Origin of the sequence: Limnospira sp. PMC 289.06 (assembly GCF_032350395.1) — a bacterium.
Lineage (GTDB): Bacteria > Cyanobacteriota > Cyanobacteriia > Cyanobacteriales > Microcoleaceae > Limnospira > Limnospira platensis.
In genome coordinates this window covers 4,002-61,128 of sequence record NZ_JARPLC010000014.1, presented here as the reverse complement: position 1 = coordinate 61,128, position 57,127 = coordinate 4,002, and the positions used below count along the sequence as shown (strand labels likewise).

54 protein-coding genes and 1 pseudogene are annotated in these 57,127 nt (G+C 45.4%); 24 read left to right on the top strand and 31 right to left on the bottom strand.

Going from position 1 to position 57,127, the window contains the following annotated elements; all coding sequences use genetic code 11:
• Window positions 1-167 precede the first annotated feature (167 nt).
• From P5674_RS05385 to P5674_RS05355, 7 genes are all read right to left on the bottom strand, one after another.
• Window positions 168-806, bottom strand: coding sequence for a GUN4 domain-containing protein (locus tag P5674_RS05385; protein WP_014274903.1), 639 nt, complete (start codon window positions 804-806; stop codon window positions 168-170).
• Window positions 807-836: 30 nt separating this feature from the next.
• On the bottom strand, window positions 837-4,160 hold the full coding sequence (locus P5674_RS05380) for an efflux RND transporter permease subunit (protein ID WP_014274902.1): 3,324 nt from the start codon (window positions 4,158-4,160) through the stop codon (window positions 837-839).
• A 180-nt stretch (window positions 4,161-4,340) separates the two neighbouring features.
• Window positions 4,341-5,888: an efflux RND transporter periplasmic adaptor subunit gene (locus P5674_RS05375; RefSeq protein ID WP_315669848.1), complete on the bottom strand. Its 1,548-nt coding sequence runs from the start codon at window positions 5,886-5,888 to the stop codon at window positions 4,341-4,343.
• A 172-nt stretch (window positions 5,889-6,060) separates the two neighbouring features.
• The gene (locus tag P5674_RS05370) at window positions 6,061-6,732 is read right to left on the bottom strand and encodes a hypothetical protein (protein ID WP_014274900.1); all 672 of its coding nucleotides are present in this window, start codon (window positions 6,730-6,732) and stop codon (window positions 6,061-6,063) included.
• A complete protein-coding gene (locus P5674_RS05365) occupies window positions 6,729-7,097 on the bottom strand; it encodes a metal-sensing transcriptional repressor (protein ID WP_315669847.1) in 369 nt (122 codons plus the stop codon). Before P5674_RS05365 ends, P5674_RS05370 begins: the two co-directional genes overlap by 4 nt.
• 19 nt (window positions 7,098-7,116) lie before the next feature.
• Window positions 7,117-8,049 (bottom strand): peptide chain release factor N(5)-glutamine methyltransferase, encoded by a 933-nt coding sequence (gene prmC, locus P5674_RS05360; RefSeq protein ID WP_014274899.1) that lies wholly within the window; start codon window positions 8,047-8,049, stop codon window positions 7,117-7,119.
• A gap of 182 nt (window positions 8,050-8,231) precedes the next feature.
• Window positions 8,232-9,071: a Tic22 family protein gene (locus P5674_RS05355; RefSeq protein WP_014274898.1), complete on the bottom strand. Its 840-nt coding sequence runs from the start codon at window positions 9,069-9,071 to the stop codon at window positions 8,232-8,234.
• Window positions 9,072-9,490: 419 nt separating this feature from the next.
• Between P5674_RS05355 and P5674_RS05350 the strand changes: the two genes are divergently transcribed.
• The 5 genes from P5674_RS05350 to P5674_RS05330 all read left to right on the top strand — a co-directional run bounded on the left by P5674_RS05350 (window position 9,491) and on the right by P5674_RS05330 (window position 13,820).
• Window positions 9,491-10,624, top strand: coding sequence for a CAP domain-containing protein (locus P5674_RS05350; RefSeq protein WP_315669846.1), 1,134 nt, complete (start codon window positions 9,491-9,493; stop codon window positions 10,622-10,624).
• 419 nt (window positions 10,625-11,043) lie between these two features.
• On the top strand, window positions 11,044-11,325 hold the full coding sequence (locus tag P5674_RS05345; protein WP_014274895.1) for a 4a-hydroxytetrahydrobiopterin dehydratase: 282 nt from the start codon (window positions 11,044-11,046) through the stop codon (window positions 11,323-11,325).
• 79 nt (window positions 11,326-11,404) lie between these two features.
• On the top strand, window positions 11,405-13,042 hold the full coding sequence (locus tag P5674_RS05340; protein ID WP_006619427.1) for an HD domain-containing phosphohydrolase: 1,638 nt from the start codon (window positions 11,405-11,407) through the stop codon (window positions 13,040-13,042).
• Window positions 13,043-13,068: 26 nt separating this feature from the next.
• A complete protein-coding gene (locus tag P5674_RS05335; RefSeq protein ID WP_043468149.1) occupies window positions 13,069-13,581 on the top strand; it encodes a MogA/MoaB family molybdenum cofactor biosynthesis protein in 513 nt (170 codons plus the stop codon).
• Window positions 13,581-13,820 carry a DUF6737 family protein gene (locus tag P5674_RS05330; protein WP_006619425.1) on the top strand — a complete coding sequence of 80 codons (240 nt, stop codon included), beginning with the start codon at window positions 13,581-13,583 and terminating at the stop codon, window positions 13,818-13,820. The genes P5674_RS05335 and P5674_RS05330 overlap by 1 nt, the downstream gene beginning before the upstream one ends.
• Here P5674_RS05330 and clpS read toward each other — a convergent pair.
• From clpS to P5674_RS05295, 7 genes are all read right to left on the bottom strand, one after another.
• Entirely contained in the window at window positions 13,817-14,110 is a 294-nt protein-coding gene (gene clpS / locus P5674_RS05325) for an ATP-dependent Clp protease adapter ClpS (protein ID WP_014274892.1), read from the bottom strand. The genes P5674_RS05330 and clpS overlap by 4 nt on opposite strands.
• Before the next feature lie 146 nt (window positions 14,111-14,256).
• Window positions 14,257-14,694: an ATP-binding protein gene (locus tag P5674_RS05320; protein ID WP_006619423.1), complete on the bottom strand. Its 438-nt coding sequence runs from the start codon at window positions 14,692-14,694 to the stop codon at window positions 14,257-14,259.
• 5 nt (window positions 14,695-14,699) lie between these two features.
• Window positions 14,700-15,683 carry a sugar transferase gene (locus P5674_RS05315; RefSeq protein WP_014274891.1) on the bottom strand — a complete coding sequence of 328 codons (984 nt, stop codon included), beginning with the start codon at window positions 15,681-15,683 and terminating at the stop codon, window positions 14,700-14,702.
• 68 nt (window positions 15,684-15,751) lie between these two features.
• Complete coding sequence (fmt, locus tag P5674_RS05310; protein WP_014274890.1) at window positions 15,752-16,735, bottom strand: methionyl-tRNA formyltransferase; 984 nt, start codon at window positions 16,733-16,735, stop codon at window positions 15,752-15,754.
• A gap of 35 nt (window positions 16,736-16,770) precedes the next feature.
• Window positions 16,771-17,628 carry an OmpA family protein gene (locus tag P5674_RS05305; RefSeq protein WP_014274889.1) on the bottom strand — a complete coding sequence of 286 codons (858 nt, stop codon included), beginning with the start codon at window positions 17,626-17,628 and terminating at the stop codon, window positions 16,771-16,773.
• 32 nt (window positions 17,629-17,660) lie between these two features.
• A complete protein-coding gene (locus P5674_RS05300; RefSeq protein ID WP_014274888.1) occupies window positions 17,661-18,743 on the bottom strand; it encodes a DUF4335 domain-containing protein in 1,083 nt (360 codons plus the stop codon).
• The gene (locus P5674_RS05295; RefSeq protein ID WP_006619418.1) at window positions 18,740-19,345 is read right to left on the bottom strand and encodes a DUF3038 domain-containing protein; all 606 of its coding nucleotides are present in this window, start codon (window positions 19,343-19,345) and stop codon (window positions 18,740-18,742) included. The genes P5674_RS05300 and P5674_RS05295 overlap by 4 nt, the downstream gene beginning before the upstream one ends.
• Before the next feature lie 81 nt (window positions 19,346-19,426).
• Between P5674_RS05295 and P5674_RS05290 the strand changes: the two genes are divergently transcribed.
• Both P5674_RS05290 and P5674_RS05285 read left to right on the top strand, forming a co-directional pair.
• Window positions 19,427-19,942 (top strand): adenine phosphoribosyltransferase, encoded by a 516-nt coding sequence (locus P5674_RS05290; protein ID WP_006619417.1) that lies wholly within the window; start codon window positions 19,427-19,429, stop codon window positions 19,940-19,942.
• A 3-nt stretch (window positions 19,943-19,945) separates the two neighbouring features.
• The gene (locus P5674_RS05285) at window positions 19,946-20,944 is read left to right on the top strand and encodes an ABC transporter permease (RefSeq protein WP_006619416.1); all 999 of its coding nucleotides are present in this window, start codon (window positions 19,946-19,948) and stop codon (window positions 20,942-20,944) included.
• A 74-nt stretch (window positions 20,945-21,018) separates the two neighbouring features.
• Here P5674_RS05285 and pip read toward each other — a convergent pair whose 3' ends face one another.
• Both pip and P5674_RS05275 read right to left on the bottom strand, forming a co-directional pair.
• Window positions 21,019-21,966, bottom strand: coding sequence for a prolyl aminopeptidase (pip, locus tag P5674_RS05280; RefSeq protein ID WP_006619415.1), 948 nt, complete (start codon window positions 21,964-21,966; stop codon window positions 21,019-21,021).
• A gap of 25 nt (window positions 21,967-21,991) precedes the next feature.
• Window positions 21,992-22,504: a hypothetical protein gene (locus tag P5674_RS05275; RefSeq protein ID WP_315669845.1), complete on the bottom strand. Its 513-nt coding sequence runs from the start codon at window positions 22,502-22,504 to the stop codon at window positions 21,992-21,994.
• Window positions 22,505-22,699: 195 nt separating this feature from the next.
• Here P5674_RS05275 and P5674_RS05270 point away from each other — a divergent pair, with 195 nt between their 5' ends.
• Both P5674_RS05270 and P5674_RS05265 read left to right on the top strand, forming a co-directional pair.
• On the top strand, window positions 22,700-23,920 hold the full coding sequence (locus P5674_RS05270; protein ID WP_006619413.1) for a M20 metallopeptidase family protein: 1,221 nt from the start codon (window positions 22,700-22,702) through the stop codon (window positions 23,918-23,920).
• A 120-nt stretch (window positions 23,921-24,040) separates the two neighbouring features.
• Window positions 24,041-24,559, top strand: coding sequence for a DUF3172 domain-containing protein (locus P5674_RS05265; RefSeq protein ID WP_043468144.1), 519 nt, complete (start codon window positions 24,041-24,043; stop codon window positions 24,557-24,559).
• A gap of 6 nt (window positions 24,560-24,565) precedes the next feature.
• On the opposite strand, the gene P5674_RS05260 is transcribed toward P5674_RS05265, so the two are convergent.
• Window positions 24,566-25,966, bottom strand: a complete 1,401-nt coding sequence (locus P5674_RS05260) for an AMIN domain-containing protein (RefSeq protein WP_148261846.1) — start codon at window positions 25,964-25,966, stop codon at window positions 24,566-24,568.
• A 117-nt stretch (window positions 25,967-26,083) separates the two neighbouring features.
• Between P5674_RS05260 and P5674_RS05255 the strand changes: the two genes are divergently transcribed.
• Both P5674_RS05255 and P5674_RS05250 read left to right on the top strand, forming a co-directional pair.
• Window positions 26,084-26,638 (top strand): NUDIX hydrolase, encoded by a 555-nt coding sequence (locus P5674_RS05255; protein ID WP_014274883.1) that lies wholly within the window; start codon window positions 26,084-26,086, stop codon window positions 26,636-26,638.
• 80 nt (window positions 26,639-26,718) lie between these two features.
• Window positions 26,719-27,690 (top strand): succinylglutamate desuccinylase/aspartoacylase family protein, encoded by a 972-nt coding sequence (locus tag P5674_RS05250; RefSeq protein WP_006618434.1) that lies wholly within the window; start codon window positions 26,719-26,721, stop codon window positions 27,688-27,690.
• On the opposite strand, the gene P5674_RS05245 is transcribed toward P5674_RS05250, so the two are convergent.
• Complete coding sequence (locus tag P5674_RS05245) at window positions 27,653-30,358, bottom strand: PAS domain-containing protein (RefSeq protein WP_043468141.1); 2,706 nt, start codon at window positions 30,356-30,358, stop codon at window positions 27,653-27,655. The genes P5674_RS05250 and P5674_RS05245 overlap by 38 nt on opposite strands.
• Before the next feature lie 358 nt (window positions 30,359-30,716).
• On the bottom strand, window positions 30,717-32,189 hold the full coding sequence (locus P5674_RS05240) for a leucyl aminopeptidase (protein ID WP_315669844.1): 1,473 nt from the start codon (window positions 32,187-32,189) through the stop codon (window positions 30,717-30,719).
• 247 nt (window positions 32,190-32,436) lie between these two features.
• On the opposite strand from P5674_RS05240, the gene thrC reads away from it, so the two are divergent.
• Both thrC and P5674_RS05230 read left to right on the top strand, forming a co-directional pair.
• Window positions 32,437-33,747: a threonine synthase gene (gene thrC / locus P5674_RS05235; protein ID WP_043468138.1), complete on the top strand. Its 1,311-nt coding sequence runs from the start codon at window positions 32,437-32,439 to the stop codon at window positions 33,745-33,747.
• Between the two features lie 89 nt (window positions 33,748-33,836).
• Window positions 33,837-34,112: a MoaD/ThiS family protein gene (locus P5674_RS05230; RefSeq protein WP_014274878.1), complete on the top strand. Its 276-nt coding sequence runs from the start codon at window positions 33,837-33,839 to the stop codon at window positions 34,110-34,112.
• A gap of 109 nt (window positions 34,113-34,221) precedes the next feature.
• On the opposite strand, the pseudogene P5674_RS05225 reads toward P5674_RS05230, so the two are convergent.
• From P5674_RS05225 to rimI, 4 genes and pseudogenes are all read right to left on the bottom strand, one after another.
• Window positions 34,222-34,624 (bottom strand): annotated as a pseudogene (locus tag P5674_RS05225) (RNA-guided endonuclease InsQ/TnpB family protein); the annotation flags it as partial.
• 334 nt (window positions 34,625-34,958) lie between these two features.
• Window positions 34,959-35,252, bottom strand: coding sequence for a DUF2103 domain-containing protein (locus P5674_RS05220; protein WP_006618429.1), 294 nt, complete (start codon window positions 35,250-35,252; stop codon window positions 34,959-34,961).
• 117 nt (window positions 35,253-35,369) lie between these two features.
• Window positions 35,370-37,841 (bottom strand): ATP-dependent Clp protease ATP-binding subunit, encoded by a 2,472-nt coding sequence (locus P5674_RS05215; protein WP_006618428.1) that lies wholly within the window; start codon window positions 37,839-37,841, stop codon window positions 35,370-35,372.
• 290 nt (window positions 37,842-38,131) lie between these two features.
• Window positions 38,132-38,653: a ribosomal protein S18-alanine N-acetyltransferase gene (gene rimI / locus P5674_RS05210; protein WP_014274874.1), complete on the bottom strand. Its 522-nt coding sequence runs from the start codon at window positions 38,651-38,653 to the stop codon at window positions 38,132-38,134.
• A gap of 112 nt (window positions 38,654-38,765) precedes the next feature.
• On the opposite strand from rimI, the gene lysA reads away from it, so the two are divergent.
• The 3 genes from lysA (at window position 38,766) to P5674_RS05195 (ending at window position 41,997) form a co-directional block, all read left to right on the top strand.
• A complete protein-coding gene (gene lysA, locus P5674_RS05205) occupies window positions 38,766-40,157 on the top strand; it encodes a diaminopimelate decarboxylase (protein ID WP_006618426.1) in 1,392 nt (463 codons plus the stop codon).
• Window positions 40,158-40,321: 164 nt separating this feature from the next.
• The gene (gene cdaA, locus P5674_RS05200; protein ID WP_315669843.1) at window positions 40,322-41,239 is read left to right on the top strand and encodes a diadenylate cyclase CdaA; all 918 of its coding nucleotides are present in this window, start codon (window positions 40,322-40,324) and stop codon (window positions 41,237-41,239) included.
• On the top strand, window positions 41,236-41,997 hold the full coding sequence (locus P5674_RS05195) for an isoprenyl transferase (RefSeq protein ID WP_014274873.1): 762 nt from the start codon (window positions 41,236-41,238) through the stop codon (window positions 41,995-41,997). Before cdaA ends, P5674_RS05195 begins: the two co-directional genes overlap by 4 nt.
• A gap of 1 nt (window position 41,998) precedes the next feature.
• On the opposite strand, the gene P5674_RS05190 is transcribed toward P5674_RS05195, so the two are convergent.
• From P5674_RS05190 to holA, 4 genes are all read right to left on the bottom strand, one after another.
• A complete protein-coding gene (locus tag P5674_RS05190) occupies window positions 41,999-42,271 on the bottom strand; it encodes a DUF3143 domain-containing protein (RefSeq protein WP_006618423.1) in 273 nt (90 codons plus the stop codon).
• A 36-nt stretch (window positions 42,272-42,307) separates the two neighbouring features.
• On the bottom strand, window positions 42,308-42,805 hold the full coding sequence (locus P5674_RS05185) for a J domain-containing protein (protein ID WP_172973460.1): 498 nt from the start codon (window positions 42,803-42,805) through the stop codon (window positions 42,308-42,310).
• Window positions 42,806-42,826: 21 nt separating this feature from the next.
• Complete coding sequence (locus P5674_RS05180; protein WP_014274872.1) at window positions 42,827-43,879, bottom strand: hypothetical protein; 1,053 nt, start codon at window positions 43,877-43,879, stop codon at window positions 42,827-42,829.
• A gap of 189 nt (window positions 43,880-44,068) precedes the next feature.
• Entirely contained in the window at window positions 44,069-45,052 is a 984-nt protein-coding gene (gene holA, locus P5674_RS05175; RefSeq protein WP_014274871.1) for a DNA polymerase III subunit delta, read from the bottom strand.
• A 34-nt stretch (window positions 45,053-45,086) separates the two neighbouring features.
• Between holA and P5674_RS05170 the strand changes: the two genes are divergently transcribed.
• The 4 genes from P5674_RS05170 to P5674_RS05155 all read left to right on the top strand — a co-directional run bounded on the left by P5674_RS05170 (window position 45,087) and on the right by P5674_RS05155 (window position 49,459).
• On the top strand, window positions 45,087-45,869 hold the full coding sequence (locus P5674_RS05170) for a DUF1868 domain-containing protein (RefSeq protein WP_006617101.1): 783 nt from the start codon (window positions 45,087-45,089) through the stop codon (window positions 45,867-45,869).
• A gap of 189 nt (window positions 45,870-46,058) precedes the next feature.
• A complete protein-coding gene (locus P5674_RS05165; protein WP_014274870.1) occupies window positions 46,059-47,348 on the top strand; it encodes a bifunctional cobalt-precorrin-7 (C(5))-methyltransferase/cobalt-precorrin-6B (C(15))-methyltransferase in 1,290 nt (429 codons plus the stop codon).
• 97 nt (window positions 47,349-47,445) lie between these two features.
• Entirely contained in the window at window positions 47,446-47,916 is a 471-nt protein-coding gene (locus P5674_RS05160; RefSeq protein WP_006617099.1) for an ABA4-like family protein, read from the top strand.
• Window positions 47,917-48,034: 118 nt separating this feature from the next.
• A complete protein-coding gene (locus P5674_RS05155; RefSeq protein ID WP_014274869.1) occupies window positions 48,035-49,459 on the top strand; it encodes a dihydrolipoyl dehydrogenase family protein in 1,425 nt (474 codons plus the stop codon).
• A 29-nt stretch (window positions 49,460-49,488) separates the two neighbouring features.
• On the opposite strand, the gene P5674_RS05150 is transcribed toward P5674_RS05155, so the two are convergent.
• The 3 genes from P5674_RS05150 to P5674_RS05140 form a co-directional block, all read right to left on the bottom strand.
• Window positions 49,489-50,328: a metal ABC transporter permease gene (locus P5674_RS05150; protein WP_062945658.1), complete on the bottom strand. Its 840-nt coding sequence runs from the start codon at window positions 50,326-50,328 to the stop codon at window positions 49,489-49,491.
• A 61-nt stretch (window positions 50,329-50,389) separates the two neighbouring features.
• On the bottom strand, window positions 50,390-51,157 hold the full coding sequence (locus P5674_RS05145) for a metal ABC transporter ATP-binding protein (protein ID WP_373869266.1): 768 nt from the start codon (window positions 51,155-51,157) through the stop codon (window positions 50,390-50,392).
• A gap of 96 nt (window positions 51,158-51,253) precedes the next feature.
• Window positions 51,254-52,393 (bottom strand): metal ABC transporter solute-binding protein, Zn/Mn family, encoded by a 1,140-nt coding sequence (locus P5674_RS05140; protein WP_014274867.1) that lies wholly within the window; start codon window positions 52,391-52,393, stop codon window positions 51,254-51,256.
• Window positions 52,394-52,682: 289 nt separating this feature from the next.
• On the opposite strand from P5674_RS05140, the gene P5674_RS05135 reads away from it, so the two are divergent.
• Together P5674_RS05135 and P5674_RS05130 are read left to right on the top strand one after the other, a co-directional pair.
• Window positions 52,683-53,294: a hypothetical protein gene (locus P5674_RS05135; protein WP_062945657.1), complete on the top strand. Its 612-nt coding sequence runs from the start codon at window positions 52,683-52,685 to the stop codon at window positions 53,292-53,294.
• A 39-nt stretch (window positions 53,295-53,333) separates the two neighbouring features.
• Window positions 53,334-54,365 (top strand): DUF2891 domain-containing protein, encoded by a 1,032-nt coding sequence (locus P5674_RS05130; protein ID WP_014274865.1) that lies wholly within the window; start codon window positions 53,334-53,336, stop codon window positions 54,363-54,365.
• Here P5674_RS05130 and P5674_RS05125 read toward each other — a convergent pair.
• Complete coding sequence (locus P5674_RS05125) at window positions 54,362-55,510, bottom strand: HetZ-related protein 2 (protein ID WP_014274864.1); 1,149 nt, start codon at window positions 55,508-55,510, stop codon at window positions 54,362-54,364. The genes P5674_RS05130 and P5674_RS05125 overlap by 4 nt on opposite strands.
• Window positions 55,511-55,608: 98 nt before the next feature.
• Here P5674_RS05125 and P5674_RS05120 point away from each other — a divergent pair, with 98 nt between their 5' ends.
• Together P5674_RS05120 and P5674_RS05115 are read left to right on the top strand one after the other, a co-directional pair.
• Window positions 55,609-56,496: a YihY/virulence factor BrkB family protein gene (locus tag P5674_RS05120; protein WP_006616458.1), complete on the top strand. Its 888-nt coding sequence runs from the start codon at window positions 55,609-55,611 to the stop codon at window positions 56,494-56,496.
• A gap of 147 nt (window positions 56,497-56,643) precedes the next feature.
• Window positions 56,644-56,901 carry a 2TM domain-containing protein gene (locus P5674_RS05115; RefSeq protein ID WP_006615721.1) on the top strand — a complete coding sequence of 86 codons (258 nt, stop codon included), beginning with the start codon at window positions 56,644-56,646 and terminating at the stop codon, window positions 56,899-56,901.
• The last annotated feature ends 226 nt before the right edge of the window (window positions 56,902-57,127 follow it).

Below are 57,127 nucleotides of genomic sequence, written 5' to 3'. Positions count from 1 at the left end.
TTGATGGTAGGGTGCGTCAGAAGGATAAAATCTAATATTGACGGGAATATAGATAAGTGACTGACGCACCAGAAGAGATTTTGATGGTAGGGTGCGTCAGAAGGATAAAATCTAATATTGACGGGAATATAGATAGCTGACGCACTAAAAGCACCAGAAGCGGGGGATTAAACGCCACAGCGCATCAATCTGGCGAGGAAATAGACTGCCATTTTAGCACCATAAGCCGATCGCCACCAGTTAGAAGGATGACATCCAGGGGGGGCAGATATAGTAAAGTTAAGGTCTTGATAGTCTAACCATTTATGGTCTTCGCGCCACCCTAAGCGATCGCTGACTTGAGTGAGTAAATCTAAGTCAATATTAGAGATATCATCACCTCCCCCCAACTCGGTATAAATTTGTCGTTGAACGCTAAAGCCAAAGCGATTATTGCTATACTTGACCCAGAGGCTATCGATAAGATGTAGGGCGCTACAGGGAAAAATCATGACATCATCAGGTTTCAAATCATCATGATGAGCCTGGGTAGCAATTTCCAACATCACCTTAGTAGTCTCTAAATCTGCTTCTCGCCAATTTCCCTCAGCCAGCAAATTCTGTAAGCGTCCGTAACGGTATTTATCACTAAGCAAAGACAAAATCTGGGCTAAAGTATCCTCCAATTTAGTAACTCTTTCCTCCAGGGAGGAGGAACTAACCGGAGCATGGGAAGTTTCCGGGTTTTCGAGAGGTGGATTTAGGGAAGGGGTAGGATCTGCAGAAGGTAGATCGGTAGATTCAAATTCCTGTGTATCTTCAGACATAATCAGTGTGATAGTTTTGTCATCTAGGTGCTAATTTTCGGTAAGGGTATGATCTAAGGATTGACTTGGTTGGGAAGGTTGTTGATGTCCATTGGCTTGAGAACCATTAGGCCCAGAACCATTAGACCCAGAACCATTAGACCCAGAACCATTAGACCCAGAACCGTCAGAAGGTTGAGACTTCTCAGCTTTGAGGAAACGAGCCTCAAGGTTTTTAATAGCGATATAGAGGTTAGGAGTAATCAACAGACTCAATAGAGTTCCGACTAACATTCCGCCAAAAATAGCAGTTCCCAAAGACCAACGACTAGACGCACCGGCACCGGAGGCAATTACTAGAGGCCAGAATCCGACTAAGGAGGAGATCGCGGTCATTTGAATAGGTCGGAAGCGCTGCTCTGCGGCTAATGCTGCTGCTTTATTAATACTAAGTCCCTTGTCTCGTAGTTGGTTGGCAAACTCGACAATGAGAATGGAGTTTTTAGAAGCCAAACCAATCAACATAACGAGAGCGACCTGAGCATAAACATCATTGTTAACTACAGGCCAAATTCCCCCAGCCATCAAGACATTAGAACGGAACCAAATGGCAGCCAAAGCGCCCAAAACGGCGAGAGGGACGGCTAACATAATAATGAGGGGGTCAATGTAGCTTTCATACTGTGCGGACAGCACTAAGAAGGCAATGACAAATCCGAGTCCAAAGATGACGATCGCCGCACCGCCAGCAGCTTTTTCCTCTAAAGCGCTTCCTTGCCAAGCATAGCCGAAAGATGGGTCAAGGGTCTCGGCGGCGGCTTGTTCAATAGCTGCAATGACCTGTCCAGAACTGAAACCCGGAGCGGGGTCAGCCTGAATTCTCATAGATCGATAAAGATTAAAGCGGGTGATAATTTCGGGCCCGACTATTTCTTCAAACTTAACCAAGTTTTCCAAAGTAATTAAGTTCCCATCAAGCGATCGCACTGATAGGCGGTTGATATCAGAAGGATCAGCCCTAAACTCTGATTCTGCTTGAGCCACAACCCGGTATTGTCGTTGTCCGAGGACGAAATCATTTACATATAGGGAGCCAAAATAAATCTGTAGGGTGCTAAAAATATCACTGATATTGACATTGAGAGCCAGAGCGCGATCGCGTAGTACCTGGATATTTTTCTGACCCTTAGAAGCAGAAAACTGGCTAAAAGCCCTACCCACAGCCGGATATTTATCAGAGTTCAACTCAGCTAGTAAGCGATTACCATTGTCTACCAAAGCAGAAATGGGTAGATTACCACTGCGGTCTTGAATCTGGATTTCCACCCCCCCAGTGCTACCCATACCAGGAACCGGAGCAGCATTAACCGCAAAAGCCTGTACTGCTGTAACCCCTCTCAAAGAGCGATTAATGCGACCGAGAACCCCATAAACCGACTGTTCCGGGGTAGGTCTTTCACTCCAAGGCTTTAGCTGAACAAACATCACCCCCTGGGAGGGATTAAGACCATCAAAACCAAACCCCGCCGCCGCGAATACTGATTCAACTTCTGGTTCTTCTAAGATCAGATCGGTAATTTCCTCAGCAGCATCAGCGGTGTAGTTAAGAGATACACCATCAGGACCCTGTAGAATTACCAAAAAGAAGCCTTGGTCTTCTTGAGGAACAAATCCAGTAGGTACCCAGCCATACATCAGGACAGTCAGCACCAAACCACCGATAAAAATCCCCATCACCAGGGTATTAATCCGCACCAGAAACCGAATCAACTTGGCATATTGATTTTGTATGAAGCCAAAACCTTGGTTAAATTTCTCAAAAAACCATCCTAAAGGTCCTTTAGTTTTCTTAGCCGGACGCAATAGCACCCCAGCCATAGTCGGAGAGAAGCTGAGGGCGTTAAATGTGGAACAGATAATCGCAAAAGTAATGGTTAGGGAGAACTGCTGAAAGATGATTCCAGTAGTTCCGGGGAAAAAGGCAACGGGAATAAATACAGCCAGCAATACTAAGGAAGTGGATATGGTAGCGCCAGTGAGTTCTTCCATTGCGTCTAAGGCGGCTTGTCGTGGCTTCATGCCCTGGGCAATTTTACTAGAAACTGCTTCGACAATAACGATCGCATCATCAACCACCAAACCCGCCGCCAATGTACAGCCAAAAAGTGTTAGGGTATTGAGTTCAAACCCCATCACCTTGAGACCTGCCATTGAGCCAATGAGTGCCACCGGGATAGCAATAGTAGGAATCAGGGTTGTGCGCCAATCCTGCAAAAACACAAAAATTACCAAAATTACCAGGGTAATAGTTTGCAGGAGGGTGATCACCACTTCCTGTAGGGAGGCTTGCACAAATAGAGTTGTATCATAGGGAATGGCATATCTAACCCCTGGGGGGAAAGATGCACTCAACTCTTGCATCTTTGACTTGACCGCCTCGGCTGTTTCCAAGGCATTACTACCGGGTCTTTGGTAAACAGCCATCCCCACGGCGGCTTGATTGTTATAGGTTGCGTCAAGGTTGTAGTCCTGTGCACCTAACTCTACCCGACCTACATCTGTAATTCTAATCAGAGTGCCATCGTTTCCGACTGCGACCACCAATTCCTCAAATTCGGAGACATCTCGAAGGCGACCCTGAGCCCGCAAGGGGATCTCAAATCTTTGATCCGGGGGGGTGGGAGCCTGACCAATTTTACCAGCGCCGACCTGAATATTTTGCTGTCGTAAGGCGGCGACTACATCTTGAGCAACTAATCCTCTAGCTGCCATTTTTTGAGGGTTTAGCCAAATACGCATGGCATATCTACGTTCCCCCAAAATGGTTACACTCCCCACGCCAGGAGCGCGGGTAATTTCATCAAGAACATTTAAATCTAGGAAGTTACTGATAAAAACATCGTCATAAATCGGCTGGTTATTTTGATCAGTATCTGAATAAAATCCCAGTACCAACAGGATACTGGGTGAAGATGCTTCGACGGTGATACCGACCTGTTGAACGACATCAGGTAAACTTGATGCTGCCTGAGATACTCTATTGTTAACGTTAACCTGGGCAATATCTCGATCAACGTTGACAGGGAAGGCTACAGAGACATTAGCAACCCCATTATTAGCGGTGTTTGATGAGATATATCTCATGTTATCAACGCCGTTGATTTCCCGTTCTAAGATGCTCGTCACAGTGGTTTCTGTGGTTTCGGCATCAGCACCAATATTGACGGCGGTTACGTTGATTTGAGTGTTAGCCAGTTGTGGTAGTTGAGAAATAGGTAGCAGCGGAATAGATATAACGCCTACCAATACAATTAGAATTGAGCAAACTGTGGTGAGAACGGGGCGTTTGATGAAGTTGCTAACAAATAACAGCATATAAAATCATATATATTAGGTGTTGGTTAAGGATAGCGATCGAGATAAGGAACTTAATTTAGAGCGAGGGGGGAAAGTAGCCTGATTATCAATGTTATCAGTCATAAACCAAGCCAACTCTCCCTGACATGAAAGTTGATAATACTCGATTATGGCAATTTTCTGGTTATTATGGCTGAATTATTGGCTAGTGGTATCTAGTATCGGGGTTCCATCTCGCAATTGTAGTATACCTTCGGTAATAACGCGATCGCCTGCTTGCACCCCAGAAAGCACCTCAAAACTCTGTCCTTGAATGCTTCCCAGTTGCACAGGAGCTTGTCTAGCCACTAAAATGGTTTCCCCAGAGGGGGTAGCCTGTTGCTGTGCCAAAAACACAAAACTCTGGGCACCAATGCGGGTGACGGCATTAGTGGGAACCGTAACCCCGGCTTCTTGTTGCCAAATTACCCTAGCTCGGACAACTTGATCGGTGCGGAGTTCATTGTTAGTATTGGGGTAAATAGCTTTAGCCAAAATGGTCTGAGTGCCACTTCCTGCGTCAGGAGCAATATAGGATATGCTGGTGTTTCCAATGACTTCCCCAGTTTCTTGGCTAATTAGCTGCACAGGTATTCCCACCCTCAATTGAGGTAATAAGGAAATGGGGATATTGATGTTAACCTCTAGGTTCTGATTTTGGCGGATAGTGGTAACAGTAGTTTGGCTGTCGACCAAATCTCCTACTTTAATCGGCACATTACCAACAATGCCGGAAATAGGAGCCACCACACTATAATAATCTAACTGTACTTGTTGAGCGACAGCCCCAGACCGAGCCCCTTGGATTTCTCTACCTATGAGGGCTATCTGTGCTTGCTGGGCTTCAATAGCTTTCTCCTGGCTGGCTATTTGAGCCTCTAGGGTAGCAATTTGGCGTTCTAGATCTCGGCGGGAACTTTCCACACTCGCCCTAGCTGCTTCAATGGTGCGCCCTTGACGAGATAAATTCATCCTAGCGGATTGGACTCTGGCGGTGGCGGCGAGAACTTGTTGTTCTTGATTAGCTACCTCAGCCTCGCTGGTTTGTCTGTCCCGCAGTTTTTCATCATATAGGTCACTGGAAACTACCCCTTCCTGCCATAATCTCTCGTAGCGCTCGTAGGTAGCCTGTCGCTGTTGTCGCACTGCTTCGCGTCTATCTAATTCGCGACGGGCTCCTTCTAGGTTGTCTTGGGCATTTTGTAGTTCAAATTCTAGTCTTTCCTGTTCTTCCATCTGAGCCTCTAACTCCCGTTCGGAACGCTGTAAATTGGCTCCTTGGGATTGAAATGATAGTTCGGCTCTGGTTCTGGTTAAGTCGGCTCTGAGGGATTCTAATTGGGCTTCGGCACCAATTAATTGAGCTTGTCTGGCTTGTACTGTGGCGATCGTACCTTCAAAGTTGGCTAACTGTTGGGAACCATCAATTTGAATTATCGGATCTCCTACAGTTACCTGATCACCTAAGCGCACATATACTTCTTTTACTAATCCACTAACTCGGGGTCTGATGATAGAGTTTTCGATACCTTCAACCCTGGCATTATATTCGCTGCTGGATTGAACATCGGTAGTATCTACGTTTTCTATCTTGACGGGGACGGGTGGGCGACCAATGGCTTGAGGTTCTGCTGAACAAGCATTGATGAGTACAAATAATAATAGCAGCGGTAGAGATGCGCTAGTTTTCCATAGTGTTTTGTTCATAGGACGATCCCGCAATTTGATGAGGAGATTGTATCAGGTTTGGAGGTGAATTTTAGCCTAACTCTTGGGTTGACCCTGATACCTATTATTGAGATTTTACACTACTGCCTGCGGATTCTTGCGGTTTTCTAACTGAATTAATGAGGCTTTGATGAAAACTACGGATGGTGACTCAAAGACGATCGCACAGGGGAGAGCGCACACAGAGATATAGTAAAGGTCCGAATAGGGGAATGAGTGTCACCAACCATAACCAAGTCGCAGCCTGGTTGCCGCGCCGCGCGATATCATCCCCTAATAAGGCGGGAAATAATACTGATAATAAACAGAAGTCGAGGCTCATAACGTGAATAAAACGGCTATTTTGCCATTGATAGATAAAGTCACGCCAATCTCCCTGAGTGATACCATAAAAAACTAGGACGATCGCCCCTAACATTAAGACTAAAGCTGTGAATTTGCTATCCCAAATGCGGATGAAGAGATTGGGAACCCCAGAAAATTCGGGGTTAGGTTTTCGCCACACCAAATAGGGTAAAATGGCGAAAGCACCGACGGCAAAAGATGCGATCGCAAAAAGCCACGCGGGGATTTTTTGACCTTGACCATCGGCAAAAATCACACAGCAGTAAATTAACGGCCAAATTCCCATGAGATTAAACAGGGAGATAATCAGGGGATTAATCCCCTCCCAATTCCCTACAGTCAGGTTTTTAATCAAATTAAAAGTAATTTCTGGCTGGTCTGGCGGCGCTAAGAAAAAGGCATAAATCACCAAGGTAAACCAGACCATGGTTAAGGCGATTTGAGAAATTCCGAGAGATTTTTGGCTAGATACAATCATGGTATAAATCTGTCTAAAGCGGCTTTTAGTTCCTCAATTTCCACATCAATATTACCTTCTTTAGCAGCCCTGGCTATACATTCGGTTAAATGTTCATCTAGGATAATTCTAGCGACGCGATCGAGAGCCCCCCTAACGGCGGCAATTTGCACGAGTACATCGGGACAAGGCCGACTTTCTTGGACCATATTTTTGACACCGCGAATATGTCCTTCAATGCGAGAGAGTCGATTGATAATACGTCTGAGTGATTCATCACTATGGACATGGGGATGGGGATGACTATGACTATGATTAGAAGCGTCCCCATGATGGCGATCGCTAACAGATACGCTAGGAATCCGGTCTGAATCTGATCCGATCATTTAACCCTGTGCCAATAAACTACCATTGTACATAAGCGATCGCAAATCTATCAATACCAGCCAGGTCTGGGAGGATTTTAATATCCCGATAACACCCTGCTGATTCTAACATAGATGTAACGGCTTGGCCTTGTCCGGCCATCATTTCTACGATCCAAATACCCCCAGGTTGCAAAAATTGGGGTGCTGTTTGTACTAAATGATGAATGCAATCTAAGCCAGATTCGCCGCCATCGAGTGCTTGATGGGGTTCGTGATAGACAACCTCCGGTTGCAGGTTAGGCAGCTCCTGGCTAGGAATATAGGGCGGATTTGCCACCATACCGCTGACCTTGCCTTTCAGGCTATGGAGGGGAGCCCACCAAGACCCCTGGTAAAATTTTACCCGATTTTGATAACCGAGACTTTGGGCATTTTCCAGAGCGATCGCTAAAGCTGACCAACTGCAATCGACAGCATGAATCATGGCTTGGGGGAATACGGATGCTAACCCTAGGGCGATCGCACCACTACCTGTTCCCAGATCTACCCAATTTCCTGACCCCGGCTGACAGATAGAGTTAATAGCTTCTGATGAGGCGGCGTGATAAGAAACTGCTATATCGATGATTAATTCTGTCTCTGGACGAGGGATGAGAACTGCAGGAGAGACCTTTAGGGCAAAATTTCGCCAGTGAACTACACCTAATAGGTATTGTAGAGGGACTCGTTCGGTGATGCGACGTTCCCAGAGTTTGACAATTGCTGACCAGGGCTGATTTAGTTGAATACTAGGGCGATCGCCAAAGGAGTCTAATCTAATATCCAGGTGAGTCAGATCGGTGAGTGCTTCCAGAAACTGATCTAATTCTATGGCTGAAATTTCGGCGGCGATCGCATCAATTTTCGCCTGTTTTTGCCACTGTCGCAGTTCCTCACCAGATATATAGTAACTTTCCCCTGTTTCCACCATTTCGCACCACCTGAAAACCTGCTTACAGCTTGTTCACCAGTCGCTTAATACATTGCCCTCACCCTAAATCTCGATCCCAGAGAGGGAGAGGGACCTTGAGAGGTGATCAGATGATTTCTGAACAGGCTGTAGGCTGATGATATGGGGGGAATTTTACCATCAATTCCCCCCCAAAACTTGCCCTAACGTTGATTATTTCTCAAAAATTCCAGGGTTTCCCGTGGTGGAACTAAGATGATCCGGTCTAAAAATTGGTTATCATCAGTTCGGAAGGCTTCTAATAAGGCTTCCAGAGGAACCACCTGCACTGTTACCGAGGATATTAAGTCCGGTTGCTCTTCCCGAAATTGGGATAACATTCCCTCTAAGTCCTGTTTAGAGAAGAACATGGGAATCACTTGGTCATTGCCACGTTGGATGGTTAAATAACCATTGTCTGGGCCTCCTCTTGCCATAAACAGAGGCACGCCATTAAATTCATTGGGCGATCGACCACTTTGCTGCATTACCGCGCGGGCTGACTCTACCTCTTGCTGCACCGGAACATAAGCAAATTGGATATCATCAGCACGGTTGCGGCTCTGTTGGCTCATCTGGTACACTTCCCCCAGAGAAACTGCTGTTACCTCTACGGAGTTCGCTAATTCAGGATTATTGTTTCTCAGATTTTCTACAAATCTGAGGGCATCCTGACGGCTAATAAATATCCCTGCTACTGCAGCAGTACCGCTGCCATTTTCTCCGGCGGGAACTGTGGCCACTAGGGGGGAACCGGTAGGGTCGGTAATTGTAAATACTGGGACTGGGCGTAATTTTGCCTGAATTTCCTCTAATGTCAGTGCTTCAGCAGCCTGGGTTCCCAGTAGGGATGCTCCCACGGTTCCGGGTGGCAGGGTGGGACTCATTAACAAGTTGCCACTGATAACTCCCAGTAACAGGCTCAAATGGAAAAATGATTTAATCATGTTCTCAAGTTGCGATCGTAATAGTAGTTCTTCTTGATATCTCCCCCACGCTTCCATATTGGCGTTATACCTATGGGCTCATACAAACATGACAGCGAGGGATGCTCAACACCACCCATCAAGTCTGTTGACGGAGGTTATAGTATTCCTGTATCAGCAATTCTTACCCTGGCACGATAATAGTCAGACTGACGAGGAAAAACAATTTTTTCTCCCGAACTCCCTAATAATTTTCTATATTCTCACCCCCACCGGACGACACAACGGGGTTTGACCCGCACACTTTACGGATCTTAACACAAATCTGTCCCAAATCGTCAAATTTGGGCATAAATGCGATCGCATTATTCAATCGGGAACACTACCGACTCATTATTACGCTGGGATTCAATTCGGATCTATATAATTCTTGATGAATAAATATAGACAATGGGTAAAAAAAATATTTATCATAGTCATAAACAGGGTCTATAATTATGTTTTCCGATATCATCACGCCAGACGGGTTGACTTTTGCCATGGCCAGCCCATCTGACGATTTCATCATGGTCTCAGAACTCCCAGCCGAGCAAATGGCACGTTTGTCAAGTCCAGGATTACCACAAGCGATCGCTCTTTTGCAGGGTAATGATTATTTGGTCAACAATGAACAAGGGCGGATTCTCTTAGGGCATCAGGGGAATGATACGATTATCGGTAATTCCGGCAATGATACCATTTATGGCGGTCAAAATGATGATTACTTAGAAGGGGGTTCTGGTGATGATATATTATTTGGTAATCGGGGCAATGATACTCTAATTGGTGGTTCTGGCAATGATACCATTTATGGCGGTGTCGGTAATGATTGGATTGTCGGAGGGTCTGGTAATAATGTTTTATCAGGCGATCGAGGTTTAGACACTCTCACCGGAGGTAGTGGAGTTAATCAGTTTATTTTACCATCATCGACTGTTAATCAAGATCTGATTACCGACTTCAAGCCTGGTATTGATAAAATGTGGGTTCCTGATGGAGTCACCATTGCTGATTTACGGATTAAACAATCAGGCACTTCTACCTTGATTTTACTCCATGGTCAGACCTTGGCAACCCTAGAAAATGTCGATATTGAATTAATCACTGCTGGCGACTTTATCGGGGAACTGGGAGTCGCCAATTATGGCGATATTGAACTATCGTTAGGTGAGAGTGGTTCGGATTGTAATTTTGAGCAGCAAGTGCTGGAATTGGTCAATCAAGAACGAGTTAGGGAAGATTTACAACCACTAAGGATTAACCCCTTGCTGGCGCAGGCGGCGGCTACCCATAGCACTAATATGGCACTGCAAGACTTTTTTAGTCATACCGGAAGGGATGGGTCTAATTTAACTGACCGGATTAGGGCCACAGGCTTTACATTGATAGTGCCATTGGGCGAAAATATTGCTGCGGGTCATACTACGCCGGAGTCAGTGGTTCAAGCATGGATGGACAGTCCAGAACATCGTGATAATATTCTTAATCCTAATTTCACTCAGCTTGGGGTGGGTCACTATTTCCTGGAAAATGATACGGGTGATCTGATGGACTATAACCATTATTGGACTAAAGTCTTCTCTGGTGGCTGATTTCAGCATCTCTGTCCGGAAAGGGCGATCGCCTATTAATCACAAAATAGTCACCTCTACAACGGCGAGCTTGCACTTTCAGAATTTTGTGTTATCCTAGTTTCCAAGTTTAGGATATCCAGGAGGTGATGCCCATGAGTGACAGTAGTAAACGCATGGGTCACTGTGTTGGAGAACGCCGGCTGTGCGCCGGGGCTGACCTCTAAAATTCGGCCTAGGTTCCTTTGACTAGGAGCCGAAAAGCCTACTAATATGGTCTGGCTGGATTGGAGAGATCCTTCCGGCAGTCAGGTTCCAATAACAGAGACCCGCTAGACCGCTCTCATATCGCTGACTGATGTCCTGGTAGTATCCAAGGCTTAGTTATCCGTGAGAGCGGATAGTTTTTTTTAAACGAAAGAATTTGGTATAGTTTTGATATGGCTGAACTACTGAGTGCAACTGAGATCCAACAAATGGCGACTCAGATTCCCCAATGGTCTGTTGAGGGTAAAACCATCAAGTGTGTGAAAACCTTTAAGGGGTTTGTGGAAGCGGTAGCCTTTGTTAATCAACTGGTGGAACCGGCAGAGGCAGCAGGTCATCACCCGGATTTGGAAATTTCCTATAATAAGGTGACAATTACCCTGACTACCCATGATGCTGGGGGGTTGACTAAGAATGATTTTGCTATGGCTGAGAAAATTTCCAGTTTGAGCTAGATTATACAAACTGCCCCAAAATCGGCTAGAATTCCACACAGTTGGGTAGGTGTTGGTTGGTTGGTTCTGATGTGGGATTATGGTTTTTGATAATCTTAATGTGTCTGTAGGGGTTAGTGAAGAGTCGCTGCTGATTGAGAAGTTGTTAGATATCGGTACGGCGCTCTCGGGGACTCTGGATTTGGGAAAGCTGTTAAACCTGATACTTAGTAAGAGTCGGGAAATTACCTGTAGCGATGCGGGAAGTGTTTATCTGGTAGATTACAGTGATGATCGCCCTAAGCTGCTGTTTAAGGTGGCTCAAAATCAGTCTTTGCCAAATTTGTCTTTCCGAGAATTTGCGATCGCTCTGACTGATAAAAGTCTGGCTGGCCATGTGGCTTTGAGTGGGAAAAGCCTCAATATTGATGATGCGTACAATTTACCACAGGAACAGCCTTATCGTCTCGATCGCAGTTTTGATGAGAATATCAGTTATCGGACTCGCTCGGTTTTAGTTCTCCCCATGCAAAACCGGGAAGGGGAAACCCTGGGGGTGCTACAACTGATTAACCGCAAGCGAAAATCTGATCTGGTACTGACTCCTGAAAATACGATGGAGTACACCCAGCCTTATTCTGATTGGGAAGAGAGGATTTTGCGGAGTCTGGCTTCTCAGGCGGCAATTTCCATCGAACGCAGCAATTTACAAGAGAGTATTGAGTTACTATTTGAGGGGTTTGTGAAAACCTCGGTGCAGGTGATTGAGGCGCGAGACCCTTGCACTTTCGGACATTCGGAAAGGGTGGCAGTTTTGACGGTGCGTTTAGGGGAGGAAATTAATCAGGTTTCTGATGGTCCCCTGGGGGCGGTACAATTTAGCGATCGCCAAATCCAAGAGTTGCGTTATGCGGCATTACTTCATGATTTTGGCAAAGTGGGCGTTCCTGAACCAGTTTTAAACAAGGCTAAGAAACTTTATCCTTGGGAATTGGAAATGATGAAAAAACGGTTCGCTATGGCTCGCCAGAGTTTACAGATAGACTACCTGCAAAGGAAATATCAACTGCTTTTAGAGTACAGCAGCAACCATTCCCAGAGTATCACAGAATGCCCCCACTGTCAAACTCTGGAACGTATGGATTTAGAAATGAATCAGGAGATTGAGCAGTTGCAAGGGTTTTGGGAGATGGTGCAGGAAGCCAACGAACCGGAGATTTTACATTCTGAACCGCTGGAAAAACTCCATGATTTATCAAAGATTACCTATCGGGATATAGATGGCAATATTAAGCCCCTGGTGACACCAGAAGAGGTTGAACAATTGTTAATAACTCAGGGTAATTTGACGGCTTCCGAACGCGAAATTATTGAAGGTCATGTGACCCATACCTATAATTTCTTAAAGCAAATTCCCTGGACTAAGGGACTGGAAAATGTGCCGCAGATTAGCTATGGACATCATGAAAAGTTAGATGGTAGTGGTTATCCTTTGGGATTAACCAAAGAGCAAATTCCCCTACAATCACAAATGATGGCGATCGCTGATATTTATGACGCACTAACAGCAGGCGATCGACCTTATAAGCATGGAGTTCCTACGGTTACGGCTCTAAAAATTCTCCGCAGTGAAGCGGCGGCGAATAAGATTAATGGGGATATTTTAAGTGTATTTGAACAGCACAAAGTCTATGAATCTTTAGGACATACTTTAGATGTGGTTATGGAACTGGCTTGATGTTAGCATGAGAGTTAAGGATGGTTATGAGTAGCTCAATTCCTCACCCTGATAGCGGTAGTTTGAGCGTCAATTGTGCAGTTTTAACTGTCAGTGATACTCGCACTGAGTCAACGGATAAAAGCGGTGATTTGATTAAGCAAATGCTGCAAGATAGTGGTCATCATCTGGGTAATTATGTGATAATTAAAGATGAACCGGACTTGATTACTCAGGCGCTTAATCAATGCTGTGGTGATGCTAAAATCGAGGCAGTGATTGTGAATGGGGGAACGGGAATAGCACCACGAGACACGACTTATGATGCTATTGAAGGGTTACTAGAAAAAACTTTGCCCGGCTTTGGGGAGCTGTTTCGGTTTCTGAGTTATAATGAGATTGGCTCCCGTGCGATCGCCTCTCGCGCCACGGCGGGAGTATATCGGGAAACTCTATTATTTTCGGTTCCCGGTTCCCAAGGAGCGGTTAAACTAGCTATGGAAAAGCTGATTTTACCAGAGTTAGTTCATCTAGTTAATCAATTGCAAAAAGGTGGTTAATGAATCAAAATCAACCCTCAAGTGATAATCCTTGGGACTATAAACCTTGGTGGTGTCAACCTTGGTCAATTCTGCTGACGGGAGTTAGCCTAATTAGTGGCAGTTGGCTAATATTTCATCAGGTTTGGCTATCGGTAATTGTAGGGGTTCCCGTCCTGACCTGGATGGGATTTTTCCTGCTGATCTGGCCGGGATTAATGCGATCGGCTATGATGTCAGATGCCGAAGGTAATGATTAGGCTTTTTCTAAGGGGGCCATTGTCAAACCTTCGCGACTGAGTTGGGTATGATACAATTCGGCTTGTTCTAGGGGGCCAACCCACACAGTCGCCTGACCTTCATAATGGACGCGGTTGGTCAACTCCCAGGCTTGATCGCTAGTCATTCCGGGAAGATATTTCATCAGACAGTTAGCGACGTGCTGAAAGGTATTAAAATCGTCGTTAAGGACAATCACCTTATAGTTAGGGTAAGGCTTACGGACGGTTTGACTAGAACGACTGGGTGTAGTCGTAGGTGAGGCTACCATAACTCTGGTTTAGTGTTTGACTAAATCAATATTTTGTACTTATCACAAATCCATTATATTATATAACGTCACAGTCTGAGATGATCTCAGATAATTAGTTGAGGGTGGGTGTAGTTAGTAGATGCACTCTATATAATGACTGAAAGTTAAGAGAAATGCCGTCGCATAGTTAGGCAGTTACGATGGTCATCCAGGCGACAATAAGTGACTTCATCAGTGAGTTTATACATCAAAATCAAACCCCTACCTTGTTCTTTTTCCAAAGGTGCAATCTTTTCGTTAAGAATAAAATGCAGGGTTTTGGGGAAATCAAAAGGTTGACCAAAATCCCATAGTTTGATTTCGATAGAATTAGATAAAATCTTCACCTGAATATCAATGGGAGTGTTTTTAGATAATCCATGGTGTGCATGACGAACCACATTAGTGAACCCTTCGGTAATAGCAATCTTGCATTCGTAGCTCAGATCGGGAGGCAAAAAGGGAGTAGTTATCTGCTCAAACCATTGTAATACTTCCTCTAAAAACAGTAGATCTGTACCTACTTTAAGATGCGATCGCATTAGTAGATTTTCATCTTCCATTAATCTTACATTGCACCACTATTTTTTTTGAACAAAATGACGATCGTGCGGACAATCATTTTTAGATCATACATCAAGCTCCAGTTTTCCTGATATTTGAGATCAAGGCGAATAATATCTTCAAAATCCTTAATCTGCGATCGCCCGCCTACTTGCCATTCACCAGTCATACCAGGTTTAACATCTAGGCGTTGCCATTGGGGAACCTCATAACGCTCCACTTCATCAGGAGTAGGTGGTCGAGTGCCAACTAGACTCATTTCTCCCATTAAAACATTCCAGAATTGAGGCAATTCATCGAGACTGGTGCGCCGCAAAAACCGACCTACTTTAGTAATCCTGGGGTCATTATCATTTTTAAATATTTGACCTTTTGCCTGATTAGGAATAGTGCTTTTGAGTTCTTCGGCATTAATCACCATAGAGCGAAACTTCCACATACGGAAACGCTTACCCATCCAACCGCAACGAATTTGACCAAACAAAATCGGTCCGGGACTATCAAGGCGAATAGCAATGACAATGGGAATAGATAAAACGGCAGTAATACCCAATCCCACTATAGCGCCGACAATATCAATAGAGCGTTTAACCACAGAGCGAACGGAAGGATGAGTAACGGGTAATTGGCTATTATCCCCAGGAGGTGCGGGTTCATCCTGTTGAAAGGTTAAAACCTGATCAAGGGATGTTAAAGAAAAAACCGCCATTACTTGGGGACTGACATTTTTTAGCAAAAGTTCCACATTTTTGTTTTTGGCGGCTTTGAGGTTACTGACTAAGGCACCGACTCCGCTGCTATCGATAAATGTAGTCTCGCTAAAATCGAGAATAATAGCCTGTGGAACCTGATCTCCCAAAACCAGATTATGACAAGTTGACTTAAAATCAACAGCCTCCAATATACTCAGACGATGGGGAATTTTGACCCAGGCTTTATTGTTGTGAAAATGGACAGGAAAATTAACTTCTGGGCTAGGACTGACCATATTAGTCTCTTAATGCTAGTAGGTGTATTTAAACTTACACAAATTATTGGGGTTGCATAGTTCTAATTTTAATCAAGAATTTCTCCGATCGCTACACGAGTGCCATTGACAAAATCCCAACCGGACTGAACCCGTTTTCCGGGTAACTTGACTTCGGAAACCAATAGGTATCCTGACCCGGTCTGAACAATTGGGCCGAAGCGTTTGGCGATCGCCACAATTTCGCCAATTTTACCGGGGTTAATATCGGCGGTAGACAAACGAGCCAATGGTGGAGGCAATTCTGTTTGGGGAACAGAACCCAAGGGAACCGAGCCGCTAATTTTCAAACTTTGTCCCCTAAAGGTAGTGACACAATGGGGATAAAAGGCTCTAATTTGGTTATGGAGGGCGGGTGCAGATTTTGACCAATCAAGTTGATAATCTTCTGGCTTAATGAGAGGCGCTAATGTAGCTTGAGTATGATCTTGGGGAATAGGTTGTATAGTTTGCGATCGCATTTGTAGCAAAGTCTCGGTTAAAAGTTCCGCCGCCATATGAGCCAGACGTTCGGCCAAATTAGCCGCTTGGTCTTCCCAACTAATGGGGGTGTAACTCTTCAATAGCATGGGGCCTGTGTCCATGCCTTCATCCATCAACATGGTAGTAATTCCGGTTTCAGTCTCCCCATGATATAAGCACCACTGAATAGGTGCCGCTCCGCGATATTTTGGTAAAATCGAGCCGTGAGCGTTGACACATCCTAATTTAGGGATCTGCAAAAGTTCCAGGGATAGGATTTGTCCATAAGCGACTACCACAAAAACATCAGCTTCAACTTCCCGCAAGTTAGCTAAAGTTTGTGGATCTTTTTTAATGCGACGGGGTTGCCAAACCGGTAAACCTGCACCCATGGCGATCGCCTTTACCGGGGAAGGGCTAGTTTTGCTACCACGTCCCCGTCGTTTATCTGGTTGAGTAACCACCCCAACCACCTGAAATTGCTCATCAGTCAATAATCGCTGCAAACTAGGCACAGCAAACTCAGGCGTACCAAAAAAAACCAGTCTCATGTATCAACTTTCCTTTGTGTTTAGATTTAGGTTTTTCAGGGGGGGGTAATGGCAACTTCAATGCGGCGGTTAAGTTGTCTATTGATGTCCGAGGTATTTTCCAACGCTGGGCGAGTCATACCATAACCGATCGCCACCCAATGATAAGCCTGATCGTCCACAGCATTAGATAGGTATTGCACAATTGCTTCAGCCTGTGCCGAGGACAAAACCAGATTTTGCTGACGGCTGCCACTATCATCAGTATGACCTGCCACCCGCACTACTGCCCCCCGATAGTTTTGCAGATCTGGAATCAAGTTATCAAGGATAACATTAGCCCCAGGGCGCAATGTGCTACTACCTGGGTTAAATAAAATATCACTGGGTAAAGTCATGATCAAACCATTTCCAGATCTAGACCTAGCAGTGCGGGGAGTTGGTGGCGGTATATTTTCCGCCTCCGGGGAACTAGGGGCTGTTAATTGCTGTTCTATAATTTGTAAGCGCCTCTCCAAGGTTTCTGCGGGCCGACTATTACCGATTTGAATTTCTAGGGCGGCGGTGCGACCGATCAAGGCATTGAGATCTTGCTGTAATTGTTGGAGTTGGGGTTGTAAGGTTTGTTGGACTTCTGGAGTTAATCCCGTAGGCGGCGGGGTCGGAGTCGGGGTCAACGGAGTTTCTGAGGCTGGGAAAGAGGGTTGATATTCTGGCGATCGCCTCAGTAACTGTTCAGTTAGGGGCATTTCCGAACTGGTGTTTGGGTAAACTTGAGCCACAGCCATTCCCAGTAGCCAAGCCACAGCACCGCCTACCCCCAACAATAACAGACGAAAAATGAAGGACAACAGCCCCACCAAAACCCCGGAATTGGATTTAGGGGAAGATTTACTTGGTTTTGGATCTGCCATGAATTTACCCTCAATTGCCTTGCGAATGGTTATCAGTCTTGCCAAGGACGCACTTCTAACGGACCTCCGGGATGATTAAATATCACCATCATATCTGCTTGGGGTTCTGCTGGGTCAGGTCCTACCTGCTGAAAGCGTAACTCTGATAAAGGAATAGGAGCCTCTTCCTCTGGGGTAACATCGTCAACTGCTTCATAATCTATAATTTTGCCATCACTGGCTACTGTAACCCGATAAACTAGGGTTCGGTTAATGCGAGCAACCCATGCCTGGTTTATCTGAACAAACAATTCTCGCTGTAATCTCTCAATTTCCTGGGGGTCATCAATAGATGGGGGTGAGACTAAATTGGGTTGTAAGGGAATGGTAGCACCGGGTTCACCGACAGTGAGATTTTCCCCGTCTGGGTCTGTATTAACTCCCTGTGGTGGAGATTGTTCGGCTGATTGTGGTCCCTCAGTTTCTGATGGGGGTTGGGTTTCTGTGGACTCTTGAGGATTAGGTTCTAGGGGTCGCCTCAACTCTGGAACTGGCAGAGCAAATAATGCGATCGCCGCAATAGCCAATCCTGACACACCTACCGCTGCTGGTATAGCTCTTTGGGCAACAGATTGCTCTGGTTTAGTATAACGCTTAGGAATAGCTTTTAACTGTAACGAAAGCTCAGGTAAAGTCCCAGAATCAGCTAAAAACTGATCCACTGCTTCCACCAAATCAAATAACTGCACCGTGGTTAAATCTAATTCCACAGGGGATGTAGGATCGGTTTTCATCTGGGAATCCCCATCAACGGGGGTATTACGGACAATCAGGCGGTGTAAATTGCTGTCTAGTCTGCGTAACTCCACCATGGGAACCTCAGCAGCAGTGTTAGCAGAGGGGGGATGTGATACGCCGCTGAGAAACTCTTGGGCGTATTGATTCACCTGTTGCAGTAAACACTCGAAAAACTCTTTCCCCCCCACAATAGGCTGAGGATAACCGACAAAATGGCACTCCGCATTCATCAATAGCGATAAACGGGGCCGAGTTTCTGAGGTATTATCTGTGGGACTACTCAACCCATGCAAAATCAGCTTGCAGTTAGGCAAACTGTACTGACGTATAATCGTCATGCTATCTCTCCATCAAACAGACTGATCCAAAACCGTTGCATCCCTGCAGTGCCTGTACAGAATAGCAATTTTCCCAGCAAAGCGATCGCCAAATCATTTACTTTCTCTGGGGAGTTGTAAGCAATTACACCCGCGCGCCTCGGATTCATCCGACTACGGAAGTGAGCCTGGAACCTTTCCAGATAGCTATACAATTGCAAATGCTGTTCTATGGGGATTTGCTTGCGCTGCATTTGCTCAAAGTCAATCAGCAACTGGCGGATTCTCACTGTTAACTCTCGACTCATCATAGCAATAATCACCACTAAGGCTTTAGCTTCTTTCAGAGTCAGGGGTTGTCGTTGGCTGTAGCGTCGCAGGGGGTTGGTGCTACGCAGTCGCCATAACACGACTCGATTGGGGATAATTCCTTGCAATTCTAACTCCGATATCTTGACCAGCATTCGTTCCGAACTCCCTAGGGCCAGGGCTTCAATGGCTAGTAACATCAGGTCGATTTGTAATCGCGCCCGACGGGGACATCCTTTGTCGGAGATGGGTATATCCGGCAAACTGTCTAATATGACTGGGTTTAAATTAGTTTGGTAGGGTTGTACTTGCATTATGCTCACAGCAACATCGATTCCAAGACAATATATAGTTAAAGACTGGTTAGCAAATCTCCTAATATTTACATTACCCTGATGGATCTTAAATCTTTTATTCGCGATATCCCAGATTTTCCTAAGCCCGGTATTGTCTTTAGAGATATTACTACCCTGTTAAGGGACTCTCAGGGCTTGCGCTATACCATTGATACTTTGAAGGATAAGTGCGATCGCCTCTCCCCGGATTATGTCGTGGGTATGGAGTCTCGTGGGTTTCTGTTTGGGGTTCCCCTGGCTTATCAGTTGGGTTGTGGGTTTATCCCCGTGCGAAAACCTGGCAAGTTACCAGGACAGGTCATCGCTGCACAATACCAGTTAGAATATGGGAGCGATCGCCTGGAAATGCACATTGATGCCATGCCACCAGGTAGCAGGGTTCTGATTGTTGATGATCTGATAGCTACCGGGGGGACGGCAGCGGCGACGGCTCAATTGGTACAAGAGGCTCAGTGTCATTTGGTGGGTTTTGCTTTTATCATCGAGTTAAAGGCTTTGGGGGGACGAAATCAATTACCTGATGTCCCTATTGTCACTTTAATTGATTATGACTGAAATATGAGCATTGACTATGATAACTTCTTGTATGTGGCGAAACGACTTTTTCAGGCGCTGATTACTCTGCTATTGGCTTCTGTACTGTGTTTTGTCATCGTCCAACTGGCTCCGGGTGATTATCTTGATAAATATATCAATAATCCCCAAATTTCCCAGGAAACTCTCAATCAGTTTAGAGAACAATTCGGATTAGACCAACCTCCTATTATCCAATATTGGAATTGGCTTACCCAAATTGTCACTAGGGGGAACTTTGGCTATAGTTTTGAAAATCAGCGATCGGTCACTGATTTACTCTGGGAAAGAGTCCCCGCTACCTTGTTGTTAGCTATTTCTTCCCTAATTATAACTTGGGCGATCGCACTTCCCCTAGGAATTTTAGCCGCAGTTAATCAAAACCGCCGAGTCGATCGCACCTTACAAGTGATCAGCTACACTGGCCAAGGATTCCCCAGTTTCATCACCGCCTTACTGTTACTATTTTTAGCACAAAAAACCTCCCCCCTCTTTCCCGTTGGAGGTATGACCAGCATAGACTATCCTGATTTGTCTCTCCTGGGGAAAATCGGTGATATTGCTTGGCACATGATTTTACCAACTTTGGCTTTAAGTATCACCAGTTTCGCCGGTCTACAGCGACTTATGCGCGGTCAATTACTCGATGTTTTACGTCAAGACTATATCCAAACTGCGCGCGCTAAAGGTCTCCCAGAAAACCGAGTTATTTATGTTCACGCTCTCCGAAATGCCATCAATCCTTTAATTACCTTATTAGGATTTGAATTCGCTAGTTTGTTAGGTGGCGCTTTTATTGCCGAAACCTTTTTTAACTGGCCGGGACTAGGAAGGTTAACTTTAGAAGCAGTTAGACAACAAGACCTTTATCTAGTTATGGCTAGTTTAATGATGGGTGCTGTTATGCTGATTCTGGGTAATCTTTTGGCGGATTTATTGTTAAAATCAGTAGACCCTCGCATCAAACTCGAAAACCTGAATTAATCCCCCCTCCGGTGCATCATACCCCCGTTATATCCATCCTAACCCCTCTCCTACACTGGGAGAGGGCAGTTAACCTATAAAGTGGCAAATTTATCTGATATGTCAATTAGGGCTTTTTGAATACCTGGTTCACTCATGGAATGTCCAGCATCAGGAATAATAATTAACTCCGCTTCTGGCCAAGCCTGATGCAATTCCCAGGCGGTTTTCATGGGACAAACTACATCATAACGACCCTGAACGATCGCCCCTGGAATATGACGGATACTCTCAACATTAACTAATAGTTGGTCTTCCGATTCAAAAAAACCTTGATTGACAAAATAGTGGCATTCAATTCTAGCGAAAGCCGTGGCAAAATTGCCATCACCAAATCTTTCGATTAAATGCTGATCTGGTAATAATTTACTGGTGCTCGCTTCCCAAATTGACCAAGCCTTAGCCGCCGCCAATTGTATCTGGGGGTCATCACTGGTTAAACGACGATAATAAGCCGAGATTAAATCGTGACGTTCTTCTGGGGGAATAGGTTTAATATATTCCTCCCAAGCATCTGGAAAAATATAGCTTGCGCCCTCCTGATAAAACCATTGTAGTTCGGCTTTTCTTAACATGAAAATACCCCGCAAAATTAACCCCCGACAATGCTGGGGGTAAGTCTGACTATAGGCTAGGGATAGGGTGCTTCCCCAACTACCACCAAACACCACCCAACTGTTAATATTTAGGTGATTTCGCAGGCGATCGATATCTTCTACTAAATGCCAAGTGGTATTTTCTTCTAATTCTGCATGGGGGATACTTTGACCGCATCCCCGTTGGTCAAACATGATAATTCGCCACTTTTCCGGGTCAAAATATTGACGATATTCTGGTAAGCATCCGCCGCCGGGTCCGCCATGAAGGATGACAACGGGTTTGCCTTTTGGGTTCCCGGACTGTTCAAAATAAATGGTATGCAAGGAACTAACTTGTAGTTTTCCTTCGGCGTAGGGTTCTATGGGAGGGTAAAGTTGGTTCATTTTCGAGTTATCAGAAGGTTGGCAATTAGTATTTAATGGTAAGGGGATAAACGGCTTGAGAATTAAGCTGGAGTCTGCACATTTCTCGCCTAGCTAAACCGTCAGCATAGCACTGATTAACTTCTGTGGTTCCGTTTTCGGAGACGATCGCTTCTATGAAAAACACTTGGGGAACCTCGGAAAAAGCCCAGCCAAACTTCCCAGTTTCTCCGGGTTGTAACTCCCCGGGAATAACGGTAGCTTCGTGGCTTTCGACTTCTACTAAAGTATCACCTTCCTGGCGGTATAAACGATAAACTACTTGTAGCGATCGCATTACGTCAGAACTATAATTAATCAGTCGCCCTTCTACGGTATAACGTCCCGCTGTTAGGGTTTCATTTTTAACTATTTGGATGCCACTAATTTGGAATGGCTGATTTTGGGCTAATAGCAATGGAGATCCAGTAACTATATGGGGAACTGATATAGCTTGGTTGGGGAAGAAGGTTCCCAGTCCTAATGCTGAGATTAAGAAAATCCGCGAATAATTTAACATAGGTCTAATCTGACATATAATGGTGATGGTGGTTAGCCGGGCTAATAATTACCCAGGATAGCACCACTCCAATTTTATCGCGATCGCTGTCGGTTTTGATCGCCCGAAGCCAAAAACAGGCAAAATTCCCCTAGGGCTGATCATCTGCTAAAATTATCATTAAATTAGTACACCCACTGCCATTATCAATCATCTATGACTGCAACTGTCTCCACTCCCCACCGGGTGATCACCGAGAAAATTCGCCCGGAAATTCAAGCACTACAGCCTCAGTTAGTTAGCTGGCGGCGACATATTCACCAATACCCAGAGTTAGCATTTCAAGAAAAATTAACGGCTAAGTTTATTGCCGAAAAACTAGGGGAGTGGGGAATTAATCATCAAACTCAAATTGCCGAAACCGGAATTGTAGCCATTATTGAAGGTCGTCAACCGGGGCCAGTTTTAGCAATTAGGGCGGATTTTGATGCTTTACCTATTCAAGAACAAAATGAGGTAAGTTATAAATCTTGTCATGATGGAATTATGCACGCTTGCGGTCATGACGGACATACAGCGATCGCCCTAGGAACCGCCTATTATTTATCCCAACACAAACAGGATTTTTGTGGTACAATAAAAGTCATATTCCAACCTGCTGAAGAAGGGCCGGGCGGCGCATTACCCATGATTAAAGCCGGGGTGTTAAAAAATCCTGATGTTGAGGCAATTGTGGGGTTGCATTTGTGGAATAATTTGCCATTGGGGACGGTGGGGGTGCGCGCTGGTGCGTTAATGGCGGCAGTAGATATTTTTGAATGTCGCATATTTGGGAAGGGGGGACATGGAGGGATGCCGCATCAAACCATAGATGCAATCTTGTTAGGTTCCCAAATTGTTAATACCCTGCAAACCATTGTGGCCAGGAATGTTGACCCCTTAGAGTCTGCTGTGGTGACTGTGGGTTATTTCCATGCTGGAGATGCTCATAATGTGATTGCTGACCAAGCGACAATAAAGGGGACAGTCCGCTATTTTAATCGTCAATTACATGACTATTTTAGCAACCGAATAGAGTCAATTGTGGCGGGAATTTGTCAAAGTCATGGGGCGAGATATGAGTTAAATTATCAACGAACTTATCCCCCAGTAATTAACGATCCATCCCTAGCCAATTTGGTCAGAAGTGTAGCAGAATGTGTGGTAGAAACACCAGCGGGGATAGTGCCAAAATGTCAGACTATGGGAGGTGAGGATATGTCATTTTTCCTGCAAGAAGTACCGGGGTGTTATTTTTTCATGGGGTCTGCTAATAGCGATCGCAATTTAGCTTATCCGCACCATCATCCTCGGTTTGACTTTGACGAAACCGCCCTAAGTATGGGGGTAGAAATGTTTGTGCGGTGTGTAGAAAAGTTTAGCGCTGAAAAACCCTAACCGCTGAAATTATCGCCGCCAAATACCAAAGAGCGATCGTCATGTCTACAATAGGAGGCAGAGCGTTAAAATGCAGCTCTCGGTAGAGAATAAAAATTGATCACGGTATTCCAAAAGCTCATGAAACGTAGAACTAAGCCCACATCTCCCATAGCTTCCGCCTTTAACTATACCGCTATGGCCGTGATAGCAGGCGTTCTGGTGTTGGGAATTGGTATAGGTATGGCGATAAGTTCCACCGCCACCCTAACCCCCCAGAATGTAGCATCCAGCGAATTCATTGATCGCAGCGCTCCCAACCCAGAAATCTGTGTTAAATTCGGAGCCAGTGCCATGGTGACAGATTTACGGGTATTTGTCACCCTGAACCCCTTTAGCGTTTTCGTCGGTCAACCTAGGATGCAACCAGGATGCGTTCTGCGGACCAGTAACTGGGCTCTACTGAGACAGCGGAACCTGATCACCGTGGAAGAGGAAAGAGACTGTAAACACCGAATGAACACCTTTGGCTATACGGGAGACCTGAACGATGATGCAGAGGTAAGCTGTATCTACCAAAACAATAGCGCCCAGAACGATTTTCTCAATCAATCGGGTCTAGTCCCGAACCGTCCTAGATCGGGGACTGATGGCTTTTAAAATCCTTTAAAATCGTGGGCTAGTTGGTAAAGCTGGGGTAATTCCCAGCAAAAAGTCATTTTGGGCTAATTCCTGAACCAATCGGACTTGGACAACCTGACCCGGTTCAAGAATATGCTGTTGAGGGGAACTAATAGCCCCAACAGCAGCCCCTCCCACAGCCCCAGCTAGGAATCCTAATCCATCAAAACCACTAATGAGGAATCCTCCCAAACCGCCAATTCCTGACCCAATAGCCACATTTTCCGGCTTAATTGGTCGCGCACCTGGAATCCAAGTTGATTCAGCCACAAAGGGAATGCTACGACCTTCTAAGTTAATGGCTTGGGCGACAAAACGGGTTCCCTGATTAGTGGTTTCAAACCTTCCGACTACGGGGGTATCTGGAGGTACGACAAAATTACCTGCTGCGTCTACAATTCCCCCTTGGAGCAGTAAAACATCTTGGCGGTTGAATTGAGATTTTAGGCGCACATCGTCAATTCCAGGATATTGGAGGGTGATAGTTGTGCCGACGGGTAATAGGATACGACGGTCGGGGCGTTGGGTTTCTGGTAGGGGTAGGGGTCGAAAACTTTGGCTAGGTGGTGGTAATTCTGTGGGTAGAGGTTGACCATAGGGGATAGCCGCAGTGGTGGTGGACATGGGGAGAATTTGAGTTCCGACTGGTTGACTGAATGTATCTGGTCTCACCAAGTTGGTTTGGGTGGGGCGATTTAGGGGAACTCGCAGAAACTCAACATCTGGGAAAGTTTCGGGTTGAGGATTGGGTAAGGCGCTGATGGGGCGAGGTTGGGAGGTGAATTGGGGGGAAATATTGGCGGAGGTGGGAGACTGGCTTATGGGAGTTGTCGGGGCTGCTGTGGTTGTGGTTAAGTTATTTTCTGCGGGGGGTTGACGACGGGCTAACAACACGGGACGCAATACCCACTGATTTTCTACGCCAACTCGTCTCAGGTCAATTTCTCTGTCATCAAGAATGAAGCCGGGGGCGAAATCAACTGTCATTCGCGCTACTGTGGGTTCCAGTTGGCTAACGCTGACCCGACGCACTAAGCCGGACTCGTAGAGTTCGGTGACATTAACGCCTAAATCTGTATCTGGTAGGTCGATAATAATGCGGCTGGGTTGTTGGATGACGGCTAGTCGGGGTCTAACTCCTTCTGGTAGTTGGACTTGAACAGTTCCGTTATTGGGGTTGAGGGTCCACTGGGGAACGGTAACGGCTACAACTGTGTTGACGATCGCCTCTGTACCTACTATGAAAGTGGCGATCGCTGTAGTTAGACCTAATTTAAAAAGACTAGGGAACCGCCGCCGTGTCAATTTCCCGGTGGGGAGTGGTTGGGTTGGCGCGGCACTGGAAAAACCAAGTGACACTGGAAACGGTCTATACTTGTTTTGCATGATCGCCACATCAAAAAAAGTGTTCTGAGAAAAGCTGATCGTTACTATAGCTCATCTCTGGAGTTACTATCATGTTTTGGGTGAGAATGCAACCCTAACTCCTAGATTCTGAAACTCATGCAAAAGTGGCAAAGATTGCGATCGCAAATGATCATAGACCATCCCTGGTGTCGGGTGCGCCAAGATGCGATCGCCCTTCCCGATGGAAACATTATAGATGATTTTTTTATCAATATTCGGCCTGATGTCGCCTTAGTTTTTGCCGTCACCGAAGACCAGCAGGTGATTTTTGTTCGCCAATACCGACATGGAGTCGAGCAGATTTTATTAGAACTCCCCGCTGGCGGTTTTGACCCCGCTACCGAAACCCCTACCGTCGCCGCCTTACGGGAACTTAGGGAAGAAACAGGTTATGTCGCCTCGTCTTTAATTCCCCTAGCTACCCTATACGATAATCCCGTCAAAGACACTAATTCTATTCATCTATTTTTGGCGGAAAATGTCCAGTTACAACACGAGAAGCAACTGGACCCCACCGAAGATATCCAAGTGGTTCTGATACCAGTGGCTGAAGTTATAGATGCGATCGCCAGCCACAAGATTCAAGTAGCCGGAACCATCGCCGCCATCTTTTTAGCCTGGGAATATCTCCAGAGGCAAAAAACTCAGTAATGAGTGAGCTATTATCTGCTATAATTATGGTATTAAGTTTATTCTTATAGTTCCGATTTCTCACCAGCGATCGTCCGTTAATGATTGAAATTTGCCGCACCCCAATTCCCCCCGCACGCACTAAGCGCATTGAAATTCCCGTGGCTCGTCTTCCCACTCAAACCATGCTCTCCCTACCCGTTATCGTCATCAATGGCTATACAGACGGACCAATACTCTGGCTCAGTGCGGCTATTCACGGGGACGAAATTAACGGCGTTGAAATCATTCATCAAGTTATGCAAAAAATTTCCCCCAAGCGGTTGCGTGGGACTGTAATTGCTGTTCCCATTGTCAATGTCTTTGGATTTATCGAACAATCTCGATATTTACCAGACCGCCGAGACTTAAACCGCTCATTTCCCGGTTCCAAAAGAGGAAGCCTCGCCTCCCGTCTAGCTAATTTATTCGTCCAAGAAATCGTCAATCACTCCACCCATGGGATTGACCTACATACAGCCTCAGCTCACCGTAATAATTTACCACAAATTCGAGCCAACTTAGATGATCCTGTCACCTACCAATGTGCGCGCGCTTTTGGAACCTCTGTGATTATTCACTCCCAACTTAGGGATGGTTCCCTACGTCAAGCCGCCACTCAAAAAGGGATTCCGGTTCTTCTTTATGAAGGAGGCGAAGCACTACGATTTAATTCCCATGCTATTTATATTGGCGTTCAAGGTATCCTACGGGTGATGGAAACCTTAGATATGTATGAGTTCAAATTTGATAACTTTCCCCTCGAACCTATAGAAGTGCAAAATACTCAATGGGTGCGTGCTTCTCGTAGTGGGATATTACAACTATCTATTGAGTTGGGGGAACGGGTATATAAGCGCCAACTACTAGGTGTTATATCTGATGCTTTTGGTGATACTAGCGTCAAAGTCAGGTCTCCTGCTGATGGATTAGTTATCGGAAATCAGCAAAATCCCTTAGTTAATCAAGGGGATGCTATAGTTAATTTGGCTCTCCTCAACTCTGAAGAGAGTCCCGTTCATATTCTGTCTTAGAATAATGTTCACTTGGGAGATAATATCGTCCGGTTTTACTTAACCCAGAAGGTCGCCGGGGAATTTCGATCGCAAATTCTGAGCCCTTATTTCGTACAGACCGACAGGTTAAATTTCCCCCATGTTTAGCCACAATTTGATAACTCATGGCTAATCCTAATCCAGTCCCACGACCCACGGGTTTAGTAGTAAAAAATGGTTCAAATAACCGATGTAGCACTTCTTCTTCCATACCCAAACCATTATCAGAAATTTTAATTGACACCCAATCGGAGCTAATTAATGCGGTGCTAATTTGAATAGTAGGCTCGAAGTCAACCAAGCCATTTTCGAGTTTTTCCACCTCTAAAATCGCATCAATTGCATTACTTAAAATGCTCAAAAAAACCTGATTAAGTTGACCCGCATAACATTCTACTTTCGGCAAATCCCCATAATTGCGAACTACTTTAATTTCGGGAAACTCATGTTTTTCTAAGGTGGGAAGTCGTCCTTTGAGCCGATGTTGTAGGATTAATAATGTACTCTCAATTCCCTCATGAATATTGACGGGTTTCATTTCCGACTCATCAAGTCTGGCAAAATTACGGAGAGACAAAACAATCTGCCTAATCCGATTTGCGCCGACCTCCATAGACTCTAAAATTTTGGGTAAATCCTCTATAATAAAACCCAGTTCTACTTCTTCAATGCGATCGCTAATTTCCGCCGCTGGCTGTGGATAATATCGCTGATATAATCGAATCAGTGCTAACAAGTCTTGCACATATTGAGACGCATAACTAATATTACCATAAATAAAGGTAACTGGGTTATTAATTTCATGGGCAATTCCTGCCACCATTTGACCCAAACTGGACAGCTTTTCATTTTGAATTAATTGTGATTGAGCTTGTCGGAGTTTTTTGAGGGTTAGTTCCAACTGTAAGGCTCTGGCGCGTTCCCTAGCTTCCGACTGTCGCAAAGCATCTTCAGCCTGTTTGCGATCGCTAATATCTCTAACTGTCCCGGTCATGCGTAGGGGTTTACCTTGCTCATCTCGACTCACCACTTGACCATGATTAAGCACCCATTTCCAACCCCCATTGTGGGTAAACATTCGGTGTTCAACCTCACAAAAAGTCGTGAGATTTTGCCAGTGTTGTTTTAAGCAGTAAATTACCTGATGGCGGTCTTGAGGATGCACCAACTTCAACCAAGAGCGAGCATGGGTGTTTATATGCTCCATGTCATAACCGAGCATTTGACCCCATTGAGGGCTAAAATAGACCTCATCAGTGGCTAAATTCCAATCCCATAAACCCTGATTAGTTCCGGTTAATGCTAACTGTAACCTTTCCTCATTAATCCGCAGAGCTTCCGAGGCTTGTTTTTGTTTGGTAATATCAAAAATTGCCCCCGCCAAACATAAAACTTGTTGGTCATCATCAAAGATACCTTGACCCTTATCATAAACCCATCTTTGGGAACCATCGGCTCGCAGTAACCGATACTCTAAAATATAGGGATTTCGTTTTTCTACAGATGTGTGAATCGCGTCTATAACCCTTTGTTTATCATCAGGATGAATCAGACTTGCAAAGCTAATCTGCCGGTTTAAAATCAAATCATTAGGGCTATAACCAGTGATAGATTCCACCCCCGGACTCATAAAAGTCATGGTGCGATCGATGTCTAAATTAGACCGATAAACTGCACCAGGAATATTAGAAACCAGGGTGCGAAATTCTCCCTGACGTTCCCGCAGCATTCTCTCAACTTGTTTGCGATCGCTAATATCTCGGATAAACACACATTGATATTCTTCACCTTTAAAGTTGAGATGATTAATCATCATTTCCACGGGAATTAGGCGACTATGTTTAGTCCGATAACGAGCCTCAATTTTTAAAGACCCACAGCGCCGCAGAATTTGCCAATGCAAATGCCAAGAATCTCGCGGAAAATCCGGGTTAATATCATGAATCGTCAATAACAATAACTCCTTGGGGGAATAACCCAACAGGCGAGAAGCTGACTCATTCACATAAATAATTTGTCCTTCTATCCCAATCCAAAAAATCGCATCGGCGGCTTTATCAATAGAAAATTGGGTGAGGGATAGGGTATCTTCCGCAGACCAGTTATTGATATTGGCATTTACTTTGATAGTTAATGGATTGTTATTAATGGAGTTGGGGGAGTTATTGGTAGCTGAATTATCTAGGCTAGATGCCAAATTATGGCGGCGAATAAACCCTAACATAGGTATCTGAAACCACCACAGCCAAAATAATATTAAGCTAGTGGCGAGTAATCCTAAAATGGCTAAGATAGCCACTACAAATATTCCCCCGACGGGATACCAGGGAATTTCTGTGTCCAGGATCTGAAAATTTCCCGCCATGACTAACCCCAAGCTGAGTAACCCAGAGTTACCGATGAAATTACCACCGCCGCGCCAAAAGGGTTGATTTGGGGTTGAAAATTGACAGCGATCGCCATAGATTGATAAGCTATTGTTGAGCATAGTCGCCCCACAGTAACTAACCAATGCGATCGCAGCAGTTAACCACAAATGTAGCCAGTTTGATAGTGCTTTTGGCAAAAATCCATGGCCCCTGACCATTAATCGATGAGGCTCATAACTTAATAAGTTGATCAAAACATATACCAGCAATTCTAGCATTTGTTAGATTATTGTTTTGGGTTCGCCTCCCGCCAGCAGAGAGAGGAGATATTTGTCCACTAGGGGAAAACCTATCTATAAGCACCCATAATTCGGTGGTTATCCCCATGGAAAAGCATAATTAACCTAGCAAATTAGTTGCCCAATATTGAGATGTCTATAAATTAGGTGATAATAGGCGAAAGTTAATACAACTGCATTCGAGAAGATACCCGAATGGGAGGCATCTAGTCACCAACCAAGGGGTTGGCGGTAAGCGGGGAAATGCAGTATTGATTGCCATAACCAGAAAAGGGAAAAAATGGGAGCAATCCCCCAGGCGATCGCCTCCGAACTCCCAGGGGAATTGGCATCCTAATTAGGAATTAGCCAGAACCCAATTGACAAGGGTTCGCACAGGAAATCCGGTCGCGCCAGTTTTATTATATCCCTTATCTTTATCTGTCCACACCGGGCCAGCAATATCCAAATGAGCCCAAGGGGTATCCTTAACAAACTGTTTCAGGAACAGAGTAGCGGTAATCGACCCCCCAGCGCGGGGTCCGGTATTTTTCATGTCAGCATGAATCGCCTTGAGTCCCTCAAAGTATTTTTCCTCAATTGGCATCCGCCAGAATTTCTCCCCCGCTTTTTCGGAAGCAGATTGTAACTGTTGCACCAGTTGATCATCAGAACTCCATAACCCAGCTATATCATCTCCCAAAGCCACGATACACGCTCCGGTAAGAGTTGCTAAATCCACAATAGCATCAACCCCTAGGCGGTCAGCAAAAACCAAAGCATCAGCCAAAGTTAAACGCCCTTCAGCGTCCGTATTATTGACTTCAATAGTTTTGCCATTAGAAGCGCGTAGGAAGTCTCCAGGGCGCATAGCACGGCCGCTAATCATGTTTTCAGTTACCGCACTGATAAAATGTACCTCAACTGTGGGTTTTAAGGTGGCGATCGCCTTAGCCGCCCCAAAAGTCGCCGCCGCCCCAGCCATATCCATTTTCATCATTTCGATGCCGCTACCCGTGGGTTTCAGGTTCAAACCACCCGAATCAAAAGTCAAACCCTTACCCACAATAGCTAGTTTCCGGGTAGGTGTTCCCTGGGGTTTATAGGTGAGATGGATAAACTTAGGAGGCAAATCCGAGGCTTGAGCCACCCCTAAAAATGCTCCCATCCCCAACTTTTCGCAATCTTCCCGTTCCAAAATTTCCAGTTGCAACCCATACTCAGCAGCCAGAGATTGAGCCAATTCTGCCATAGTTATGGGGTTAACTTCATTAGCCGGAGCCGCCACCAACTCCCGCGCCAAGAATACCCCAGAACAGATCTGTTGAGCCAGAGCAATCGCTGCTTCTGTACCCGGAAACCCTAGTAGTTCTACAGACTCGACTTGAATTTCTTTGTCCTTAGTTTCCGACTTAAAGCGATTATCCTGATACAGAACTAACTCTAATCCTTCTACAATAGCCCCCACCGTCTCCGAGGCATTCCCCACCGGGAAACTGATAGCCAGGGTTTTACCTTTGAGTGCTTTCGCCGCCTGTCCCGACGCAGCCGCCCCACGTCGGATAGCTTCTAGGGTGTAGTCCTCAGCAGACCCCAACCCCACTAAAACCACCTTACGAATGGGACTATTGCCACCCACACGACCAGAAGCACTACTATCAGCTTTTCCCTGAAAGTCTGATTCTTCGATAAGTTCTTGTAGGGTCCCACCCAGTTTTTGATTAAGTTCTGCTAAATCCCCAGTCAGTTCGACTTGTCCTTTAAACAGACCTATAGCTAATACATCTCCACTCCAGTCTAGGAGGTTAGTATCTGTGGCTCTAAATTCCATGTCTTATATCTCAATGCCTTTAAAGTACGACTTGGGCAATCTTCCTTAATCCTATCGTGAGGGCGGAAATTATTTCCCCCAAATTTTTCTGACCCTTCTCCCCGGACAGTATGGGCAAAAAACCATGATTTACAGGGATTTTTGTTAATTCCGACTAAAACAGTCGGGTATGGTTGACGAGAATTTGACAACTGTGATAGTCTTCATCCAACAGTTAGAACAGCAGAAAAAAGCAGAGGTAAGTGTCATGACCCAGGCCACCCATAACCACACCACCACCCCCACCACCGGAGCTACTTTTGATAAACTCAAATGTAAAGAGTGCGGTGCGGAATATGCTCTGGAAGCCAAGCACGTTTGCGAGGTGTGTTTTGGTCCCCTGGAAGTTCACTATAACTATGACAACCTGCGTAAGCTGGTAACTCGCGAAACTATTGAAGCTGGCCCAAATTCTATCTGGCGTTATCGTCACTTTTTACCTGTAGCTACAGATAATGTTATTGATGTGGGAACTGGGATGACTCCCTTGGTTAAGTCGGAACGGTTAGCCCGCCGCCTAGGTCTTAAAAATCTTTATATTAAAAATGATGCTGTTAATATGCCTACCCTTAGCTTTAAGGATAGGGTGGTATCTGTGGCTCTCAGCCGCGCTAGAGAGTTAGGTTTTTCGACGGTTTCCTGTGCGAGTACGGGAAATTTAGCGAATTCTACGGCGGCGATCGCTGCTAAGGCTGGATTAGATTGTTGTGTATTTATTCCCTCCGATTTAGAAGCGGGGAAGGTGTTAGGAACATTAATTTATAATCCGATTCTGATGGCAGTTAGAGGCAATTATGACCAAGTTAATCGCCTCTGTTCAGAAGTAGCTAATACCTACGGCTGGGGTTTTGTTAATATCAACCTGCGTCCCTATTATTCCGAAGGTTCTAAAACTCTGGGCTTTGAAGTGGCAGAACAGTTGGGTTGGCGACTGCCAGATCATGTAGTAGCGCCGATCGCTTCTGGTTCCTTATACACCAAGATTCATAAAGGTTTCCAAGAGTTTGTTAAGGTGGGTTTAGTGGAAGATAAACCCGTGCGTTTTAGTGGCGCACAAGCGGAAGGTTGCTCTCCTGTAGCCCATGCTTTCAAAGAAGATCGCGACTTTATTACCCCCGTTAAACCTAATACGATCGCTAAATCTATCGCTATTGGTAACCCGGCTGATGGAGTGTATGCAGTAGAATTAGCCAAAAAGTCTGGCGGTCATGTGGAGTCAGTTAATGATGCTGAAATTATCGAGGGTATCAAATTACTGGCGGAAACTGAAGGTATCTTTACCGAGACCGCTGGCGGAACTACCATTGCAGTTTTGAAAAAACTGGTGGAAGCGGGTAAAATTGACCCGGATGAAACTACTGTTGTTTACATTACTGGAAATGGGTTAAAAACTCAGGAGGCGGTTCAGGGCTACGTTGGCGAACCTCTGACCATTGACCCGAAACTAGATAGCTTTGAAGTGGCGATCGAACGCGCACGGACTCTCGATCGCCTAGAATGGCAACAGGTTTTGGTTTAAGATTAGCCAAAATCCGGTAAGATCTGAAATCTTGGGGAAGGTGCAAGCCTTCTCCTTTTGACGGCAATTTTCTATTCAATTAATCAACAATGGCTGTTAAAGTTTTAATTCCCACTCCCCTGCAAAAGTTCACTGACAACCAAGCTACCCTTGAGTGTGAGGGGACGAACATTATGGAATTAATTGATTCCCTGGAAGCTAATTGTCCAGGTATCAAGAAAAGTCTCTGTGATGATGAAGGAAAACCGAGGCGCTTTTTGAATTTCTACGTCAACAGTGAGGATATTCGCTTCCTAGATGGTACGAATACCGCCTTAGCTGATGGTGATGAAGTCAGTATTGTTCCGGCTGTAGCTGGAGGCTAGAGGGAGGACTGAGAAACCGGGTTTCTGAAACTGTTACCTGGTGTAACTGGTGTAACGGGTTCCGTAACTCCTTTTGGGATAGGAACCCTTACCATTGACACTCCCCAGCCTAAAGGCGTGGGGATTCTTCCTTCAACGACTCGACTTGCTCTGACAGGTTTGCACCAACCAAAGTAGCGGTCAAATCTCCAGAAGCGTTAAGTTTCCGTATGCCCTACGGTACTCAAGGCAGCCTTCAGAATGTTGATGGCTGCGTTATAGTCTCGGTCTAACTCACACCCACACTGACAAACATGGGTTCGAGTCGAGAGACTTTTCTTGACAACCGTGCCGCAGCTCGAGCATTTTTGAGAGGTATAAGCAGGGTTTACCGCTACGGTAATCTTGCCAAATTTTACCCCAAAATACTCCAACCATTTCCTGAACTGATACCAAAGAGCATCGTGAATGGACTTGGCAAGACAGTGGTTTCTCACAATATTCTTAATCCTCAAATCTTCGTAGGCCACCATCGAAGCTTGACGAGCCGTGCTGTTGAGTTCTCGAGCCCAGTCATACTCTCGAGCGAGGACTCGACAGTATTTGTTAAGGTCGTATTTGTTAACACCTCGGTTGTCCATCCAATAGCGTAGTGCTTTGTTACGAACGAATTGTGCGGTTCGTCACGCTTCGTCAATCGCTGCGTATTGGTGGGACTTCCCTTTAACTTTGAACTCGAGAACAAGCATGGCTCGAACAGACTGTTATGGTGTTTACGATAGCACAAAATGCTTGGCTAAGTGAAAGCCGCCCTAGAAGGGCGGGGTTTTAGACCCATGATTTTTGATAAAAATTTAGGATATTAACTCATTTTCTTAAAGCATTAGCGATCGCCCCTTCTAATTCGCTTTGGGAGAGGCTAGTCACAAAAAAGACTTCCTGAACGGTTTTTCCCGCCCTAGCCAACACCTTAAAGCCGCCACGAATAGGAACAGATACTCTTAACTTCATGTGCGGACAATGAGCCTTAGCCCTAGTGATTACTCCTGGGGTAATCGTATGGATTCCCTGATACTTGGTTAATCTATCTAAAACAGGGATCAAGCCCTGAAGGTGGGTAGAGTGGTTCCAAACCAACCGCCCTGAGTTTTTATTATTCATGATTTTTGTGAAAACGCTACTACATCATTCTAAAAAAAAAGTAGGGACAATTCACCAATTATCCCTACATATATTATCGATGCAATAACAATAGGCTTAAAAACCTACGCCTAGCAATTAGTCAGCGGCTTGGGGAAGCAGTTCCCGTTTCTCGCCTTGTAAGACTTGAACTTGACCGTCTTCATTGACATCAACGATCGCCGTATCGCCTTCTTTGACACGACCAGAGAGGATTTCCTCAGCGAGGCTATCTTCCAGCAAACGCATAATGGCGCGACGCAGGGGACGCGCACCGTAGCTGGGGTTATAACCTTCTTCTACCAGTCTTTCTTTAAAGCGATCGGTAATTTCCAGGCGAATGCCTTTTTCCGTCAGGCGACCGAACACCTCGTTAAGCATAATTACCGCGATTTCCTTGACCTCATCTTTATTGAGTTGACGGAAGACGATAATCTCATCCAGACGGTTGAGGAACTCCGGACGGAAGTATTGCTTGAGTTCTTCATTAACCAGGTTGCGAATGCGGTTATATTGAGCATCAGCTTGATTTTCTTCAAACTCGAACCCAAGACCGCCGCCACCTTTTTCGATCACCTTAGATCCAATGTTGGAAGTCATGATGATCAGGGTGTTTTTAAAGTCAACGGTGCGACCTTTAGCATCGGTCAAGCGCCCATCTTCCAAAATCTGCAATAACATATTGAAGACATCGGGGTGAGCTTTTTCGATTTCGTCGAACAGCACCACGGTATAAGGACGACGGCGCACCGCTTCGGTGAGTTGTCCACCTTCGTTGTAACCCACATAGCCGGGAGGGGAACCGATGAGTTTAGAAACGGTGTGCCGCTCCATAAATTCCGACATATCCAGGCGGATCATGGCTTCTTCTGAGCCGAAGAAGTAGGCGGCGAGGGATTTAGTCAACTCGGTTTTACCTACCCCTGTTGGTCCAGAGAAGATGAAACTAGCGATGGGTCGGTTGGGGTTCTTGAGTCCGACACGGGCGCGACGGATAGCGCGAGAAACGGCTTTGACAGCCTCTTCCTGACCAATAAGACGCTGGTGGAGGGTGTCTTCCATGTGCAGGAGTTTCTCGGACTCGGACTCGGTGAGTTTGTTAACGGGAATCCCGGTCCAACTGGCGACGATTTGGGCGATATCCTCTTCTGTTACCATGGGGGAATCGTCCTCGTCGGTGCGAGTTTCGGATTTTTTGTTTTGAGCGATCGCCCGAATTTGGGACTTAATTTCCATTTCGCGATCGCGCAATTCTCCGGCTCGGTCAAAGTCCTGGGAGCGCACCGCGTCATCTTTCTCTTTGAGGACTTGTCGCAATTCCTTGTCGAGTTCCTTGGCGGCTGGGGGAAGCTGGGAGTTAATCAGGCGCACCCGCGATCCGGCTTCATCAATCAAATCGATCGCCTTATCGGGGAGATAGCGATCGCTAATATAGCGATCGGACAATTTCGCTGCCGCTTCGATAGCTTCATCAATGATTTTCAGCTTGTGGTGCTGCTCATAGCGTTCCCGCAGTCCATAGAGAATCTCAATGGTTTCGGGTACCGAAGGCTCACCCACCATCACGGGTTGGAACCGACGTTCCAGGGCGGCATCCCGTTCAATATGCTTGCGGTACTCATCGAGGGTAGTAGCACCGATACACTGCAACTCACCCCGCGCCAAAGCTGGCTTGAGGATATTAGCTGCATCGATAGCCCCTTCCGCAGCACCTGCACCAATGAGGGTGTGAACCTCATCAATTACCAGGATGACATTACCGCAAGAGCGGATTTCATCCATAATCTTTTTGAGTCTTTCCTCAAACTCACCCCGATACTTAGTACCAGCCACCAAGAGGCCGATATCGAGGGTAACAACTCGTTTATCTTCCAGGATATCGGGAATGTCATTTTGAGCAATGCGCTGGGCGAGACCTTCGGCGATCGCGGTTTTACCGACACCGGGTTCTCCAATTAGCACCGGATTATTTTTAGTACGACGACCCAAAATTTGGATCACCCGCTCAATTTCCTTTTGTCGTCCCACTACCGGGTCAAGTTTGCCCTCGGAGGCCATTTGGGTCAAATTCGAGCCAAACTCATCGAGGGTTGGGGTCTTAGTGCGACCACTACTGCCCCCGGCGGCGACTTCGGCGGTTTCACCCAACATCCGAATTACCTGGGTGCGAACCTTCGACAGGTCAACCCCCAAATTTTCCAGGACACGAGCGGCTACTCCTTCTCCTTCTCGGATCAGACCCAGAAGCAAATGTTCTGTCCCGATATAATTATGTCCGAGTTGACGAGCCTCTTCTAAGGAGAGTTCTAAAACCCTTTTGGCGCGCGGAGTGAAAGGAATTTCAACGGCGACAAACCCGGAGCCGCGGCCGATGATTTTTTCGACCTCGATCCGAGCATCTTTGAGGTTGACCCCCATCGATTTCAGGACTTTGGCTGCTACGCCAGTCCCTTCGCCAATCAGACCCAGGAGGATCTGTTCTGTTCCTACGAAGTTATGTCCCAGGCGGCGTGCTTCCTCCTGGGCTAACATGATCACCTTAATGGCTTTTTCTGTGAAGCGTTCAAACATGGCTAGTTTTTATCACCTGCTGCTGGCTCGTATGCTAATTTTAGCGTGATATTTTCAATGATCGGGTAAAACTATGCTGAAAGTTGCTCAACAAGTTTCACTTATGGGATTGACTCATTTTTAATTGTATCTAGGGGATCAGGTATTTGGGTTGGCGATCGGCTCATCTTTGGCTATTGAGTAGTCCCCAATGGCTACAGAATCTGCCGAATAGGGACAAGGTACCCGAAATCGAATCAGTGATTCTGTATCGTGGTTGTCTGTCTCTGATCCCGGATTCTAGCACAATCTCAAATAAGACTTGGGAGACCAGAAAGCCAAAGTATTAGGGCATCTTCTCCGGTGTCGGCATAGTATTTGTTGCGCCTTCCCGCGATTTGGAAGCCGAATTTTTGATATAGAGATAGGGCGATATCATTGGAAGCCTTAACTTCTAAGGTCGCATGGGATAATCCTCGCTGTTGGGCGAGTTGCAGTAAAGCCCGCAGTAAATTTGACCCTAGACCTAAGCGCCGATAATCGGGATGAATGGCTAGTAAAGTGATATGGGCTTCGTCTACAATAGCCCAGAGACAACCGATGCCTATGACGGGTGGGGGTGGCGTTTGGGGGACTTCTACGGAAATTGTCTGTAAACCGGACAAGGGTTGTCCGTAGGTTGGATGTGTCCAGATGACCAGATCGCTATTGGCGCTATTTAATTCCCTTTGATATCCAGATTGATTCCATAATCCACCTAAGCAGAGGCGATCGAGTTCTACTACTGCGGGTAATAAGTCGGGGGTGAGAAGTTTGAGTTGTAGGATGGTCACAGAGGCTGGGGTGAAAGCTAATAGATAGATTAAGATTAACAATGGTGACAGAAATTTGGTACGATCGCAGATAGACGCGCCGATAAATAAACTAACTATTGATACTAAAACTGTGGAAAATTCTGGACTTCAGTACCTACTCAACTCGGAAAAAGGCACAACCTCGATATCGCCTAACCAACAACTGTTACCCCTCACGGCTACGGTCAACCACCAAGATCACCTAGAAATTGGCGGTTGTGATGTGGCGGAAATGGTCAGTCAGTTTGGTTCCCCTCTGTATATATTAGACGAAGTGACGGTCCGTACTGCTTGCCGTCAATATCGGGAGGCTTGGGAAAAATACTACCCGGGAGAATCGCTGATTCTTTATGCTTCTAAGGCATGGAATTGTTTAGCGGTTTGTGCAATAGTTGCCTCGGAAGGTTTGGGGACTGATGTGGTTTCCGGTGGGGAACTATACACGGCGAACATGGCAGGGGTGAGTCCCGATAAGATTTACCTACATGGTAACAACAAATCGCGATCAGAACTGGAGTTAGCCATTAGCACTGGCTGTACTGTGGTGGCTGACAACTGGCTAGACCTGACCAACCTGGTGGAGTTGGCAGATCAAATGTCGGTAACATCTCCCGTGCGGGTGATGATCAGATTTACGCCGGGTATTGAGTGCCACACCCATGAGTATATTCGGACGGGACATCTTGATAGTAAATTCGGGTTTGATCCTAATCAACTCGATGAGGTGTTTAAATTTGTCAGTAGCAATCCATCCCTATGCTGCGAGGGAATTCACGCTCATATTGGCTCTCAGATTTTTGAACTGCAACCCCATCAAGACTTGGCTGGGGTGCTAATGGATGCGGTCACTAAAGGCAGTCAGTATGGTTTAAATATTACGGAAGTTAATGTGGGGGGAGGTTTAGGGATTCGGTATACAGAAGATGATGACCCCCCCAGTATTGAAAGTTGGGTGAGTGCGATCGCCTCATCGGTCGTCGCCGCCTGTGAACAACGCCAGATCCCTTTACCTAAGCTGTTGTGTGAGCCAGGGCGATCGATTATTGGTCCGGCGGCGATCACTGCTTACACGATTGGTTCGCGCAAAGAGATTCCAGATATGCGAACTTATATAGCAGTGGATGGGGGAATGTCAGATAATCCCCGTCCGATTACTTATCAATCTGTCTACAGAGTGGTAATTGCTAATCGGATGTCCGCACCATTAACCGAAACCATAACAGTAGCTGGCAAACATTGCGAATCTGGGGACATCTTAATCCAACAAGCCCATCTCCCCGGAGATTGTCAAACTGGTGATATCTTGGTGGTAATGGCAACGGGAGCCTACAATTATAGTATGGCTTCTAACTATAATCGTCTGCCTCGTCCGGCAGCGGTTCTGGTGAATGAGGGAATAAGTACGATCATTATTCAACGGGAGACCTATTCAGATCTGATTCGTCAGGATCGTTTACCCGAAAGGCTTGGCGATCGCCCTTGATGCCTTAATTAATAAGGATAGTGGGGTTAGACATCGCCCCACTGTACTTCTCTCCCCATTTGAGGATGAGGAAACGAGTTGCCAGCAATATAGATAATTGATTAATTATCGATAAGTTAGGAGTTCGGGAAGATGTCAATAGTTTTAACCTCATATCGCGTTCAATGAGTTCGGGTCAAAGTCAAGACCCTGCCTGGCTTGAGTCCTGGTTGGTTAACAGCATCGATATTGGACTGGTTTTTGCCGTCGCCTATATCGTCCTTGTGATTATTGGAGAGCGTCGAACCTTGTGGATGGTTCGAGGTTTCATTGTGTTAATGTTGGCAACAGCCATCAGTAATTGGGCTAATCTGAGACTGCTTTATATTGCCCTGAATAGTTTGGTAACTGGTTCTGCAGTGGCTATGGCTGTGATTTTGCAGTCAGAGTTTAGACAATTTCTGGAAAAATTAGGGCGCGGGGAGGTGCTACAGCTTTTTGCTGCCAGCCGAAAAGCTATCCCTGAACCGGACGGAGTGATTGATCAAATTGTCGAGGCGGTGAAAGAACTTTCCCAGAACCGTACTGGGGCCTTAATTGTCATTGAAACAGGCAGTCCCATTGATGAGCGTGATTTTTCGGTTCCGGGTGTGCGTTTAAATGCGGAAGTATCGAGGGAACTGCTACAGACGATTTTTCAACCTAAAACCCTACTCCATGATGGTGCGGTGTTGATTAGAGCCTCTAGGGTGGCTGCTGCCGGGGTGATTTTACCCCTATCTGAACGGATAGCCTCGCGACAGTTGGGAACCCGCCATCGAGCAGCTATGGGCATTACAGAAAGGGTTGCTAAGTGTGTGTGTATTGTGGTTTCCGAGGAAACTGGGTCAATTTCTCTGGCTGATAAGGGTGTACTGAACCGACCCCTAACCAGTAGTAAACTCAAGGAGTTATTAGAAGCTCGGTCTTTTATAGCGGGGGATGATAAAACTAAGCCTCCTATTTCCATAGATACCCTTAAACGGCGGATAGGATTAAAGAGGTTGTCGTTCATTTCCAAGGTGTTCCGTTTTCGTTCGTCAGCTTCTCGGGAGAAAAAATGAATCGAAAGCCAAGGGTTATACATGAGTTACCTGCTGACCTTGACCGAAATCGCCTCCCAAACCATGTCGCGGTGATCATGGATGGTAATGGTCGCTGGGCGAAACGTCGGGGACTACCACGCACTATGGGGCATCGGCGAGGGATTGATGCTCTCAAGAATTTACTCCGTTACTGTCGTGATTGGGGAATTAATGCTTTAACGGTTTATGCGTTTTCCACCGAAAATTGGGGGCGACCCCTAGAAGAAGTAGATTTTTTGATGGCTTTGTTTGAGCGGGTTCTCATGCGGGAACTTGAGGAGATGATGGAGGAGGAGGTTAGGATTAGGTTTGTGGGTAATTTGCATCGGCTTCCTGCTTCTCTGAGGGAGTGCATTGAGAAGTCAATGGAGACTACCCGCAATAATGAGGGGATTTTGTTTACTGTGGCTACTAATTACGGGGGACGGGAGGAGATTGTTAGGGCTTGTCAGGCGATCGCCAATCAGGTTAAACAGGGTACTCTCGAACCGGAAGCCATTGATGGGGCTTTATTTGAAAAGTATTTGTATACAGCCGGAACTTGTGACCCGGATTTATTGATTCGCACCAGTGGGGAATTACGGATTAGTAATTTTTTGCTCTGGCAAATTGCCTATGCTGAGATTTATGTGACTGACACTCTCTGGCCGGATTTTAACAGCCATGAGTTTCACCTGGCCCTGTGTTCTTATCAGCAGCGAGAGCGTCGATTTGGTAAGGTGGGTACTCGTGATTGAATTAGGGACCGGAAAAAACCGCTTGTTCGATATCTTGACGACTGAGGGAGTATTTAAAGGAGCGTTGAATATCTTGGCCGTCTGTACCTGCGCCAATGTAACGTACTGTTATTTGGTCAATATCCAACCATAGGTCGGCTTTCCAGGTGGGCTTTTCTACTTGCCAACAATGGAGTTCCTGGAGGTCTTGTTCACCGCCCAGGGAGCGTAACCAGTCTTCTATTTCTGGTAGGGGATGGTTATATAGGGGGGTATTGGGACTTGGTAAGGTCATAATTGATTGCTGTTGAAAATTTTTCTAGGGGCTCGCTTAAAGGGTTATATCTGAACGAAACAGGGCGATCGCTATTGCTAATCCTAAACAGCTTATCAAACTGACTGCCATCATTAACAGAGCAAATAGTTCTCCGGGGGATAAAGGCCGATTTTCAGCGGCGATCGCTTCTGTGGCGCTGGAATGCCTCGATTTTGGGGGTCTCGAATGGTTCCGATAATTAATCTCCGTGGGGGGAGTGATCACCCTGTTTGTACTAATGGTTTGATCATACATTTGACGGCGATCGGGATTACTCAGAATGCTATATGCTTCATTCAACTTTTGGAATTTAGCTTTAGCATCATCTTCTGATAAATCTGTTGTATCTGGATGATAGCGTTTACTCAGTTCTCGGTAAGCCCGCCGAATTTCCATAGACGATGCCGAGGGATGCAAGCCCAACAGGGTATAATGAGTCGGTTGGATACTGCCCGGCCATGGTTTGGGGCCGCTGCGATGATATCTCTGTGATCTGGCTTGTTTATTAGTCACGGGTATACCCTCCTATCTTCCCTAGGGCGCAGTTGCTGCACGTTGTTCGGCTATCCGCTGATTCTCAGCATACTGGCTAACCCTCTCTTGAGCAGCCTGATAGTTTTCGCTGTCCTGTGGAACCTGGCTCATGAGTTCACTGGCTTTTTGCCACTCACTGGCTACCGCATTCCATTCAGCTTGAGATTGGGCGCTCTGGCCTAGGGTCGCCGCATTCATGGCCGCATTAATGCCTTCACGCCAAGGGTCAGTCGCCACCGTGGGGGTAGCTGCGGGTTCGGCCGTTTGGGGAGTTTCTGGGTCGGCTGGGTCGGCCGCTTGGGGAGTTTCTGGGTCGGCTGGGTCGGCTGGTTCGGCTGGTTCGGCTGGTTCGGTTGGGTCGGCGGTGATTTCTGAACTACCACCGGGGAGGAAGGGTAGAGGGAAGATACCAGCAAAATGCAATCCTGCCAAAGCAGCGATCGCCACCAATAATATAATCGGAATCAGTAACAGGACTTTATTACTTTTCGGCTGAGAAGGTTGTACTTCTTGGGTTTTGTCCTCATCATCCTCATCAGGATCATCATCTTCTTCTGGAATGTAGCGATACTCGTCATCATCGTCAATTTCTTGGTCAGGGTCGATGTCGTCAGGGTCGATGTCATCATCATCGACAACATAATCATCAATATGATCATCCTGATCGAGGAGGGTATCTTGTTCGCTGAAATCGTCCTCGATATCAACCACATCAGGGGGAATCATATCATCTTCCGGGTCGATCGCCGTTTGCGGTGGCTCCTTCAAAACGATCTCTTCTTCCCAAGCCGGATCATCCCCCAATTGTCGTCCATAGATTTTGACAGTATAGATAGAGGGGACATCTAACTTAGTCATCCCATTGCGAACAAAATTCACCAATGATTGTTGATTGTTAGGAACCGCATCCCCTTCTAGCATGATGTGTAGGGAGTTATCTTCCCCACAGACATCGGCATTAATGTTTTTAGCTTTTAGGGAATTGTTAATCACATTGGCAATCGCCTGGGGATCGCCCTGCTTGGCTAGTTCCATTTGGCTTTGGTTTGGCATGGCTAACCCTCACGAGAACCTTGGGGGAAAATTTTCGGTGATACCTGCGACATGACACAGATCAAAAACGGGGGGGGGTCGGGATTGGGGCTTTTAACCTGCCCTTACACCGGATATTACCCGGGTGTAAAGATACCAGACCCAGACTGAAACGGCGAACTGTGCCACTCCATGATAATGTATCATACACTAACGGTGAAATAAGCGACAAAGTTCGATTATCTGTGTTTGTAGTGTTGACTGTTCATCTGCGCCACGTTTAAGGCTAATTTCCAATTGCAGCAATTTGGGTAAGGTTTGTTGAAGTTGCTGTAAGGAAAGGGGTTGCACTTCTTTTTTAAGGAAGTATATGCGCTTGGGGTTCCCGACTTCGGCTAGGCGGGCGATTTCTTGATCATCTCTGGTTCCGGTTTCGATCATCAATTTGACCCATAGCCAGGTGCGGAATTGTCCGACTAGGGTAGCTAGGATTTTGAGGGCGGGTTCATTGTGGGCGATTAAATCGGCAATTAACCCTAGGGCTTGGCTAGTTTTGCCTTCTCTAATGGCGATCGCCAGTTTTAGACTATTCTGAGTATTGCTGTGGATTAGGGGAGTAATAGTTTTGATGTCTAGGGGACGGTCTATGGTATCAGCATATAGTTTGAGTTTTTCCATTTCGCCATAGAGTTGGCGGGTATCATTTCCGACCGCTTCGGCTAAAAATTCCACTGATTCTGGTTTAAGTTTGACTCCCAGTTGTTGGGCTACTTCTCGGACCCGCTGTTCCAATTGGTCAGTTTTCCAGGGTGGTATTGCCGAAAAATCCTTAACTTGGGCATATTTTTGTAGGAGTTTGGTGGATTTGAGGCGGCCATCGGGTTTATTGGGGCTGCTAAATAATAAGGTGGTGGTTTCGGGAATAGCGGGTAAGGTTCGGTCTAACTCCTGTAGAATTTCTGGAGAACAATGCTGAGTCAGGGGTGTATTAACTAGCCATACCAAACGATGTCCCAAGCCGAATGGTGGAGTCATAGCTTGATTTAGTCCAGAAATGACCGAATCTGGTGTATCGGGCAGAATTTTGTCAAAATTGAAACTAGACCAATTGGGATCAACGACAGATTCCCGCAAGGTGTCTACTGCTTTGCTCAGGGAGAAGTCGTCGTCCCCCCAGTACAGGTAAATTGGCATAACAAATTGTCTTTTAATAACGAGGAAAACAGAGTTGGACGATAACTATCAAACCTATGTCAATCGTGTGGCCAGGATGACTTTAGGGCCGGCTTATCTATCACAACTGGAACACATTCAGGAATCCCCTAAGTTTACCCTTGATGCTCAAGGTCAGAGGAAGCCGGTTCCTTTTCCTGGTTACAGTGTGATTACACCTCCGGCGGGGGAAGATGTTGATAATGCCGATTTTTATCAAAATTTGACGGATTGTCAACAGCAACTGGCACAAATTTTAGACCCTGATTTTTTTGTGAAGATTCCCCCAGATAGCCTTCATTTTACTTTGGCTGATTTGATTTGGGATGATTTATATCGAGAGGCTTCTCGGGAAATACCAGATTTTGAAAGTAAAGTTCAAGAGGCGATCGCCGAATCTTTTACCATTTTTGAATCTCAGAAAATCTCCAAGCCTTTTGCTTGGCAGGTTTTGGGTTTGATGGTAATGACTAGAGCGATCGTTGTTTGTCTGGTTCCTAGGGATGAGGAGGCTTATAATTTGTTGATTCAATTCCGCAGGTCTATTTATCAGAACCCTAATTTAATGGCTTTGGGAATTGAGCAGCAATATCACTTGGTGGCTCATGTAACTTTGGGTTATTTTGGCTCTATCCCTAATGATTTAGACCGAGAAACTTTGAGTCAACAACTTTTTGAATTTAACCATCAATGGCTGGATAATTCCCAAGAAATCTTCATCAAAAAAGCCGATTTTAGGAAGTTTGAAGACATGATGGCTTATCAACGAGAACCTCACTGGCCAAGGTTTATTTTTTAAGATTTTCGGAGTGCGTCATATCCAGTTACTTTTTGAATCTCAATTAGAGCAAAATTGGCTAATGACGCACTAACCAATTATCCCATTTAAGAGAACCCTATTTAGTGGGTTATCTACCCATAAACCTTATTCCTAAACAGTTAACAATTCCTCAACTGGGAACTGGCAAATTTTACCGAAAATAGATAATTGACAATAAATATTATTGGCATTGGCTTAGATGGATTGGCGGGACTGTCGGAGTCTGTGCGCCAGGTAGTTAAACGGGGTAATCTGTTAGTCGGTAACTCTCGTAATTTGGGTTATTTTAGCCATGAGACTATTCCGAAATTGCTGCTAAATGACCTGGTGGAAACCCTGTCGGAACTCAAACAATGGCTAACCAATTGGGAAAGAAATTATCAGACCAACCCAGAAGTGATATTTTTAGTATCTGGCGACCCGTTATTATTTGATATCGGGGGAGTATTAGCAGCTCAATTTCCGCCAGATCAGTTAATTTTTCATCCCCATATTAGTTCAATGCAGTTGGCTTTTAATCGCCTGCAAATTCCTTGGGAAGATGCGAGATTAATTACCCTTAATAATCAGTCAGTAGATAGTTTAACTCAGGCTTTAAAAGACGGGGTGACAAAGATAGGCATTTTCACAAGTGTAGATTATCCCCCTCAAGCGATCGCCCAATTAATCTTATCCCTAGATTTACCCAGAGTTTATCAATTCTGGGTTGCCGAAAATTTAGGGGGCGAAAATGAGCGAGTACAACCCTATCCGGTAGACCGGATAAATAACTATCAATTTTCACCCTTAAACCTGGTTATATTATTACCCGATTTACCAGAGGTTATAAATGAGGTCAATTTAGCGAATATTCCCAGCTTAGGAATCCCAGATAACCTATTTTTTGGTAATACCAACGAACCCGAATTAAGCACCCCACGGGAACTGCGTATATTAGCATTAGGCGAACTAGGGTTACAGCCAAATCAAGTCATTTGGGATATGCAAGCCAGTCCGGGTTCAGTGTCAGTAGAAATGGCGAGATTATTTCCCAACTCCACAATTTACGCCATCGAAAAAACGGCATCTGGAACGTCTTTAATAGAGCAGAATTGTCGCCGATTTCAGATAAAAAATGTCATATCAATCAATGGGGAAGTCCCCGCCATATTGCATCATTTAAGAACCCCCGATCGCATTTTTATGGGAAATAGTGACAACAATTTACCGGAGATTTTAGGAACCTGTAGCATTCGACTTTCTCCGGGAGGTAGGATAGTGGTAGTCCTGAGAACTTTAGAACATCTAAATTTAGCCTTAGAGTGGGTCAAATACAAGATCCAATCTGAAAAAAGCTGGAATTATCATCTTTTACAAGTGCAGATTTCCCGTTCATTTTCCATCGGTAATTTGACCAAATTTGCGCCGGTAAATCCCGTCACAATTTTAACTATTGAGCATCAGAGTTTATTTAATTAACTCACCGGAATTAATCTAGGCACATTATAGACAGCCTGATGATTAACAAACTCCCCAAAATTTGTTATAGTTACTTAATACTGTTCACAAGTCAGCCATGTTGAATTTACCAGTTGACCAAATTTTTAATGTCGCCAACATATTTGTACTTCCTTTTTGGAGTCTAATGGTGTTTCTTCCCAATTGGGGAGTTACCCGAAAAGTGATGGAATCATATATTCCCTTTATCCTGTTGGCGTTAACATATCTGTATCTGTTTGCGGGTAGCATAAACCCCGAAAGTGCGGCGGCTTTATCTAACCCCCAATTAGCAGATATCGCTAAGTTTTTCGGAGATGAAACGATCGCAGCCGCAGGGTGGGTTCACTTTTTAATCTTAGATCTGTTTGTGGGACGTTGGATATATTGGGAAGGACAAAAAACCGGAGTTTGGACAATTCATTCTCTGATTTTATGTTTATTTGCGGGTCCCATGGGTTTACTTTCCCACATTATTACTGCTGCTGTAACTCGCCAATTTTTCGCGGGTGGCGGGTCAGAAACTACCACAGATCCATCTGTGAGTTAATCAGAAGTTGGGGTAATTTTTAGTTATTACTCGGTTAAGGTTCAGGCTACCTTCAGATTGATGAGTTTATCATATTCTGAGGGTAGCAAATTGATGTGATTGAATTAGGTAAAAAATTATGGCTGTGGATTATGATATTATCGTAATTGGTGGGGGTTCCGGGGGTTTGGTTGTGGCTAGTGCCGCCGCCCAATTAAAGGCTAAAGTGGCCCTAGTGGAACGCGATCGCTTAGGGGGTGATTGTCTCTGGTTTGGTTGTGTTCCTAGCAAGTCTTTCATCCATGCTTCTCGCATGGCTTATCAAGTCAAAAATGCGGCTAGATTTGGTGTACATACAACCTCACCAACGATTAATTTTGCGGAAGCGATCGCTCATGTTCAACAAGTCATTAAAAATATAGAACCCCATGACTCCCCAGAACGTTTTGAGGGATTAGGAGTTGAGGTGATTTTTGGGGATGGTCAATTTATTGATTATCAAACCTTTGCAGTCAATGGGAAACAGTTAAAAGCTAGGGCGTTTGTGATTGCTACGGGTTCCCGTGCGGCTATTCCCAATATACCAGGTTTAACAGAGGCTGGTTTTCTCACTAATGAGCAGGTATTTTCCTTGGAAAAATGCCCTAAATCTCTTGCTATCATTGGGGCGGGTCCTATTGGTTGTGAGTTAGGACAGGCGTTTTCTCGGTTGGGTTCGGAGGTGACAATTATTTCCAGTCGCGATCATATTTTACCGAAAGAAGACCCGGAAGCAGCTAGGGTAGTTGAACAGCAATTTGAGGCGGAAGGTATCCGAATTTTGCCGAAATCCCGCGCGGAAGCTGTGGAAATTGCACAGGATAAAAAACTGATTAAATCGGGGGATAATACGGTTATTGTTGATGAGATTTTGGTATCTTCAGGGCGATCGCCTAATGTGGAATCCCTGAATTTAGAGGCGGCGGGGGTACTGGTAGATAAAGGGGGAATTAAGGTAAATGAAAAGCTGCAAACTACCAATTCTCGAATTTATGCCTGTGGGGATGTCATTGGGGGTTATCAGTTTACCCATGTGGCGGGTTATGAAGCGATCGTGGTGTTGACTAATGCCCTATTTTTCCCAGTAAGTAAGGTCAATTATCGGGTAATTCCTTGGGCGACATTTACTGACCCAGAATTGGCGCGGGTGGGGTTGACAGAAGCACAGGCGAGGGGTCATTATGGGGATGATGTTTATATTCTTAAACAACAGTTTTCTGATGTGGATCGCGCCCAAGCCGAGGGAGAAACTGCGGGGTTTGGGAAGATTATTGTTCGCGGAAATGGGGAGATTCTTGGGGCTCATATTGTCGGACCTGTGGCGGGGGAATTAATCCATGAGGTGGTTTTGGCAATGGCTAACAATTTGAAGGTTTCGGCGTTAACAGGTATTCACGTTTACCCGACTCTTTCGGAGGTGAATAGTAAGGCGGCTTTATTATTGAAAAAATGGAAATTTGCCGAAAGTAAATGGCAGCAAAGTTTATTAAATAAGTTTTTTAACTGGCGGCGATCGCTACATTAACAGACCTTTAATGGTATCTATGGCAGATATTAGGATGCTAAAAGTTTCAGATTGGGAATCAGAATAGCCAGCAGAAAAATGGCTAATTGCATGGTGACAATACTGGGACCGGATGGCAAATTTAATAATGCTGATAATATCATGCCTAAAACCGCACTAAATCCACCTAAAGCGGATGATACTATTATGTAACTGATAAAATTGCGGGTTAGTAACCTAGCGGCACAGGCGGGAATTACCACAAAAGCACTAATTAGTAATACACCGATCGCCTTTATGGATATTCCGACCAGTAGGGATAATAAGACTATAAAGAAAGTGCGATGGGGTGTGACAGCCACGCCGCGCGCAATCGCTAAAGGTTCGTTTAAGGTTAGTAACATCTGCGATCGCACAGTGAGGGTAATAAATGCAATGCAGATTAATAGTAACAAACCAGACAAGATTAAATCCGATTCCCGAATCCCCAAAATATCGCCAAATAAAATATTATTAATTCCCCCTCGGTAATTGTCTCTAAAACTCAGGATAATAATGCCAATAGCCAGAGATGAAGAGTAAATTATATTTAATAAAGCATCAGTCCAGAGTTGGGTACGTTCCATAAAATAGGTGACACCAAGGGCAAATACTACGGCAAAAGGTAGTATAGCCCAAGACGGATCAAGCCTTAATAATAGGCTAATACTAATGCCTAATAATGCCGAATGTCCGAGAGCATCACTGAAAAATGAAAGCTGCCTTAAAATGGTGAAACTGCCTAACATTCCCCCCATCAACCCGGTGAGAATGCCACCCATGAGGGCTCGCTGCATAAAAGGCAGTTGAAAAAGTTGAATAATACGAGTTAATTCGGCTGGAATTGTCAAGGGTTAATCTCCTTCTATTTGGTCTATTTAGAACATTAATAAAGCCATGAATTGTGGGTGGTTAACCAGTAATTTTATAGGGCGTATTGTTATTACTGATTAATCGTAATTGAGAACTATAAGCGACGGATATATTTTCGGGGGAGAGGATAGTTTCTGGGGTTCCTTCTGATAAGACCATGCGATTTAAACAGAGTACACGATCGCAGTGTTTTCTCACCTGATCGAGGTCGTGGGAAATCTGCAAAATTGCCCAACCTTCTTCTTTTTTGAGTTGATATAATAATTGGTAAAAATCCAACTCTCCCTGAAAATCTAAGCCGGCTAAAGCCTCATCAAGTATTAACAATCGGCGGGGGCGCACCACACAATAAGCTAATAAAACTCGCTTCATTTCACCACCAGAAAGACCGCCAATCAAGTTATGGCGCAGCTTCCAAGCATCCACCTTAATTAAGGCTTGTCTAATAGCCTGATAACGGCTTCTGGAACCCACCCAAGGCAGTTTTAGACCTAATTTATCCCATCCCAAACCGACTAATTCCTCAACGGTAATAGGAATGCGGCGATCGAACATAAAATTTTGGGGTAAATAGGCAATTTCTTGGCGGACATAATTAGGCAAATATCCTGAGCGACTCAAAGACTGTCCTAGGATAAATACATCACCATTTTGGCGCGGTAAAATACCTAAAATTGACTGAATTAATGTACTTTTCCCAGCCCCATTAGGTCCAATAATCGCCATATCGGTTCCTTCTTCTAAGTTAAAAGAAACATTGTCAACAGCCAAATAGGTATCATGATAAACTGTTAATCTATCCACCATTAACACGGGATTTTTCAATTTTATTCTCCTTTAAGAGGGTGCAATTTAATGATGATTTTCCAGGGTAAATACCCCGGAAATATCAGAGGGAATAACCTAGAAGCGTAAGCCGACAGGTTGGGGGATAACTGCGACAGATTTAGGGGTTGATAAAGGTAGCCATGACTGTGTTTGTCCGCCGAAAGCATCTAATAAATTTTGAGCATTTTCCCGCATAACACGCAGGTAATATTCGGGTTCAATGGATTCAGGTCCTCCGGTTTCCATAGGGTTAAATACACCGACACTAATTCCCATATCTCGGGCGATCGTAGAAAACATATCCTGATCTACTTGGGGTTCAGTGAGGATAGTTTGTAGTCCTGATTCGGCAACGGTATTCATAACTCTTTGCACATCTTGGGGGGATGGATTTTGTTCGGGGATACCCACAAAAGATTCAACTTGAAGGTTGTAGCTTTCGGCAAAGTAGGGGGCAAAATCATGGAATACTACAAAAGTTTGTCCAGAAAAAGGTGCTAGTTTTTGGGTAATCTCAGCATCAAGTTGTTGCAGTTTTTCGATAAATGCAGCCGCATTGGCTGTGTATTTTTCGGCCCCTTCTGGGTCAGCGGCTATTAAGCCATCTCGAATATTTTGGACTTGTTGAATTGCGCGTTTAGGGTCTAGCCAAATATGGGGGTTAAATTCTCCATGATGGTGATGATGGTGATGATCATGTCCGTGACCGTGATCATGTCCGTGACCGTGACCGTGATCATGTCCGTGACCGTGACCGTGACCGTGACCGTGACCGTGACCGTGATCATGATCTTCATTAGCAACGGTAGGGATGCCTTTACTAGAGTCAATAATTACTAGGTTATCATTGCGGGCATTCTCAATCAAACTATCTAGGAAAAACTCCATTTCGAGGCCGTTTTTCACCAAGACATCAGCGTTGACGATCGCCTGTATATCTCCTGGTCTCGCCTGAAAATCATGGGGTCCGACATTAGTCGGCATTAGTTGCACTACTGTGGCGCGATCGCCTACCACAGCCCTGGTAAACTGTGTCATGGGTGTGAATGTGGTCACCACCTGTAACTGTGCTTCTGTGGCTACAGTTGTAGCTTGAGTCTCTGGTGTTTCTGTCTCGCTAGTGGTAGCTGTAGGGCCACAACCCCCTAAACCTAGGGCGACTGTGGAAGCGACCAATACTGTTAAACGTCCAAATAATCGAGATCCGGAAATCATCAAAACCTCCTACTAACTGCTGATCATGCTTTTCACTCCACGGGAATAATGGCTTTTGATTTGGGTGTGGGACTCCGTGGGTGAGAATGATTATCATTGTAGAGAATTTTAGCACCAAGTTAGCGCGACAATAGTTGAAAAATGATTAAAAATCTCAGCCTAGGGTCTGGGGGACGATTAACCTGCTGTAGCTGGAGAAAAATAATTAATTTGCTGTGGAATGCTATATAATGTGTAAACTGTGGTATAATTCCATAGGAAGTTTGACGAAAAACTTGGGGCTGTAATTATGGCTGCTGCCATCACTTTTGCACTTGGAAATTTAGCTAATCATGGCGTTTATGTAGGGTTTATGGGGAGAGATGCCATAGACATCTACACCTTTAATCATCCGGTTAAGGGATGGTTAAACTGTTCTGTGGAAGGCTTTAGTGCTGGGGTGGAGTTGCGACTAAAAACGGCTAGGGGTCGCCTAGTAAGTCGCCAATTAGTGCAGCCTAATGAGGGGTCGGCGATCGCCTTTAATTTACCCGCAGGTGTTTATGTCCTAGAAATAGCGGCACTCTATGGAAACACTACCTATCAATTAACTCTACAACAGGAACGCGACCTAGCAGCCACTGAGACAATTATTATTAATCAATATTCAACCTGTCCCACCGGCAATAGACGGCTAAAAGTCAGCCGAAAATCCGATTATATTTCTGTAAAAAATGCGGCTGTTTTTGCGGGTTTATGGATAAGAAAAAAAGCCGGAATTTGGCAGGTGTTGAATGTCAACAAAACGGCTAAGTTACGGGATTATATAAGGTGTAGATTGAGGGGCGATCGCTTATTCGCCTTAGCCAGAGGACACCCCAATTTAACTATCTGGTGTAGGGAATATATCCCCACTGGTTAAAACCCCGGAATGTTCACTGCTAAAACCCGATAAATATTTGTGAAAACTGACCAGGTAAATCCCACAGTAGTCTTGCCTTTTGTTAGATGTGCTTTAGGATGTATACATAGGGAATATCCCCATGTGCATTTCTATGGTTTATCTGAGGAAAATGATTTAGTACCTCATCGTCAACTCAACCCAGCCTTTTATGGTTGTTTAGACTGGCATTCTGCGGTTCACAATCATTGGCTGTTAGTGCGGGTGATGCGGTGTTTTCCGGAAGTGGAATTGAGCGAAGAAGCCAGGGAAAAAGTCAGCCAAAACTTGACCCCAGAAGCGATCGCCCAAGAAGCCGATTATCTGAAAGATAGACCAGAGTTTGAGTGTCCCTATGGTTTAGGGTGGTTATTACAATTAACCGCCGAATTGCGGGGCTGGAATGATAGCCAAGGAAAACAGTGGGGGGAAATACTGCAACCCTTAGAAGAAGTAGCAGTTAATAACCTGCGACAATGGCTGTTAGATTTAGCCTGTCCTAACCGCAGTGGGACCCATATTCAAACCGCCTTTGCTATGGGTTTAATTTGGGATTGGGCGAAAGCTACCGATAATCAAGATCTGGCTGGTTTAGTCAAAGAACGAGCTAAGATGTTTTATCATGGCGATCGCAACTATCCCTTACATATAGAGCCCCTAGGCTGTGATTTCCTCTCTCCGACCTTAGCCGAAGCCGATTTAATGAGGCGTTTTTTAGATGCCGAAAACTTCGCTAATTGGCTGGGGGAATTTCTCCCAAACATCCCAGAAACCCCTGAAATAGACTGGTTATCTCCAGTAATTCCCAGCAACCCCACCGACTATCAACAATCCCATTTTGATGGTCTCAACCTAAGTCGCGCTTGGATGTTAGAGGGAATTATCGCGGGACTTCCCCCTGATGATCCACGCATTAGCAGTTTACAAGCCGTGGCGGCGGTACATCGTCGAGTAGGGTTAGAACCCGTTTCTCTGTGTGATTACGCCGGAAGTCATTGGTTGGGGAGTTTTGCGGTTTATTTATTAACCCAAAGGGGATTAGGATACACTTAGGCTGATGGCGGGTTGTCATTATTGCGAATAACCTGGGAGGCGAGGTAAATTTTTGACCATTCACTGTGTACCCGGGAAACCTTGGTATTGAGGGTTTTGGCGATCGCATCAATAGAATTGTTAGCTTTGAGGAGATCAATAAGCCGACGTTGAGTGGGGGTCAAATCCTGATAGAACTTTTCCCACTGAGAGGGAGTCAGACCGAGGCGATGGTTAACCAGGGAAATTCCCAGCCAGTCCATAACCAATTCTGGGGCGATTTTCACAGCAAAGTTGCGCGTCGCATGATAACCGACCTTTTCCCGCATTCGATATACCTGTTTGATGGGTAGCTGCAACTTTTGGGCGATCGCCTCTTGACTGTAGCCGCGCAGGTATAATTCTAGCCATTGGGCGGCGATCGGATCGACATTTTCCTGCAGATAGGCTTGAAACTGTTTTTGGATGAATACCCGCTGGGCTTTTTGTTCCTCCAAATACTGAGATTCCTGATATTGAGCGATCGCCGAATCATCCAATAGGCTGATCGGTTCATCCTTATCTCCCAACACAATTTCCTCAGAGATCTGTTTAACCCACTCTCCTGTCGGGACCTGAGTCAGTCCCCCTCGTTGGGACCGATAAAGATAGTTAACAAACCGATAGACCAGTAGGGGTTGATTGCGAATGGGACGCAGACAATATTCCTCAACTGTGGTCAATAACAAACTATTACGCAGTCGCGGATCATCGGTACATTGAGCGATCCACTGAATTTGCTGTTTAAGATAGTGATCGCGATCCAACATATTTTGGATCACCTCTTGTAGGACATCCACCACCTGACGTTGGCGATCGCGACTCGTAGCCACCCAGGTTTGAATTTTCTGGCGCAGGATAACCAAACCCCCCAGACGTTGCATCAAATTCCGATAGGCTTGATTTGAGGAAACCCCCCAATAACGTTCTTTCAGAATCCGATAACGAAAATTTAACCCAGCTTCCAAGGCTTGACGGCGATCGGGTTCCAAAGTATCCCAGCGATCGGGATTTTCTCCCAACAGCCAAACCACGACACTTGACCAAGTATCAGGACTAGCTTGAGGATAATCATTCTGTAAGCGGGAAAGCCAATGCTTTTCCAAAGTTTGACAGTATCTCAACAACTTTCACCAAAGCCAACCAAACACCTATGCTACCATTGACAGATAATTAATGCTATAGGATTGTAGTTTCTGTTTATTCATATAATAGGATATTAGCCGTGAATCTAGCTACTGCCAAAAGTCTGTTTAAAGAAACCATCACCGAATGGCAAAAAGACAAAGTTCCTATTCTCGCTGCCGCCCTAGCCTATTATATGGTATTTTCCCTAGCCCCTTTGTTAATGATTGTCATTGCTGTAGCTGGTTCCATTGTCGGGGAAGCCGTAGCCCAAAAAGAAGTTATTGACCAACTAGAAACTTTGATGGGTGAACAAGGAGCCTCAGTTATTGCTAATGCTATCCAATCTCAATTTCAGCCTAGTTCTAGCATAATCACCACCATCATTGGTGTGGTGACTCTCCTATTTGCCGCTACCACAATATTTGCTCAATTAAAAGAATCCCTCAACATCATTTGGCACGTTGAAGTCAGACCCGGGCAAGGAATATGGGAATTTATCCGCAGTCGAATTTTATCCATCATCATGGTTTTAATTGTCGGCTTATTGCTGTTAAGTTCCCTGGCAATTAGCTCATTTTTATCTGGGATGAGTGATTGGTTAGATGAGGTTATATCAATGCCTGGATTTGTGCGATCGCTCATTGATAACGGCGTTTCTTTTATTTTAATTACCATCTTATTTGGTCAAATTTATCGGATTTTACCAGATGTCAAAATTGCCTGGTCAGACGTAGCCGTAGGTTCAGGTATTACCGCGATTTTATTTATTATCGGTCGCACCTTCATTAGCTTTTATTTAGGACGCGCTACTGTGGCTTCCGCTTACGGTGCCGCCAGTTCCTTCGTCGTCCTTCTGTTGTGGATATTCTATTCCTGTCAAATCTTTCTATTAGGGGCAGAACTTACTAAAATATGGTCAAGGAGATATGGGAACCAAATTCGCCCCAGTTCTAACGCCGTTATCACCAAAAATTACCGCCCCTAGCAGTCCCCAAAAACCATTAAACCGCCTCTTCCCCTTTCCCCAGACCTCTCCCAGAGTCAGAGGGGGGGGGAGCGTACCATGATTAAATGTCAAAACAGCCATTTTCCTCTACAATAGGTAAATGCAAATGCTAAGGATGTAAACTCCATGCCTCCCCGTTGGCCCCGTGAACCCGATCGCCAAGATCCCGACTACCGTCGCCTAGACGATCGCATGAATTTCGCCGTCCATGTAGCTATTTTCGCCGCCTGCAACTCAGGACTGTGGTTTTTCAACAACCTATCCCAAGCCTCATGGTCTTGGGCTGTTTGGGTAACAGGTGGTTGGCTGTCAATATTATTAGCGCACATGATCTATATTTTTGCCATTGCTAACTACACCTCCACCAGCGCCACCAAAAACTAACAGAGTAGCAAGTAGGTTGGGAGAGTAGGTTGGGAGAAGCGCAGCGAAACCCAACAGAGCAGTTTGGGAGAGTAGGTTGGGTGAAGCGCAGCGAAACCCAACACCCAAGTAGGTTGGGAGAGTAGAGAGTAGGTTGGGAGAAGCGCAGCGAAACCCAACAGAGCAGGTTGGGAGAGTAGGTTGGGAGAAGCGCAGCGAAACCCAACAGAGCAGGTTGGGAGAGTAG

Excerpts from the sequence above, each read along its gene's own strand:
- P5674_RS05160 (WP_006617099.1), top strand. The coding sequence starts at position 47,446 with ATGTTGAATTTACCAGTTGACCAAATTTTTAATGTCGCCAACATATTT.
- P5674_RS05270 (WP_006619413.1), top strand. The coding sequence starts at position 22,700 with ATGACTGCAACTGTCTCCACTCCCCACCGGGTGATCACCGAGAAAATT.
- P5674_RS05145 (WP_373869266.1), bottom strand. The coding sequence starts at position 51,157 with ATGGTGGATAGATTAACAGTTTATCATGATACCTATTTGGCTGTTGAC.
- P5674_RS05335 (WP_043468149.1), top strand. The coding sequence starts at position 13,069 with ATGAGTAGCTCAATTCCTCACCCTGATAGCGGTAGTTTGAGCGTCAAT.
- P5674_RS05370 (WP_014274900.1), bottom strand. The coding sequence starts at position 6,732 with ATGATTGTATCTAGCCAAAAATCTCTCGGAATTTCTCAAATCGCCTTA.
- P5674_RS05385 (WP_014274903.1), bottom strand. The coding sequence starts at position 806 with ATGTCTGAAGATACACAGGAATTTGAATCTACCGATCTACCTTCTGCA.
- P5674_RS05115 (WP_006615721.1), top strand. The coding sequence starts at position 56,644 with ATGCCTCCCCGTTGGCCCCGTGAACCCGATCGCCAAGATCCCGACTAC.
- P5674_RS05215 (WP_006618428.1), bottom strand. The coding sequence starts at position 37,841 with ATGTTTGAACGCTTCACAGAAAAAGCCATTAAGGTGATCATGTTAGCC.
- P5674_RS05265 (WP_043468144.1), top strand. The coding sequence starts at position 24,041 with ATGAAACGTAGAACTAAGCCCACATCTCCCATAGCTTCCGCCTTTAAC.
- pip (WP_006619415.1), bottom strand. The coding sequence starts at position 21,966 with ATGAACCAACTTTACCCTCCCATAGAACCCTACGCCGAAGGAAAACTA.
- P5674_RS05140 (WP_014274867.1), bottom strand. The coding sequence starts at position 52,393 with ATGATTTCCGGATCTCGATTATTTGGACGTTTAACAGTATTGGTCGCT.
- clpS (WP_014274892.1), bottom strand. The coding sequence starts at position 14,110 with ATGGTAGCCTCACCTACGACTACACCCAGTCGTTCTAGTCAAACCGTC.
- holA (WP_014274871.1), bottom strand. The coding sequence starts at position 45,052 with ATGCCAATTTACCTGTACTGGGGGGACGACGACTTCTCCCTGAGCAAA.
- P5674_RS05135 (WP_062945657.1), top strand. The coding sequence starts at position 52,683 with ATGGCTGCTGCCATCACTTTTGCACTTGGAAATTTAGCTAATCATGGC.
- P5674_RS05355 (WP_014274898.1), bottom strand. The coding sequence starts at position 9,071 with ATGGAAGCGTGGGGGAGATATCAAGAAGAACTACTATTACGATCGCAA.
- P5674_RS05195 (WP_014274873.1), top strand. The coding sequence starts at position 41,236 with ATGAATCGAAAGCCAAGGGTTATACATGAGTTACCTGCTGACCTTGAC.
- P5674_RS05300 (WP_014274888.1), bottom strand. The coding sequence starts at position 18,743 with ATGACGATTATACGTCAGTACAGTTTGCCTAACTGCAAGCTGATTTTG.
- P5674_RS05275 (WP_315669845.1), bottom strand. The coding sequence starts at position 22,504 with ATGTTAAATTATTCGCGGATTTTCTTAATCTCAGCATTAGGACTGGGA.
- P5674_RS05375 (WP_315669848.1), bottom strand. The coding sequence starts at position 5,888 with ATGAACAAAACACTATGGAAAACTAGCGCATCTCTACCGCTGCTATTA.
- P5674_RS05365 (WP_315669847.1), bottom strand. The coding sequence starts at position 7,097 with ATGATCGGATCAGATTCAGACCGGATTCCTAGCGTATCTGTTAGCGAT.
- P5674_RS05240 (WP_315669844.1), bottom strand. The coding sequence starts at position 32,189 with ATGGAATTTAGAGCCACAGATACTAACCTCCTAGACTGGAGTGGAGAT.
- P5674_RS05380 (WP_014274902.1), bottom strand. The coding sequence starts at position 4,160 with ATGCTGTTATTTGTTAGCAACTTCATCAAACGCCCCGTTCTCACCACA.
- cdaA (WP_315669843.1), top strand. The coding sequence starts at position 40,322 with ATGAGTTCGGGTCAAAGTCAAGACCCTGCCTGGCTTGAGTCCTGGTTG.
- thrC (WP_043468138.1), top strand. The coding sequence starts at position 32,437 with ATGACCCAGGCCACCCATAACCACACCACCACCCCCACCACCGGAGCT.
- P5674_RS05190 (WP_006618423.1), bottom strand. The coding sequence starts at position 42,271 with ATGACCTTACCAAGTCCCAATACCCCCCTATATAACCATCCCCTACCA.
- P5674_RS05295 (WP_006619418.1), bottom strand. The coding sequence starts at position 19,345 with ATGCAAGTACAACCCTACCAAACTAATTTAAACCCAGTCATATTAGAC.
- P5674_RS05255 (WP_014274883.1), top strand. The coding sequence starts at position 26,084 with ATGCAAAAGTGGCAAAGATTGCGATCGCAAATGATCATAGACCATCCC.
- P5674_RS05250 (WP_006618434.1), top strand. The coding sequence starts at position 26,719 with ATGATTGAAATTTGCCGCACCCCAATTCCCCCCGCACGCACTAAGCGC.
- P5674_RS05290 (WP_006619417.1), top strand. The coding sequence starts at position 19,427 with ATGGATCTTAAATCTTTTATTCGCGATATCCCAGATTTTCCTAAGCCC.
- fmt (WP_014274890.1), bottom strand. The coding sequence starts at position 16,735 with ATGAGACTGGTTTTTTTTGGTACGCCTGAGTTTGCTGTGCCTAGTTTG.
- P5674_RS05350 (WP_315669846.1), top strand. The coding sequence starts at position 9,491 with ATGTTTTCCGATATCATCACGCCAGACGGGTTGACTTTTGCCATGGCC.
- prmC (WP_014274899.1), bottom strand. The coding sequence starts at position 8,049 with ATGGTGGAAACAGGGGAAAGTTACTATATATCTGGTGAGGAACTGCGA.
- P5674_RS05315 (WP_014274891.1), bottom strand. The coding sequence starts at position 15,683 with ATGGTCAGTCCTAGCCCAGAAGTTAATTTTCCTGTCCATTTTCACAAC.
- P5674_RS05285 (WP_006619416.1), top strand. The coding sequence starts at position 19,946 with ATGAGCATTGACTATGATAACTTCTTGTATGTGGCGAAACGACTTTTT.
- P5674_RS05320 (WP_006619423.1), bottom strand. The coding sequence starts at position 14,694 with ATGGAAGATGAAAATCTACTAATGCGATCGCATCTTAAAGTAGGTACA.
- P5674_RS05220 (WP_006618429.1), bottom strand. The coding sequence starts at position 35,252 with ATGAATAATAAAAACTCAGGGCGGTTGGTTTGGAACCACTCTACCCAC.
- P5674_RS05180 (WP_014274872.1), bottom strand. The coding sequence starts at position 43,879 with ATGCCAAACCAAAGCCAAATGGAACTAGCCAAGCAGGGCGATCCCCAG.
- P5674_RS05305 (WP_014274889.1), bottom strand. The coding sequence starts at position 17,628 with ATGGCAGATCCAAAACCAAGTAAATCTTCCCCTAAATCCAATTCCGGG.
- P5674_RS05155 (WP_014274869.1), top strand. The coding sequence starts at position 48,035 with ATGGCTGTGGATTATGATATTATCGTAATTGGTGGGGGTTCCGGGGGT.
- P5674_RS05230 (WP_014274878.1), top strand. The coding sequence starts at position 33,837 with ATGGCTGTTAAAGTTTTAATTCCCACTCCCCTGCAAAAGTTCACTGAC.
- P5674_RS05340 (WP_006619427.1), top strand. The coding sequence starts at position 11,405 with ATGGTTTTTGATAATCTTAATGTGTCTGTAGGGGTTAGTGAAGAGTCG.
- P5674_RS05345 (WP_014274895.1), top strand. The coding sequence starts at position 11,044 with ATGGCTGAACTACTGAGTGCAACTGAGATCCAACAAATGGCGACTCAG.
- P5674_RS05260 (WP_148261846.1), bottom strand. The coding sequence starts at position 25,966 with ATGCAAAACAAGTATAGACCGTTTCCAGTGTCACTTGGTTTTTCCAGT.
- P5674_RS05330 (WP_006619425.1), top strand. The coding sequence starts at position 13,581 with ATGAATCAAAATCAACCCTCAAGTGATAATCCTTGGGACTATAAACCT.
- P5674_RS05245 (WP_043468141.1), bottom strand. The coding sequence starts at position 30,358 with ATGCTAGAATTGCTGGTATATGTTTTGATCAACTTATTAAGTTATGAG.